The 55,858-nt window shown below is 63.1% G+C and carries 53 protein-coding genes and 1 pseudogene (1 of these 54 cut by a window edge); 27 read left to right on the top strand and 27 right to left on the bottom strand.

Features of this window, described 5'->3' with window-relative positions; genetic code table 11:
• Window positions 1–44: 44 nt before the first annotated feature.
• Together Q7P63_10510 and Q7P63_10515 are read right to left on the bottom strand one after the other, a co-directional pair.
• Window positions 45–824, bottom strand: a complete 780-nt coding sequence (locus Q7P63_10510) for an SDR family NAD(P)-dependent oxidoreductase (GenBank protein MDP0500520.1) — start codon at window positions 822–824, stop codon at window positions 45–47.
• A gap of 54 nt (window positions 825–878) precedes the next feature.
• Window positions 879–1,094, bottom strand: a complete 216-nt coding sequence (locus Q7P63_10515) for a hypothetical protein (GenBank protein MDP0500521.1) — start codon at window positions 1,092–1,094, stop codon at window positions 879–881.
• Window positions 1,095–1,251: 157 nt separating this feature from the next.
• Here Q7P63_10515 and Q7P63_10520 point away from each other — a divergent pair, with 157 nt between their 5' ends.
• A complete protein-coding gene (locus tag Q7P63_10520; protein ID MDP0500522.1) occupies window positions 1,252–2,259 on the top strand; it encodes a lipid A deacylase LpxR family protein in 1,008 nt (335 codons plus the stop codon).
• A gap of 123 nt (window positions 2,260–2,382) precedes the next feature.
• Window positions 2,383–2,805 (top strand): response regulator, encoded by a 423-nt coding sequence (locus Q7P63_10525; GenBank protein MDP0500523.1) that lies wholly within the window; start codon window positions 2,383–2,385, stop codon window positions 2,803–2,805.
• Between the two features lie 15 nt (window positions 2,806–2,820).
• On the opposite strand, the gene Q7P63_10530 is transcribed toward Q7P63_10525, so the two are convergent.
• Window positions 2,821–3,414, bottom strand: coding sequence for a hypothetical protein (locus Q7P63_10530; GenBank protein ID MDP0500524.1), 594 nt, complete (start codon window positions 3,412–3,414; stop codon window positions 2,821–2,823).
• A 144-nt stretch (window positions 3,415–3,558) separates the two neighbouring features.
• Window positions 3,559–4,122: an elongation factor P gene (gene efp / locus Q7P63_10535; GenBank protein MDP0500525.1), complete on the bottom strand. Its 564-nt coding sequence runs from the start codon at window positions 4,120–4,122 to the stop codon at window positions 3,559–3,561.
• A gap of 250 nt (window positions 4,123–4,372) precedes the next feature.
• On the opposite strand from efp, the gene Q7P63_10540 reads away from it, so the two are divergent.
• Together Q7P63_10540 and lpxA are read left to right on the top strand one after the other, a co-directional pair.
• Window positions 4,373–5,746: a bifunctional UDP-3-O-[3-hydroxymyristoyl] N-acetylglucosamine deacetylase/3-hydroxyacyl-ACP dehydratase gene (locus Q7P63_10540; protein ID MDP0500526.1), complete on the top strand. Its 1,374-nt coding sequence runs from the start codon at window positions 4,373–4,375 to the stop codon at window positions 5,744–5,746.
• Between the two features lie 147 nt (window positions 5,747–5,893).
• A complete protein-coding gene (gene lpxA, locus Q7P63_10545) occupies window positions 5,894–6,667 on the top strand; it encodes an acyl-ACP--UDP-N-acetylglucosamine O-acyltransferase (protein MDP0500527.1) in 774 nt (257 codons plus the stop codon).
• A gap of 12 nt (window positions 6,668–6,679) precedes the next feature.
• On the opposite strand, the gene Q7P63_10550 is transcribed toward lpxA, so the two are convergent.
• The 5 genes from Q7P63_10550 to ftsY are packed head-to-tail and all read right to left on the bottom strand — an operon-like array spanning window position 6,680 to window position 9,359.
• The gene (locus Q7P63_10550; protein ID MDP0500528.1) at window positions 6,680–7,099 is read right to left on the bottom strand and encodes a DUF5069 domain-containing protein; all 420 of its coding nucleotides are present in this window, start codon (window positions 7,097–7,099) and stop codon (window positions 6,680–6,682) included.
• Window positions 7,096–7,524: a DUF5069 domain-containing protein gene (locus tag Q7P63_10555; GenBank protein MDP0500529.1), complete on the bottom strand. Its 429-nt coding sequence runs from the start codon at window positions 7,522–7,524 to the stop codon at window positions 7,096–7,098. The genes Q7P63_10550 and Q7P63_10555 overlap by 4 nt, the downstream gene beginning before the upstream one ends.
• Window positions 7,525–7,543: 19 nt before the next feature.
• Window positions 7,544–7,972, bottom strand: coding sequence for a DUF5069 domain-containing protein (locus tag Q7P63_10560; GenBank protein MDP0500530.1), 429 nt, complete (start codon window positions 7,970–7,972; stop codon window positions 7,544–7,546).
• A gap of 18 nt (window positions 7,973–7,990) precedes the next feature.
• A complete protein-coding gene (locus Q7P63_10565; GenBank protein ID MDP0500531.1) occupies window positions 7,991–8,410 on the bottom strand; it encodes a DUF5069 domain-containing protein in 420 nt (139 codons plus the stop codon).
• 19 nt (window positions 8,411–8,429) lie between these two features.
• Entirely contained in the window at window positions 8,430–9,359 is a 930-nt protein-coding gene (ftsY, locus tag Q7P63_10570) for a signal recognition particle-docking protein FtsY (protein MDP0500532.1), read from the bottom strand.
• 144 nt (window positions 9,360–9,503) lie between these two features.
• Here ftsY and Q7P63_10575 point away from each other — a divergent pair, with 144 nt between their 5' ends.
• The 11 genes from Q7P63_10575 to xerD all read left to right on the top strand — a co-directional run bounded on the left by Q7P63_10575 (window position 9,504) and on the right by xerD (window position 19,812).
• Complete coding sequence (locus Q7P63_10575) at window positions 9,504–9,725, top strand: hypothetical protein (GenBank protein MDP0500533.1); 222 nt, start codon at window positions 9,504–9,506, stop codon at window positions 9,723–9,725.
• Window positions 9,726–9,871: 146 nt separating this feature from the next.
• A complete protein-coding gene (locus Q7P63_10580) occupies window positions 9,872–10,087 on the top strand; it encodes an addiction module protein (GenBank protein MDP0500534.1) in 216 nt (71 codons plus the stop codon).
• On the top strand, window positions 10,084–10,380 hold the full coding sequence (locus Q7P63_10585) for a type II toxin-antitoxin system RelE/ParE family toxin (protein MDP0500535.1): 297 nt from the start codon (window positions 10,084–10,086) through the stop codon (window positions 10,378–10,380). The genes Q7P63_10580 and Q7P63_10585 overlap by 4 nt, the downstream gene beginning before the upstream one ends.
• 60 nt (window positions 10,381–10,440) lie before the next feature.
• Window positions 10,441–11,568: a 3-dehydroquinate synthase gene (gene aroB / locus Q7P63_10590; protein ID MDP0500536.1), complete on the top strand. Its 1,128-nt coding sequence runs from the start codon at window positions 10,441–10,443 to the stop codon at window positions 11,566–11,568.
• Between the two features lie 263 nt (window positions 11,569–11,831).
• Entirely contained in the window at window positions 11,832–12,617 is a 786-nt protein-coding gene (locus tag Q7P63_10595; GenBank protein ID MDP0500537.1) for an ATP-binding cassette domain-containing protein, read from the top strand.
• 400 nt (window positions 12,618–13,017) lie between these two features.
• A complete protein-coding gene (rpsP, locus tag Q7P63_10600; protein MDP0500538.1) occupies window positions 13,018–13,302 on the top strand; it encodes a 30S ribosomal protein S16 in 285 nt (94 codons plus the stop codon).
• A 70-nt stretch (window positions 13,303–13,372) separates the two neighbouring features.
• Complete coding sequence (gene trmD / locus Q7P63_10605; protein ID MDP0500539.1) at window positions 13,373–14,044, top strand: tRNA (guanosine(37)-N1)-methyltransferase TrmD; 672 nt, start codon at window positions 13,373–13,375, stop codon at window positions 14,042–14,044.
• Window positions 14,045–14,061: 17 nt separating this feature from the next.
• Complete coding sequence (rplS, locus tag Q7P63_10610) at window positions 14,062–14,445, top strand: 50S ribosomal protein L19 (protein MDP0500540.1); 384 nt, start codon at window positions 14,062–14,064, stop codon at window positions 14,443–14,445.
• 151 nt (window positions 14,446–14,596) lie between these two features.
• Window positions 14,597–18,217, top strand: a complete 3,621-nt coding sequence (locus tag Q7P63_10615; protein ID MDP0500541.1) for a hypothetical protein — start codon at window positions 14,597–14,599, stop codon at window positions 18,215–18,217.
• A 52-nt stretch (window positions 18,218–18,269) separates the two neighbouring features.
• Complete coding sequence (locus tag Q7P63_10620; GenBank protein MDP0500542.1) at window positions 18,270–18,812, top strand: hypothetical protein; 543 nt, start codon at window positions 18,270–18,272, stop codon at window positions 18,810–18,812.
• 43 nt (window positions 18,813–18,855) lie between these two features.
• Window positions 18,856–19,812: a site-specific tyrosine recombinase XerD gene (xerD, locus tag Q7P63_10625; protein MDP0500543.1), complete on the top strand. Its 957-nt coding sequence runs from the start codon at window positions 18,856–18,858 to the stop codon at window positions 19,810–19,812.
• Here xerD and Q7P63_10630 read toward each other — a convergent pair.
• Window positions 19,763–20,374, bottom strand: a complete 612-nt coding sequence (locus tag Q7P63_10630) for an RloB family protein (protein MDP0500544.1) — start codon at window positions 20,372–20,374, stop codon at window positions 19,763–19,765. The two genes, xerD and Q7P63_10630, sit on opposite strands and share 50 nt — an antisense overlap.
• 370 nt (window positions 20,375–20,744) lie before the next feature.
• Between Q7P63_10630 and Q7P63_10635 the strand changes: the two genes are divergently transcribed.
• Window positions 20,745–21,518 carry an anaerobic ribonucleoside-triphosphate reductase activating protein gene (locus tag Q7P63_10635; GenBank protein MDP0500545.1) on the top strand — a complete coding sequence of 258 codons (774 nt, stop codon included), beginning with the start codon at window positions 20,745–20,747 and terminating at the stop codon, window positions 21,516–21,518.
• Window positions 21,519–21,709: 191 nt separating this feature from the next.
• On the opposite strand, the gene Q7P63_10640 is transcribed toward Q7P63_10635, so the two are convergent.
• The 3 genes from Q7P63_10640 to ilvB form a co-directional block, all read right to left on the bottom strand.
• Window positions 21,710–22,087 carry a type II toxin-antitoxin system VapC family toxin gene (locus Q7P63_10640; GenBank protein ID MDP0500546.1) on the bottom strand — a complete coding sequence of 126 codons (378 nt, stop codon included), beginning with the start codon at window positions 22,085–22,087 and terminating at the stop codon, window positions 21,710–21,712.
• A gap of 7 nt (window positions 22,088–22,094) precedes the next feature.
• The gene (locus Q7P63_10645) at window positions 22,095–22,346 is read right to left on the bottom strand and encodes a type II toxin-antitoxin system prevent-host-death family antitoxin (protein MDP0500547.1); all 252 of its coding nucleotides are present in this window, start codon (window positions 22,344–22,346) and stop codon (window positions 22,095–22,097) included.
• A gap of 118 nt (window positions 22,347–22,464) precedes the next feature.
• The gene (ilvB, locus tag Q7P63_10650; protein ID MDP0500548.1) at window positions 22,465–24,315 is read right to left on the bottom strand and encodes a biosynthetic-type acetolactate synthase large subunit; all 1,851 of its coding nucleotides are present in this window, start codon (window positions 24,313–24,315) and stop codon (window positions 22,465–22,467) included.
• A gap of 118 nt (window positions 24,316–24,433) precedes the next feature.
• On the opposite strand from ilvB, the gene Q7P63_10655 reads away from it, so the two are divergent.
• The gene (locus tag Q7P63_10655; protein ID MDP0500549.1) at window positions 24,434–25,801 is read left to right on the top strand and encodes an MFS transporter; all 1,368 of its coding nucleotides are present in this window, start codon (window positions 24,434–24,436) and stop codon (window positions 25,799–25,801) included.
• Window positions 25,802–26,109: 308 nt separating this feature from the next.
• A complete protein-coding gene (locus Q7P63_10660; protein MDP0500550.1) occupies window positions 26,110–27,015 on the top strand; it encodes a TIGR01777 family oxidoreductase in 906 nt (301 codons plus the stop codon).
• Between the two features lie 95 nt (window positions 27,016–27,110).
• Here the strand turns inward: Q7P63_10660 and Q7P63_10665 are convergent, their stop codons facing one another.
• The 3 genes and pseudogenes from Q7P63_10665 to Q7P63_10675 form a co-directional block, all read right to left on the bottom strand.
• The gene (locus Q7P63_10665; protein ID MDP0500551.1) at window positions 27,111–27,533 is read right to left on the bottom strand and encodes an organic hydroperoxide resistance protein; all 423 of its coding nucleotides are present in this window, start codon (window positions 27,531–27,533) and stop codon (window positions 27,111–27,113) included.
• Between the two features lie 53 nt (window positions 27,534–27,586).
• Window positions 27,587–28,624, bottom strand: coding sequence for an alpha/beta hydrolase (locus Q7P63_10670; protein MDP0500552.1), 1,038 nt, complete (start codon window positions 28,622–28,624; stop codon window positions 27,587–27,589).
• Window positions 28,625–29,827: 1,203 nt separating this feature from the next.
• Window positions 29,828–30,802 (bottom strand): annotated as a pseudogene (locus Q7P63_10675) (family 43 glycosylhydrolase).
• A gap of 308 nt (window positions 30,803–31,110) precedes the next feature.
• Here Q7P63_10675 and moeB point away from each other — a divergent pair.
• The gene (moeB, locus tag Q7P63_10680; GenBank protein MDP0500553.1) at window positions 31,111–32,277 is read left to right on the top strand and encodes a molybdopterin-synthase adenylyltransferase MoeB; all 1,167 of its coding nucleotides are present in this window, start codon (window positions 31,111–31,113) and stop codon (window positions 32,275–32,277) included.
• 10 nt (window positions 32,278–32,287) lie between these two features.
• Here moeB and Q7P63_10685 read toward each other — a convergent pair whose 3' ends face one another.
• Window positions 32,288–33,403, bottom strand: coding sequence for a hypothetical protein (locus Q7P63_10685; protein ID MDP0500554.1), 1,116 nt, complete (start codon window positions 33,401–33,403; stop codon window positions 32,288–32,290).
• Window positions 33,400–34,803: a hypothetical protein gene (locus tag Q7P63_10690; GenBank protein ID MDP0500555.1), complete on the bottom strand. Its 1,404-nt coding sequence runs from the start codon at window positions 34,801–34,803 to the stop codon at window positions 33,400–33,402. The genes Q7P63_10685 and Q7P63_10690 overlap by 4 nt, the downstream gene beginning before the upstream one ends.
• Before the next feature lie 145 nt (window positions 34,804–34,948).
• On the opposite strand from Q7P63_10690, the gene Q7P63_10695 reads away from it, so the two are divergent.
• From Q7P63_10695 to Q7P63_10705, 3 genes are all read left to right on the top strand, one after another.
• Window positions 34,949–35,497, top strand: coding sequence for a dihydrofolate reductase family protein (locus Q7P63_10695; protein ID MDP0500556.1), 549 nt, complete (start codon window positions 34,949–34,951; stop codon window positions 35,495–35,497).
• A 33-nt stretch (window positions 35,498–35,530) separates the two neighbouring features.
• Window positions 35,531–36,628: a sugar phosphate nucleotidyltransferase gene (locus Q7P63_10700; protein MDP0500557.1), complete on the top strand. Its 1,098-nt coding sequence runs from the start codon at window positions 35,531–35,533 to the stop codon at window positions 36,626–36,628.
• 348 nt (window positions 36,629–36,976) lie between these two features.
• Window positions 36,977–37,570, top strand: a complete 594-nt coding sequence (locus Q7P63_10705; GenBank protein MDP0500558.1) for a hypothetical protein — start codon at window positions 36,977–36,979, stop codon at window positions 37,568–37,570.
• A 160-nt stretch (window positions 37,571–37,730) separates the two neighbouring features.
• Here the strand turns inward: Q7P63_10705 and Q7P63_10710 are convergent, their stop codons facing one another.
• Together Q7P63_10710 and Q7P63_10715 are read right to left on the bottom strand one after the other, a co-directional pair.
• On the bottom strand, window positions 37,731–39,098 hold the full coding sequence (locus tag Q7P63_10710) for a DEAD/DEAH box helicase (protein MDP0500559.1): 1,368 nt from the start codon (window positions 39,096–39,098) through the stop codon (window positions 37,731–37,733).
• Between the two features lie 285 nt (window positions 39,099–39,383).
• Window positions 39,384–40,184 (bottom strand): PEP-CTERM sorting domain-containing protein, encoded by an 801-nt coding sequence (locus Q7P63_10715; GenBank protein MDP0500560.1) that lies wholly within the window; start codon window positions 40,182–40,184, stop codon window positions 39,384–39,386.
• A 137-nt stretch (window positions 40,185–40,321) separates the two neighbouring features.
• Between Q7P63_10715 and Q7P63_10720 the strand changes: the two genes are divergently transcribed.
• From Q7P63_10720 to Q7P63_10735, 4 genes are all read left to right on the top strand, one after another.
• Window positions 40,322–41,116, top strand: a complete 795-nt coding sequence (locus Q7P63_10720; protein ID MDP0500561.1) for a TatD family hydrolase — start codon at window positions 40,322–40,324, stop codon at window positions 41,114–41,116.
• 47 nt (window positions 41,117–41,163) lie between these two features.
• Window positions 41,164–42,090, top strand: a complete 927-nt coding sequence (locus Q7P63_10725; GenBank protein ID MDP0500562.1) for a hypothetical protein — start codon at window positions 41,164–41,166, stop codon at window positions 42,088–42,090.
• A 183-nt stretch (window positions 42,091–42,273) separates the two neighbouring features.
• The gene (gene nrfH, locus Q7P63_10730) at window positions 42,274–42,849 is read left to right on the top strand and encodes a cytochrome c nitrite reductase small subunit (protein ID MDP0500563.1); all 576 of its coding nucleotides are present in this window, start codon (window positions 42,274–42,276) and stop codon (window positions 42,847–42,849) included.
• On the top strand, window positions 42,846–44,522 hold the full coding sequence (locus tag Q7P63_10735) for an ammonia-forming cytochrome c nitrite reductase subunit c552 (protein ID MDP0500564.1): 1,677 nt from the start codon (window positions 42,846–42,848) through the stop codon (window positions 44,520–44,522). The genes nrfH and Q7P63_10735 overlap by 4 nt, the downstream gene beginning before the upstream one ends.
• A 9-nt stretch (window positions 44,523–44,531) precedes the next feature.
• Here Q7P63_10735 and Q7P63_10740 read toward each other — a convergent pair whose 3' ends face one another.
• A complete protein-coding gene (locus Q7P63_10740; GenBank protein ID MDP0500565.1) occupies window positions 44,532–45,428 on the bottom strand; it encodes a LysR family transcriptional regulator in 897 nt (298 codons plus the stop codon).
• A gap of 86 nt (window positions 45,429–45,514) precedes the next feature.
• Here Q7P63_10740 and Q7P63_10745 point away from each other — a divergent pair, with 86 nt between their 5' ends.
• A complete protein-coding gene (locus Q7P63_10745; GenBank protein ID MDP0500566.1) occupies window positions 45,515–46,171 on the top strand; it encodes an NAD(P)H-dependent oxidoreductase in 657 nt (218 codons plus the stop codon).
• A gap of 91 nt (window positions 46,172–46,262) precedes the next feature.
• On the opposite strand, the gene Q7P63_10750 is transcribed toward Q7P63_10745, so the two are convergent.
• The 6 genes from Q7P63_10750 to nadB form a co-directional block, all read right to left on the bottom strand.
• Window positions 46,263–47,387, bottom strand: a complete 1,125-nt coding sequence (locus Q7P63_10750) for a hemolysin family protein (GenBank protein MDP0500567.1) — start codon at window positions 47,385–47,387, stop codon at window positions 46,263–46,265.
• A gap of 194 nt (window positions 47,388–47,581) precedes the next feature.
• A complete protein-coding gene (locus Q7P63_10755; GenBank protein MDP0500568.1) occupies window positions 47,582–49,279 on the bottom strand; it encodes a methyl-accepting chemotaxis protein in 1,698 nt (565 codons plus the stop codon).
• Window positions 49,280–49,520: 241 nt separating this feature from the next.
• Window positions 49,521–51,188 carry a methyl-accepting chemotaxis protein gene (locus Q7P63_10760; protein MDP0500569.1) on the bottom strand — a complete coding sequence of 556 codons (1,668 nt, stop codon included), beginning with the start codon at window positions 51,186–51,188 and terminating at the stop codon, window positions 49,521–49,523.
• 172 nt (window positions 51,189–51,360) lie between these two features.
• The gene (locus Q7P63_10765) at window positions 51,361–52,983 is read right to left on the bottom strand and encodes a methyl-accepting chemotaxis protein (protein ID MDP0500570.1); all 1,623 of its coding nucleotides are present in this window, start codon (window positions 52,981–52,983) and stop codon (window positions 51,361–51,363) included.
• 209 nt (window positions 52,984–53,192) lie between these two features.
• On the bottom strand, window positions 53,193–54,917 hold the full coding sequence (locus Q7P63_10770; GenBank protein MDP0500571.1) for a methyl-accepting chemotaxis protein: 1,725 nt from the start codon (window positions 54,915–54,917) through the stop codon (window positions 53,193–53,195).
• Between the two features lie 139 nt (window positions 54,918–55,056).
• On the bottom strand, window positions 55,057–55,858 hold the 3' portion of the coding sequence (gene nadB, locus Q7P63_10775; protein ID MDP0500572.1) for an L-aspartate oxidase. The gene runs 812 nt beyond the window's last position; only the last 802 of its 1,614 coding nucleotides appear in the window; its start codon lies off the right edge, out of view; the stop codon is at window positions 55,057–55,059.

Genomic DNA, 55,858 nt, shown 5'->3' on the forward strand with positions numbered 1-55,858 from the left:
ATGCGCCGGATGAGGGGTAAGCCCCCTCCCCGCGACGCAGCCCCTCAGTAAATCCCCGTCTCCCGCGCCACGCGGCGATAGGCCGCGCCGCCGGTGAAGCCGCCGTCAATGACGAAATCCTCGCCGGTGATGAAGGCGGAGGCGTCGGAGGCCAAAAACAGCACGAGCTGGGCCACTTCCTCGGCCTCGCCGCTGCGGCCCATCGGCGTCATCTCGATCATCGGCTTCAGATGCGGGGAGTTGCGGTTGAGATCGGTGACGATCAGGCCGGGGCAGATCGCATTCACGCGCACGCCCTTTTCGGCATATTCCATCGCCGCCGTGCGGGTCAGGCCGCGCAGCGCCCATTTGCTGGCGGTATAGGCCGGGTCGTAATGGCCGGAAAAACCGCTATTGGACGAGATGTTGATGACCGAGCCGCCGCCGGTTTCCGCCATCAGCGGCAGCGCCGCCTTGAGCCCGGCGAACGCGCCGGTGGCGTTGACATCCATCACCTTGCGCCATTCGGCGACGCTCATGTCGGCAATCGTCTTGCGGTTGATGATGCCGGCATTGTTGACGAGGATGTCGATCTTGCCGTGCTCCTTGAGGAGGGCTTCGGCTGCCTGGGCGACGGCCGCACCATCGGAGACGTCGACGGCGAGGGCGACGGCATTGCCCCCTTGGGCACGGATCTCTTCAGCCGCCTTGCCGCAGGAAGATTCGCTCTTGCTCAAGCAGATCACCTTCACGCCTTCGCGCGCCAGGTCTTCTGCGATCGCCTTGCCAATTCCCCGGCCGGCACCGGTGACGAGCGCCACCCGGTCGGTAAACGTCAAATTCATGTCCGCCACTGCGTCAAAGGCCGCGCCACTTGGCAAGCCTTATTCCGCGCTCGTCTATTCCTCGTACATCAACAAATGGATGTCGCTGGGGGAAAACTCGACGCCTTCACCGTAGTGTTGGGTGGCGGCCTGCATCAGCTTGTCGTGCAGGTCTTCCAGGTCGCGGCCGGAGGTCTGGATCAGGGCGTTGAGGCAATCTGCCTCATACGTGCCGGAATCGCGTTGGCACACCACTTCGAAGATCAGGGGTGAAAGCGCAGCTACTGCCATGGGCTGGAAAATGAAGAATGAACTTCCTGCAAATTGCGGGAATAAAGTTTAAGACTGCCAAATTGTTAAAATTGTTCAATCCGGGATTGCGAAACGAGCCATGAAATCTAATCGTTGCCGTTGAAACAGTCGTTTAATGCTTTTGCACCGCCTTCCCATGCTTCCGCTGCTGGCCCTGCCGTTCTGGCCGGGGGCCGCCCTGCGTGCACAGGCGCTGCCCGAGCCGCACCCGCCGAGCCTCTTCAGCCTCTACTTCGAGAACGACTTGTTTGCGCGCACGGACAAGAATTACACCAATGGCGTCAAGGCCACCTGGGTGTCGCCGCAGATGCCCGAGCAGGGGCCGCAGCCGGCAGACTGGGCCGACTGGGTGATGCAACACCTGCCCTGGATCCATCAGGAGGCGGTGCGCGACCGTCATGTGGCCTTCTCCCTCGGCCAAAACCTGTACACGCCGCAAGACATCAATAGTCGGGAGCCGCAAATCGACGACCGGCCCTATGCCGCCTGGCTCTACGGCTCGGTGGGGCTGCACCACCGCAGCGACAATTGGCTCGATACCCTGGAGCTGACCGTGGGGGTCGTGGGGCCGCTTGCCCTGGGTGAGGAGACGCAGAACACGATCCACCGCATCAAGGGAGCCGCGCGCGCCAACGGCTGGGACAACCAGATCCACAACGAGCCAGGCGTCAACCTAGTGTGGGAGCGCAAGTGGCGCCATCTCCTGTTGGGTGACATGGAGTTGATGGGCTTCGAGATGTTCTACCACACCGGCTTCAGCGTCGGGAACGTCTTTACCTACGGCAATGCGGGTGGCGGTGCCCGTGTGGGCTGGAACCTGACCGAAGACTACGGCGTGGCCATCATCCGCCCGGCGGGAGACGCCACCGTGCCGATTACAGACCCGATTGGCGGCAAGTTCAGCCTCTTCCTCTTCGGCTCACTCGACTCCCGGGGCGTCATCCGCGACATCACGCTCGACGGCAACACCTTCCGCGAAAGCTACCGCGCCGAGAAGGAACCGCTGGTGACGGACTTCGTCGGCGGCGTCTCCCTCGTCTACAACGGCTGGAAGCTCTCCTACGCCCAGATCATCCGTACCACCCAGTTCGAGGAAGGGGGCCAACACGCCTTCGGCTCCATGAATCTGTCCTTCGAGTATTGAGGAGGATTTTTGAGCCGCCTTACCTCGCACGACTTCCCCATTTTGCAGAAATCTCTGCCCGTTCAGACGGCGCACTTCCCCTACGGCTTGACAAACACTCTCGGGTTTTCAGCCTGCCGAGCTATGGCGATTCCCCTTTTGCTGGTCGACGACAACAACCATTACGCTGAGCTGCTGACGGAGTATTTTGCGCCGCGCGGCTTTGCGCTGGAGCGTGCGGTCAGCGGTGAAGAGGGGCTGGCCCGGTATCAGGCGCACGCGCCCGACTACTTTGCCGCCATCATTACCGACATTACGATGGAGACCCGCCTGGCCGGCTACTGGATGGTCCGCCGCCTGCGCCGTGCGGGCTACAAGGGCACGATGATGGTCGCCAGCACGGCGTTTAACGAGATTCCGATCATCGACCTGCACCGCGCACTCTACCAGGGGCTCGACATCCAGTTCCTCATCCCCAAGCGGGAGCTGAAGCAGGGCAGCCCGCGCTTCTACCCCTTGGGCTTTTTCCGCAAGCCCTTGACCGAGTGGCGCCCGGAAGGGGCGTAACGGACCGCGCTGGGCCTACTCCTTGGGCCCGGCAAGCACTTCGGCGATAGGGCGCGCGGTGAGCTGCTTGACCCACTGTTCGCGCTTTTCCGTGACTTGCATCTTTTCGATGCCTTCGGCGATGGCCTCGGTGTAGCGCACGCGGCGCGCATACTGGAGCACGATGATGCCTTCATTGCCGTTGGGCTCCACCAGCAGGAAGTTCCAGACGAGGTAGCGCTGGTCTTCCGGCACTTCGGTGAGCGGGAAGGCCAGGTAGTCGAGCCAGTAGCGGTCGGCCTTTTCGTCGTAGCCGTGGCCGAAAGGCATGTCGGGGTATTGCTCCTGATAGCGTGCCGCGAGGGCCGAGGCGTAGTCGGAGCCTTGTTGGACGTTGTAGACCGTGCGCACGCCCACGTAGCTTTGCCAGTCGCGCAGGTTTTGGCCGGCGGGCGTATATTCATTCAGGTCGGCCGTGCTTGAGGTAGACGAGGCGCGGAAGTCGAACGTCTCCCCCAGCAGCTCGATCTTCTGGCCGAAAGCCGTGCCGGCCAGGCAAAGGACCGCCAGCAGGGCCAGAAACACCCGCACGCAGCGGAACGAAGGCAGGGAAACATCAGGGGAGCGCATGGTCGGCAGCCTAGCTGCGCCCGTCGCGAAGACAAGCGCGGAAGGTGCGGGCCTGCCCAACAAAAAACCGACCGGGTGCGCCGGTCGGTTTTTGAGCGTCCTTTGGGCAAGGACTTGGGGAAATCTGTAAAAAAGCGACCCGCCTTAGCTGTTGACGCGACCGAGGTAGCTCTTGTTTTCGGTCGAGACCTTGATCTTGTCGCCTTGCTTGATGAAGAGCGGGGTCATCACGGTCACGCCGGTGGTGGTGACGCAGGGCTTGAGCACGTTGCCCGAGGTGTCGCCGCGGACGGCTTCGGGGGCTTCGGCCACTTCCATTTCGACGCTGGCCGGCAGTTGGATCTGCGCGGGCTTGCCGTCGACGAAGAGGATGTCGATCACGCCGCCTTCGACGAGGAAGTCCTTGGCTTCTTCGACATCGCTCTCCTGCATGGTGATGTCTTCAAAGGTCTCGGGGTCGAGGAAGTGGTAGCCCATCGGGTCGATGTAGCTGAATTCCATCTTCTTCGTGTCGGTCGAGAGGATATCGACGCTGTCGTTGGAGAACAGCTTCGTCACCGTGCTGGAGCCGGTGTTGAGGTTGCGCATGTTCAACTGCACGAAGGCCATGCGGCGGCCCGGCGTGCGGTGATCGACCGCGAGGACGAGGTGCGGCACGTTGTTGAAAAGAATGCAATTGCCCTTGCGGACGTCGTTCGGGTTGGCCATGGGAAGCGGTAGTTGGGAAAAAAAATGTGCGTGTGCCCCGCGCGTTGTCTCGCGGGATGAAAGCGATATAGGCAAACACGCGGCGCGACGGCGTCAACGGCAAAAAGGGCCCGAAATCGCGCCAAACAGGGCGATTCGGAGGGTTTTTACGTCTTCGCCGAAGGGTGGATGCCCATTCAGTCTTTACAAAGTGCCGCGACTGCCGTCACATACATATTTGGCCCCGGTGGGGCGATTCTGGTATTGCAGCATGAAGCAGCGCACGATTCTTCGCGAAGTCGCCACCCACGGCAAGGCCCTCCATACAGGGCAGGAAGTGCACCTGACGTTGAAGCCCGCCCCGGTGGGCCACGGCATCACCTTCCGGCGAGTGGACCTGTACGGCAAACCCGAGGTGAAGCCCCGGATCGAGTTTGTGGCCGACCAACTGGTCCGCAGCACCGATATCTCGGCCGGGCACGCCAAGCTCCATACGATCGAGCACATCATGAGTGCGCTGATCGGGTGTGGGGTCGATAATTGCGTTATCGAGCTCGACGCCTCGGAGCCCCCGATCCTCGACGGCTCGGCCCGCCACTTTGTGGAGCTGATCGACAAGGCCGAGATCGTGGAGCAGGACGCGCCGCGCGAGTATTACGAGGTGAAGGAGCCGATCTCGATCTCCGACGGCAACCGCTCGATCATCGCGCTGCCGCACGACGGCTTCCGCGTCACCTGCACGAGCACGGACGATCGCGGCATCCACACCCAGCACCTCACGCTCGACATCGACCCGGAGGTCTACCGTAGCGACGTGGCGGCAGCCCGCACCTTTACGATCTACGAAGACATCGAGCCGCTGCTCAAAATGGGCAAGATCCAGGGCGGCAGTCTCGACTCGGCCATCGTGATCAAGGGCAACCAGATCCTTTCCAAGGAAGGCCTGCGCTTCGAAGACGAGTTCGTGCGCCACAAGATCCTCGACATCGTGGGCGACCTCGCGCTGTTGGGCAAGCGGTTGAAGGCCCACATCATCGCGGTACGCACGGGCCACAAGCTCAACGCCGACCTCACGAAAAAGCTTTACCAGCAGATGAAGGCCACCGAAGAGCCGCCGGCTGCCGGGCCCAAGCTCGAAAAGCCGACGACGGCCCCCATGCCGCCCTCGCGCCCCAAGACGATCCTCCCGCACGAGACGGAGCTGCGCATCCGCCGCATCCTCGACATGCTCCCGCACGCCTACCCGTTTGTGATGATCGACCGCGTGGTCGAGTTCATCAGCGAGTATGAGCTGAAGGCGATCAAGAACGTCACGATCAACGAGCCCTACTTTGTCGGCCACTACCCCGGCAACCCCGTGATGCCCGCTGTGCTCCAGATCGAAGCCATGGCCCAGGCGGCAGGCCTCGTGATGCTCCGCCACATGGCGGCCGACGGCAAGGTGGCCCTCTTCATGAGCGCGGACAAGGTGAAGTTCCGCCGCGCCGTGATCCCGGGCGACCAGCTCGAGATCATCGCCAAGATCGTGAAGGTGCGCGGCGAGCGCATGGCCCATGCGGCCTGCGAATGCCGCGTCGACGGCAAGGTCGTCTCCGCCGCCGAACTAAGCTTCATGGTCGTCGACGTCCCGGAGGAAGGGCTGTAAGCCGAAGCAGGAAACAAACAGGAGTTAAAAAGAGTTAAAAGGAGTGCGATTTGGGAGAGTGAGTTGCCCGTTTTGAAGAACCTGTAGATTTAAAACTCTTTTTGACTCCTTTTAACTCCTGTTCCCCATCCATCTGATCCTTTTGTTATGCCTCAGGTCCACCCAACTGCGATTGTCGAGCCTACGGCCGAGCTGGAAGAAGGCGTCGTGGTCGGCGCGATGGCTTACATCGGCGCGCGCGTCCGCATCGCGGCCGGCACGGTGATCCATCACCACGCGACCGTCGAGGGCAATACCACGATGGGGCCCGGCAACGTCGTCTTCCCCTACGCCTTCATCGGCGGACAAACGCAGGACCTGAAGTTCAAGGGCGGCTTCCCGGCGCTCAAGATCGGCGCGCGCAACGTCTTTCGCGAATACTGCACCGTCCACACCGCCACGGCCGAGGGCGATGCCACGATCATTGGCGACGACTGCTACTTTCTCGCCTACAGCCATGTGGCGCACGAGTGCATCATCGGCAACCACGTGTTGCTCGGCCACAACAGCACCTTTGGCGGCCACATCGAGGCGGAGGACCACGCGGTGGTCGGCGGCCATACGGCCTTGCACCCCTTTGTGCGCCTGGGCCGGCACTGCTACGTCGGCGGCATGACCAAGGTAACGCAAGACATCCCGCCCTACATGATTGCCGAAGGCAACCCGGCGGAGATCAAGCTGATCAACAAGGTGGGCATGCAGCGCACCGGCCACAGCGTCGAACAGGTCAACCTCGCCATGCGCCTCTTCAAGCTGCTTTACCGCGAAGGCCAAAACCGTACGCAGGCCCTCGAAAAGCTCGAGTCCGGCGAACTGGGCGACGACCCCATCGTCGTCAATCTGGCCTCCTTCATCCGCGCCAGCAAACGCGGCTTGTCGTAAGAGCGGAGAGTCCTACCGCATACCCTTCAGTGGCCTGCCTTCCTTGGCTTCGATGTGGTCGAAGTTGGTCTGGATGCCGAGGCCCGCGAGCCCTTCTTCGCGCAGCTTGGCCTGCAGGCCGGCGGTGCGTTCGTCGTTCCAGCCGCGCTTGGTGGCGAAGGCGTTCCAGGTCTCGATCTGCATCGCGTTGGGCTGGCGACCCTTTTCGTAACACCAGGCTAGTGCCTGCTCGTCGGTGGGGTCGGCTGCGGCCACGTAGCGGATCAAGGCCTCGTAGTCGATTTCCAGAAAGTCGGCCAGCCAGAGGTCGTAACAGCGCCGGATGTAGTGCTCCGGCAGCTCGCCCGTCTGGACGAGCCGGATCTTACTGAGCATGCGGGGGAAGTAACACAGCCCCCCGCAGGTGAGATACGGGCTGACGGCGTAGGTCATGCCGTGGGGCGGGGGTGGCCTTCTTCGGCCACAAACAGGTCGAAGTTGGTCTCGATGCCGCGATCAGCGAGATTGAGCGCGCGCAGTTCCTTTTGCAGAGATTCGCTACGGTCGTCCTTGCGTCCGCGCCCGGCAGCGAAGCCGTTCCAGATCTTGATCTGCGAGGCGTTCAGCGGGCCGCCGCGCTGGGTGTAGCACCATTCCAGGGCTTCTTCATCGCTCAATTCGTTTTCGAGGACGGTCTGGGCGAGATCAGGGTAGCGCACGCCGAGCAGGTCGCAGAGCCAGAGGTTGTAACCTTTTTCGAGCATGGGCACGTAGTCGGCGGGCAGCTCGCCGCGTGCGTGCAGGCGGATCTTGGAGATCATGCGCGGGAAGTAATAGAGACCGCCCACTTGTTGGTAGGGAGAAACGGGATAGGCCATGATGCGGGTGCGTCGTAGGTTAAGCGCGGGGCTTGGGGTGGCCTTCTTCGGTCGCAAAAAGCTCGAAGAAGGTCTCGATGCCGCGACCGCCGAGGCTGGCGCTGGCGGCAGAGCGGGCGAGGGCGGCTGCCGCTTCGCCCTGTTGGCCAAAGAGGCGCGCGTAGACGTTCCAGGCCTTGATCTGGGTGGCGTTGAGGGCACGCCCGCGGCGGGCGTAGCACCACTCAAGTGCCGCTTCGGCGTCCAGTTTGCCTTCGATCACGGCGCGGGCCAGGTCCGCGTAGTCGACCTCCAGGTATTCGCACATCCAGGCGTTGAAGCCTTTGTGGAGAAAAGCCTCGTAATCTGCGGGCAGGCTTCCGCGTGCGTGGAGGTGGATCTTGTCGATCATGCGGGCGAAGAAGACGAGTCCGCCCGTCTTCTGGTAGGGAGATACCGGGTATGCCATGGCCGAGGGTGAGTGATGTTAGCGTGCGTGGCCTTCTTCGGCCACCATCAGTTCGAAAACGGTCTCGATGCCGCGCCCTTCGAGCCCGGCGGCGGCGATTTCCTGCTGCAGGCTGGCGGTGCGGTCGTCGCGCCAGCCGCGCTTGGAGAGGAAGTCGTTCCACACCTTGATGCGAGGGCCGCTGAGCGGCTGGCTGCGTTGTTCGTAGCACCAGGCGAGGGCCTGCTCGGCATCCAGGCTGCCTTCGACCACCGCGCGTTCGAGGTCGGCGTAGCGCACGTCGAGATAGTCGCAGAGCACGGCGTCGGCGCGGTCGCCACGATTGGCGTGGTATTCCGGCGGCAGCTCTCCGGCGGCAAAGAGCCGGATCTTGCTGATCATGCGGGCAAAGTAAACGAGTCCGCCCGTTTGCTGGTAGGGGGAGGCAGGGAAGGCCATGGGAGGGTGCGTGGCGGGTTTAGGCTTCAACGCCAAAGATGGCGTTGGCGTAGTTTTCGGCGCTGAAGCGCTGAAGGTCGTCCGGCTGTTCGCCGAGGCCGACGTAGAAGATGGGCAGCCCCATTTCCCGGTAGATGCCGACGAGGGCCCCGCCGCGGCTGGTGCCGTCGAGCTTGGTGATGATCAGCCCGGTGAGCCCGAACTCCTGGTGGAAGACGCGGGCCTGCTCGATCGAGTTGCTGCCGATGGAGCCGTCGAGCACCAGCCAACTGTGATGCGGCGCCAGCTCGTCGTGCTTTTGCAGCACGCGGCGGATCTTCTGCAGCTCGTTCATCAGGTTGACTTTGTTGTGCAGGCGCCCGGCCGTATCGAGCAGCAGCACCTTGCTGCCCCGGGCCTTGGCGGCCGCGTAGGCATCGTAGGCCACAGCGGCGGCGTCGGCCCCGTGGTGGCTGGAGATCAGGGGCACATCCAGGCGGGTGCACCATTCCTTGATCTGCTCGTTGGCGGCCGCGCGGAAGGTGTCGCACGCGCCCACCATCGGGTTGTAGCCCTGCTCCTTGAAGCGCTTGGCCAGCTTGGCCGTGGTGGTGGTCTTGCCGCTGCCGTTGACGCCGATCATCGCGATCACCGTCACCTCGTCGCCCGAGAGGTCGAAATCGCCCTCCGCGCCGTCGAGCACACGCTTGAGCACATTGGCGCCGATCTTGGCCGCCGTCTGCCCGCGCAGCTCCTTGTCCTTGCGGTGGGCGCTCTGGATCTCCGTCAGGATCTCCTCGGTCGTTTCGACTCCGAAGTCGGCCGTGTAGAGCGCCTCTTCCAGCTCGTCCAGCGACGACGCGTCGATTTTCTTGCCGCCAAACAGGCCACCGGCCGAGCTGAACAGCTTGTAAAACGTCGGCGTGGTCTTTTTCAGCCCCTCCTTGAACTTGCCGAAGAAACCCTTCATTGCCACGGAGTGTGGATCGCCTTGTGCGCGAGTGCAAGCAGCGGGTGGAGGATTGGGCGTGTCGGTGTGTTTCTCGCGGGCCGGGCTCGACATCTGGCGTTTACGAGTCGAAAATGCGCGTTTGGAATTTCGATGAGACGCACGATGCTGGGATTCATGCTGAGCTGGACGGGTGGAGCGCTATTGGTCTCCACCGGTTGGACGCTCGTGGCGGGCACCGTCACTTTGGCTGTCGGCGCTGGCATCGCGTTGGCGGCGTGCTTCTGCTCCTGGGCCGGCTTCAAGCTGCTCAACCGCGAAAGCTCCGAGCGCCACATCCGCCTGCGCCCCCGCCGCGACGAATGGATCGGCCCGCGCCCATACTGACGCCAGCCAGGTGGAGTTTTGACGTATGCTCCGCTAACATCAAAGTGCGTTGACGTTGGCGAAAGGGCGTTTCACTAACATCAACGCGGGCGGGGTGACGTGCTTTCCGGCTCGCAAAAACGCGGAAGATCGTGCAGGTTATGGGCATGAAATTCGTCCTCCCGCTCGACCAGATGACCCGCGAAGAGAAGCTCGAAGCCTTGGAGCTGCTCTGGACGGATTTGACGGGCGAGGCAGCAGAGCACGAGGCGCCGGCATGGCATGAGGATGTTGTGAAGGAGCGCCTCCGCCGCTTCCGTGCCGGGGAGACGACTGGTTATACGCTGGAGGAAATCGAGGAGCATTTCAGCCAGCGCGGATGAAGGTCATCGTCTTGCCTCCAGCTCGTCGCGATCTCGACGAGGCCTATTCCTTTTATGAGGAGCAGAGCCGTGGGTTGGGCGGCTATTTCGTCAGCTCTGTTCTGGCTGACTTTCGTGTTTTGAGTGGAACGGCTGGGACGCATCGCCGAATCTATGGCGCTCATCGCCTCCTCACAAGGCGCTTTCCCTACGCGATCTTCTATGCCGTCGAGGACGGAGTGGTTTCTGTGCTGGCAGTTCTGGACTGCCGGATGGATCCGCGCCGCATGGCCGAGCGTCTCCGCTCTTCCTAAAGGCCAGCCTTCCGCGCGAAACCCCTTGCGCCGGGGCGCTCGTTGGGCGAGGCTGAAGGCATGAAGACGACGTTGGAAGTTGGTTTGGGCGCACGGGCCTATCCCATCCATATTGGGCGCGACTTGTCGCAGGACATTTTGCGCGCGGTGCGAGCGCTGCGGCAGGATCGCCGCCCGGTGGCCGTGCTGGTGGATGCCAACGTCAAAGAGCATTTCGGCTGCGCGCTGGAGGACATGTTCGAGGGCGCGCCCATGCTCGAGTTGCCGTCGGGCGAGTCCACCAAGTGTTTCCCGTGGCTCGAAAAGGCCTGCAACTTCCTCGCGAAGCAGAAGATCGACCGTAGCGGCGTGCTGTTCGCGGTCGGTGGTGGCGTGACGGGCGACCTGGCGGGCTTCGCGGCGGCCAGCTACCTGCGCGGGATCGAATTTTACCAAGTGCCGACGACCCTGCTGGCGATGGTCGACAGCTCGGTGGGCGGCAAGACGGGCATCAATCTCGCCGCGGGCAAGAACCTCGTCGGCGCTTTCTGGCAGCCGCGCGCGGTCTTCTGCGACCTGGCCTTCCTCGATACGCTGCCGCCGCGCGAATTCAGCGCCGGGATGGCGGAGGTGATCAAATACGGCCTGCTCGACGACGTGGAGCTGTTTGAATACCTGGAGCGCCTCGACCGCCTGCACCCGCGCCACGCCGCGCTAACCGGAATCGTGCGCCGCTGTTGCGAGATCAAGGCCCGCATCGTCGAAGAAGACGAGCAGGAGAAGGCCAAGACGGGCGGGCGCGCGCTGCTCAACCTCGGTCACACTTTTGGCCACGCGATCGAAGCGGTGGCGGGCTATGGCGACTACCTGCACGGGGAGGCCATCGCGGTCGGCATGATGCTCGCCGCCGAGCTGTCCGCCGAGCGCGACTTCATCGAGCCGCGCGACGTGCGCCGCATCGCCCTGCTGTTCCAGAGCTACGATTTGCCGATCCGCCTGCGTGAGGCGTTGTCGCTGGAAGCCCTCGTCGAGGCAATGGGCCGCGACAAGAAGGTGTCGGCCGGCAAGCTCAAGCTCGTGCTGATGGAAAAGATGGGCCAGGCCTTTACCACTTCGGATTTCGAATGGCCCAAGGTCGAGCAGCTCTGGCGCGGCGTCGGCGCGGTCGACGGCAGCGAAGCCTCCCGCCCGTCGGGGAGTGAGGGTTAGACGGGGCAAGGGGTGCGGTTTTGCTCAGGCTTCGGGGTTGCGCTCCGAAGCGAAGGCCGCATAACAAAAAATGTCCCTCGAATGATCGAGGGACATTGGGTTCTATAAAGTCTAACCTTCAACTGGAGGTGCCGTATGAACGAATCGTTTATACTGGTATTGGCGCTCCTGATGATCTTGCTCATCATTAGGGAAACAAACCGGGGAACCTTCAATAAAGTTACGATACCTCGGGTAGACGTAGATTCAAGACTATTTGCCTTATGGCAGCTTTGATTGATGTGCAGGGGCTGACGGTGCGCCGCAGCCCGACGACGATTCTCGACCAGATCGACTGGCGGGTGGAACGTGGGCAGCACTGGGTGTTGCTCGGGCCCAACGGCAGCGGCAAGACGAGCCTGCTGCAGGCCTTGACCGGCTACCTGACCCCGACTGCCGGGAAGGTGGAGGTGTTCGGGCAAGTTTATGGGCGCAGCTACTGGCCCAGCCTGCGCGAGCGGGTGGGGGTGGTGAGCGTGGCGCTGGCCCAGCAGATCCAGGGCGAAGAGACGGCGGTGGAGGTGGTCGCGAGCGGCCGCTTTGCCATGCTCAACTTCTGGGGCGAGCTGACCCCCGCGCTGGTGGCCGAGGCCGAGGCGTTGCTGGAAGACTTGCACGTGGGCTACCTCGCCCGGCGCGAGTGGCGTCTGCTGAGCCAGGGTGAGCGGCAGCGGGTGATGACTGCCCGTGGCCTGATGAGCCAGGCCGAGCTGCTTTTCCTCGACGAGCCTTGCTCGGGCCTCGATCCGGTGGCGCGCGAACGCTTTCTGCGCTGGCTGGAAGGCGTGCTGGCCCGTCCGGAAAGCCCGGGCGTCGTCCTCGTGACGCACCATCTGGAGGAGGTGGTGCCCGGCATCGAGCACGCGCTGTTGCTCGGCAAAGGCGTCAAGATCGCCTGCGGCCCCTTAGCGGAAGTCCTGCAACCGCACCTGCTGAGCGAGGCCTACGGCGCCGAAATCGGCATCCTGCGCGAAAACGGTCGCTACCGTCTGCAGGTGAAGGGTTGCTAAAGGTGCAGGCCTACTGAACTTAGGTTCAGCAATTTACATTGCATCCTCACCTCTAGAGGGTTACAAAAAAATGTCCCCCGGAATGGGGGACAAGTTCCAAATGTAGTAACCCTTAACCGGAGGTGCAGTATGAACGATCCGTTTGTACTGGTATTGGTGCTTCTGATGATCTTGCTTATCATCAGAGAGACCAACCGAGATCGGCGGTAACTGATCCCGCCCGGACGGAACCCGGGCGGCCTCCAGTTAAGGGCTATCATACGTTTTGTGCCTTACAAATCAAGTCCCATGTGTAATACAGAAAGCACCTTTGGGCTGTTGGCGGGAGTATTTGCCATTGACAAGCGTCTCCGATTCCAGTTTTTTGCCCGTTTTTCACCATTTCAACTTTGACCGTAGCATGGCACTGAAAATCCGTCTTCAACGTGGGGGCGCTACCCACAATCCTCACTACCGCATCGTCGTTGCCGAATCCTCGAACCGCCGCGACGGCCGTTTCGTGGAGCGTATTGGCTCCTACGACCCCCGCAATGGCAAGCCCGAGCAACGCGAGCTGCTCAACCTCGAGCGTGCGGAATACTGGATGAGCGTGGGCGCCCAGCCCTCCGACACCGTCCGCAGCATCATCAAGCGCGCCCGCGCCGCCGCCAAGGCTGCTCCGGCTGCTGCTGAAGCCCAGGCCTAAGCGCCTGCGTCCGGTCTGTTTTGACCGACGGCACGATCCCTTACCCGGTTCAGCGTCAGGATAAGTTGCCATGCTCACGATTGATGTTTTGACGCTGTTCCCGAACATGCTCAACGGCTTTGTCTCCGAGAGCATGATCGGTCGTGCCCAAAAGAACGGGCTGATCCAGGTGACCGCGCACCAGTTGCGCAATTGGGCGACCGACAAGTGGAGCATTACCGACGACCGGCCTTTTGGGGGCGGTGCCGGGATGCTCCTCAAGCCCGAACCACTTTTTGCCGCAATCGAGGAGCTGAAGAAGCCCCAGACGGTCGCGGTTTATCTGACCCCCGACGGCGAGCCGCTTTCCACCCCGATGGTGCGCGAGCTGGCCCAGGAAAGCCACCTGCTGCTGGTCAGCGGCCACTACGAGGGCATCGACCAGCGCGTGCGCGATTGCCTGATCGACCGCGAAGTGAGCATTGGCGATTATGTGCTGACCAACGGCACTTTGCCGGCCGCAGTGATGATCGATGCAGTGTGTCGCTATGTGCCCGGTGTTTTGGGCGAAGAAAAATCCTTGACGCAGGATTCTTTCAGCGACAGGCTGCTCGGCTTTCCTCAATACACACGTCCTGTGGATTTTCGCGGGATGCGTGTGCCTGAGATTCTCCTTTCCGGAGACCATGCGAAAATCGAGGGCTGGCGTCAGGAGCGCCGGCTTGAGAAAACCAAACAGCGCCGACCCGACCTCCTGCCATAACTTTCCGCCATTTAGCCATGAATCCCATCATCGACGAAATCACCCAGGAACAGCTCAAGCCCGAACGCGACCAGTTCAAGGTCGGCGATGGCGTTCGCGTGCACCAGCGCATCCGCGAAGGTAACAAGGAGCGCGTTCAGGTCTTTGCCGGCGTGGTGATCGCCCGCAAGGGTCATGGCATTCACGAGACGTTCACGGTCCGCCGCGCCAGCATGGGCGAAGGCGTCGAGAAGGTGTTCCCGGTGCACAGCCCGGTGATCGAGAAGGTCGAAGTCGACCGCGAGTCGATCACGATGAAGGCCCGGATGTACTACCTGCGTGGTCGTATCGGTAAGGCTGCCAACGCGGTCAAGGAAAAGCGCGTCTACATGGCTACCCGTGGCGGTGCCAAGCACAAGTAGTCGCTTCCCGACCCAGCGTCTGAATTTTGAGAAACCCTGCCCGACAAGGCAGGGTTTTTTCTGTACCTCACTCTCGTGACAACTGGGCGCCGCAGTTGCTTTCAGCGGTGCCCGGGTATTGTATATCCGTAGTTTAGCTTTCCGTCGCCCTATGAAACGCGTTCTTCTCATCATCCTGGCCGCGCTGGTGGTCTTGATCGCCCTCCCGCTGATCGCGGTGTTGATTTTCCTGAACAGCCCCGGCTGGCAGCGCTCTGTCGTGCTCGGGCAGCTCAACGGCCAGCCCGGCATGCACGCCGAGGCCGCCTACATCAAGGCCGGCCTGGGCGGTGCAAAGGTCGACGACCTTTTTGTGCTGAGCTACGACACCGGCATCTTCATCGACGAAGCGACGGTGGAATACAACGTGTGGGCCATTCTCGGCAAGACGGTCGAGGTAGCCTTGGTCGATGTGCAAGGCGTGAAGCTTGCCCCTGGTATCGAAAGCAGCGCCCGGCTCAAGCAGCTTTTCCCGCAGGTGGAGGGCACCTACCAGCCGCAGCCCGCGCCCGTGACCACGCCGGAGCCGCAGGAGCCGGGTGAGCCGATGGACTTCGACGGCATCCTCGCCATGACGCGCGACCTGGGCCTGAAGTTCGACCTCGAAAAGATTTCCGCCGACGCACAAGTCGTCCTGCCCGACGGCACCGAGCTGAACGCGCAGGTGAGCGGCGGCAATATCGCTCCCGGCGCGGAAGGGCGTATTACGGTCGAGGCACAAGGCCGCCTGGCTCAGGCCATCAATGGCTACAGCCGCGTGAATCAGCAGCTGCAGCTGCGATTGGCCCAGCTGGCGGAAGGCGGTTTTTCCCGCATCGACCTGCAGCAGACGACGCGGATGGAAGGCGACACCGCAACCCCCGTGGCCCTACTCGTCGATGGCGAGCTGAAGGCGGTGGAGGGCGGCGAAGCCTACACGCTCAACTTGCGCAGCGATACCTCTCCGCAGCCATTGGTGGATCTCAATGCGCGCTGGACGGCAGCATCCGAGCAGCTCGAAGGCACGTTGGCGATGGATCTGGATACGCAGGAGACGGAGGTGCTCGCGGCGCTGCTGCAGCCGCATCGCTTCGTCTGGCAAGGTCAGGCCGATTTTGCGGTCCAGGTCGAGACGTTGCAGGGCTCGCTGACGGCCGATTTTCAGGGCAATGCCCATGTGGCGCAGGCCGAGGGGCTGCCGCTGCGTCAGGATCTCGACCTCGATCTGGCGCTGGTCGCGCAGGCCGATTACACTGGGCAGGCGTTGCGGGCGCCGCAGCTCAAGCTGTCGGTGACGCAGCAGGGGGGCGGGCGCTTGTTGAACGTGCAAAACCTCCAGCCGATCGAGCTGGATGAACATTTCCAAAGCGCCGCTCAGGGTGAGTTGATCGAGATCGCGCTGCAGCTGCCCCGCGAACTGTGGCGCCAGTTGCAGATCGAGGGAGCCGTGCAGCCGCAGGCCGTCGTGGCCAATCTTCGGGTGGCGCAAGAGGACGACGCGCTGGTGCTGCGTGCGCCGCAGCCGCTTCAGGCCACTGCGCAGCTGACCGCCGAAGGCCAACCCGCCCGCACACTGGAGGCTCGTTTTTCGCCCCAGGCCCGCATCACGCCGACCGGCGGCAGCGCGGGGTGGACGGATTTGCGCGTGACCTTCGACCAGTCGGAGATCCTCAGCAGCCAGCTGAGCGCCGATTGGCAGACGCCTGCCGATGCTCCGCTGAGCGCGAAGACGCGCCTCACTTATACCGGGCAGCTGCCGCAGGCGGTGGCGGAAGCCTTCCTTGGGGCCGAAGCGCGTCGCTTGCCGCGCGGCATTCGCAGCCAGGGCGAAGTGGCCGCCGATTACGACCCGGAAAATCTGACGGTGCAGAAGCTGAACGTGGCCCTCGCTGCCGAGAACCGCGACCTGTTGGTGCTGCAAGCGCCCAAGGCTTTGCGCCTGAAGCCGACCGACGCCGATTTTGGACTTTCGCAACTGCAGGGTGAGTTGATCACGCTGCGCCTCAACGATATCCCGCTCACCCTCGCCAACGCCTTCCTGGGGGGCGCGACGGTTTCGGGCACTGCCGCCGGCACCTTGGGGATCTCGGCCAGCGACGAGCGCGTCACCCTGCGCGCGAGCCAGCCGTTGACGCTCAAGCAGCTCAGCTACACCGACCCGGAGCAGGGTGCGCTGGTGCAAGGCATCGACGGCACGCTCGACCTGCAGGCCATGGTGAGCCCCGAGAATTTTGCGTTCGAGCTGAAGACCTTCCGCCTGACGAGCGCGGCGGGCGAACTCGCCAGCGGCACAATGAAGGCCGAGGGCGCCCTGACGGCCGACCCGGACAGCGAGGTGAAGCTGAGCGGCAATTTCAACGCCTCGCTCGCCAACCTGCTGCGCCAACCCATCGCGAAGAAGGCCCCGCAGCCGATCCGCTCGACCACGGCCCAAGTCAATTTCTCCGCCCAGGCCAAGCCCACCGCCGGCACGGGCACGTTTGACGCCAAGGTGCAGGCCGGCACGCTCGTGATCGACGAACTGATGGCGCTCGCCCCGCAAGGTGGCAGCACCCAAGGGCAACCGGCTCCCCAACAACCAGCGCCAAACCAGCCCCAGCCGACCGGCGAGGAGCCTTCGCGCGAGCCCGACGCCAAACCGCTCTGGGCGGGCTACACGGGTAAGGCGGCCCTGCAGATCGCCGAAATTATCCAGGGCAAGGCGACGATTGCCGACGTGGCGGGCGAGCTGCGGGTCGAGCCGGGCCAAGTGGTGATCGACATGGGGGCCAAGCAGGCCGAAACGCCGCTGAGCCTCAACGGTCGCCTTGCGTTCAACGAGCAGCAGCCGCAGTCGCCTTACCAGCTCAGCGGCAAGCTCGACGTGCAAAACTTCGACCCCGGCCCCTTCCTGACGACGCCGCAGGGGCAGACGGCCCCGGTGCTGGAAGGCACTTTCAACCTCGCAGGCCAGTTGAACGGCTCGGCCCCCAATCTTGCGGTTATCGCAGAAGCGGTCGCGGGGCAGTTCAAGGTCACTTCCGAGAACGGTGTGATCCGCCCGCTGGGGGAGTGGGATCAACGTGGCACCATGCTCGCCTCCGGCCTCGGCGCTCTGTCGGGCATTGTCGGCGGGGACGCCGCGCGCATTGCCAAGGAGTCGCAGGCCGTGCTCAACGAGGTGCTCGAAGGGCTGCGCGAGGTGCGTTACGACAGTTTTGCGCTCGATCTGGAGCGCGACGACTCGCTCGACCTCTTCCTGCGCAACCTCGACATCCAGTCGTCGACGGTGCACCTGGTCGGGCAGGGCGCGATCGACTACCTCAACCAGAAACCTGCCACGGATTGGACGACGAACATCAAGATGAGCTTGCGTGGAGCCGGTCCGCTGATCGACAACCTCGAAAAGCTCGGCTGGGAGTTTCCCAATACCGACAGCGAGGGCTACACGGCGATCGAGAGCTTCGAGTTGAGCGGCCCGCTCGGCAACCTGCAGTCGTCGCTGGTGACGAAGATCGTCGACCACGCCAAGAAGGAGTTGTTGGACGAGGGCGGCAACTTCCTGCGGGGCCTGTTGCCGCAAGGGCAGCAGTCGGGCACGCAACAACCGGCGGATGCCAACGCGGAAGGTACCGCCGAAGGGCAGGCGCAAACGAGCCGCGAGGAGACAGTCGCGCGCGGGCTCGGCGGCTTCCTGCAAGGGCTGCAAAACCGCCAGCAACAGAAGGAGCAGGAGAAGGAAAAGCAGACGCAGCAGCAGGGCTCCGGGCAGTAGAAAGAATGAGCCGAGCGGTTGCGCAACTGCATGGTTTGAGGCACTTTGTCCCATGCGCTCTTCCTTTGGTTCCTATATCGACTCCCTGATCGAATATGCCGAACCGGCCCCCCTCGGGCCGGGCAAGCCTTACGACCACGAGACTGTCAAGCTCGGTGAGCTGTCGGTCGACGACCTGTTCCAGGACCACGAGGTGAAAGACCGGGAGATGGCTCAGCTCTGCCTCGCCGGGCTGCTCTTGCGCTACAACCACATCGAGGCGGCGCATGGCATTTCCCAAGGGGCGGAGAACCCCACGGCGGCCCTCTGGCACGCCATCATGCACCGCCGCGAGCCGGACCCGGGTAATGCCAAATACTGGCTGAAGAATGTGGGCGACCACCCGATCTACCCGAGCCTGCTGCAGAGCGCCAAGAGCTCCAGCCACCACGGGCCGTTCCACGATTGGGACACCTGGCAGCCGGGCATCTTTGTCGACATCTGCGACGATAATCGCGACAGCGGCAGCGACTACGAGCGCGCCTGCATCGAGATCCAGGAGGCCGAGTGGCGCGAGCTGTTTGCCTATTGCTTCCAGCAGGCAGTGGGTAAATAGGCTTGGCGGGCAGCGGTGCTTGCGGGACAATCAGCGCCCTTACATGCCGCGCGCGCCTTCCAAGATCACCCTTTCGGCCTTCCCGGCTGGCTTGAGCGAGCCGGTTGAGGCCTATTTGTTTCATCTGGAGCTGGAGAAGGGCTACTCAGAGGCCACTGTCGTAAGCTACGAGGGCGATCTGGTGCAGTTTTGCCTTTGGCTGCAGCGGCAGCACCGCGTGGCGGATTGGCGCCACGTGCAGGAGGAGCACCTTTCGGAATGGATGCAGGAGCTGAGCCGCGAGGATGAGCTGGCGCCCAGCAGCATTGCGCGCAAGCTGACGGCGGTGCGCATGATGGCGCGCTACCTCGTGAAGCAGCACTTGCGCGAAGACGATTTTTCGGAGCTGTTGACAGGTCCTCGTCTGGTCCAGAGCCTGCCGGACACGTTGACGCCGGACGAGGTGGACCGGCTGCTCGATGCGCCCTCGCGCGAAAGCGCCCAAGGCCTGCGCGACCGGGGTTGGCTGGAGCTGTTTTATTCGAGCGGCCTGCGGGTGTCGGAGCTGTGCAGCCTGCAGTTGCTCGACTTGAACCTCGAAGACCGCTTTGTGCGCGTGGTGGCGGGCAAGCGCAACAAAGACCGCGTGGTGCCGGTGGGCAAGGTGGCGGCGGAGGCGCTGGAGCGCTACATCCGGCTCGCGCGGCCCCATTTCGTGAAGCCGCACACCGGGGGCACGCTCTTTCTCAGTGCCCGCGGGCTACCGCTTTCGCGCAAGACGATCTGGCACCTGATCAAGGTCTACGCGCGCGATGCCGGGATCGAGAAGCCGGTGAAGCCCCACCTGCTGCGCCACTCGTTTGCGACGCATTTGCTGAGCAATGGGGCCGACTTGCGCAGTATCCAGGAGATGCTGGGCCATGCCGACATCACCACGACGGAGATCTACACCAAGGTGGAGCCCGAGCACCTTATCGCGGCTCACCGGAAGGCGCACCCGCGGCGCAAACAGACCCGCTGAGCAGGACGAGGCGCTCGACCAGGGCGTCGACCGTGGTAAAGGGGCGCTGCCGGAGCCATTGGCCGGCGGTAGTGAGGGGGCCGGCGTTTTGTCGAAGCGCGCGGGCACGTTCCAAGGCGTCTTTCCAGCGGCCGTTTTCGATCAGGCGCTCTAATGGCAGGGCGCCCTTGCGGTAGGGCCGGCCCCAGAGCTTTTCCAGCCGGGCGACGATCCGGGCGGGCGTGGCCAGCGCCCGGGGGTCGGGCATTTCGTGGAGCAGCAGCCAGTACTCGAAGCAGGGGTTGGAGAGCGCGAGGCGTGGGTAAGTCTTCTCCAGCGCCTGCGCCACGACCTTGGAGAGACGGCGGGCGCGGACGGCGTCGCGGGAGTGCGATTCGGCGTCGAGCACCAGCCACGTTTCCCCCGCGCCTTTGGCGTAAGCGGCGGTCAACAGCCGTTGCGGGTCGGGCGAAGTGGCACAGGAGATCTCGACGTGCGCGGTCAGGCCCAGATGGGCTGTGAGCGCCCGCAGATACTGGGGCTCCGTTGCTTCGCCTTCGCAGAGGATGCGCAGGTGCGTCATTCGGGGCAGCTTAGCGGCGGCAATCGCAGGCAGGCGAGCCCGGAGAGTGCGGCGCGCAGGATCAGAAGCGGTAAACGATACTTTTTTTGTCGGGCCCAAAATGTGAAGATGTGGCGCTTCCGTGCGCGTCGGCGACAATGAACTCTAATGCGCTGGATAATGAGTAAGCCGCTTGTGGTACAAGAAGATGAGGGCGTTTGCCAACTGTCGAATGGGTAGAACGGACCATGTTGGGGAGTTAGCGCGGGGAATTTTGTCTATTAGCAAAACTATCTATGGCTCAAAACCTCAATTAAGATTTCTTATGAAAAGTCTTGATCCGCATTAGAAGGTCACGTAGCTTGCCCTCGAACTTACCGAGGAACTTGAGATGCAAATCGGCGGCTTAGACAAAACATCCCTGATCGACTACCCTGGCAAAATCGCTGCGGTGGTCTTCACCCAGGGCTGTAACTGGCGCTGCCCCTTCTGCCACAATCCCGAGCTCGTGATGCCGCGCTGCTTCCGGAAGCCAATCCCGGAAGAAGAAGTGATGCAGTTTTTGGAAAAGCGCGTGAACCAGCTCGATGGGGTGGTGATCAGCGGGGGCGAACCGACCTTCCATTCCGATCTCCCGGGCTTTGCGGCAGCGATCAAGGACTTGGGCTACCTGGTGAAGCTCGATACCAATGGCACCAACCCGGAAATGCTGCGGGTGATGTTGAGCGAAGGCCTGGTGGACTACGTCGCGATGGACCTCAAGGGCCCGGTGGCCAATTACCAGCAGCTCGCCGGTGCGCGGGTCGACCCCGAAGTGCTCCGCACCAGCATCTGGATGATCAAGAACAGCGGGATCGATCACGAGTTTCGCACTACGGTGGTCCCGGGGCTGCACACCCTGCGCGAGCTGAAGGCGATGGGCGAACTCGTCCGCGGCGCCCAGCGCTACGCCCTGCAAGACTTTGTGAGCGACCACTGCCTGCGTGAATCGCTGCGCGGTCGCCCGGCCTTCCCCTACAAGACTTTGAACAAGCTGCGCCCCTTTATGGAGCGCCGCGTGAAAATCTTCGAAATCCGCAGCAACGAAAGCGCGGTGCCCATGCCCAACGGCCGCGGCACTCCGCTCGACGAACTGGATGATGACGACGACGATTTTCTTGAGTAACAGAGCGATTTCGTCCCGCCGTGAGACAGCGGGATGCTATAGGTGAGACATCTGAAGAGAGACGACACTAATAGAGAGACATAGACCAGAGACGATTAAGAGAGACTAATACAGGTGATCGCAAAAGCCCCCGGAGGTGAGACCGGGGGCTTTAATTTTTTAAAGGAAAGAGGGCGAGGTGAGGGGTGAGTTCAGCCCTCAAACAGGGAGACCCGATATTCGCGCAGGAAGCGGTCCCGCGTCATCAAGGCCAGATTCTCCACTTTTGCTTGTGCCGCGAGTATCCGGTCGAAAGGGTCGCCGTGGATCGGAGGCAGGTTGCGGATCGCGTCGGCGTGGCGAAGGGTCACCGGTAGCTCGATGAAGTTGGCACTGCGGACGTAGTCGAGGAAGTTGTCAGGCAGCGTCAGTTTGCCTTTTGCGGCCTTGATGCGCATTTCCCAGAGGCTGGCAGCGCTGACAAAGATGGTGGATTCCGCATGTTCCAGCGCCTTCCTTTCTGCTTCGGTCAGGCGCTCGGGCACGGCCAGAGCCCAGAACAGGATATGGGTGTCGATCAGGAGACGCACCGCGATGCTAAGTAGAGGGGAAGATATCCGGGTCTTCGAACGCTGCTTGCGTTTCCTCGTCATTGTCCCAGGTAGCGGGCTCGCTGAGGTTCAGGTGAGCCATGAGGCCGAGCTTGACCCCTCCCTTGGGCGCTTCGAAAGGCACGATTCGGGCGACGAGAGTTCCGTGGTGTGAAAGCACGACTTCTTCACCGGCGGCGACTTTTGCCAGCAGGTGAGGCAGTTGGTTGCCCGCTTCCTGGATACTCGCGATCTGCATGGGATTCTGGTTTTAGCATAGGCTCCCCTAGCCGGCTGTCAATCCAGCTGGGGCCGGCACAAAAAAGGGAGGCCTTTTGCGGGGCCTCCCTTGTCGGAAAAATAAACTGCCGGCGGCTCTAGCGGGCCTTGCTGGGGCTCTTGATGAGCATTTCCTTGGCGGAGGCGCCAGCGGGGATGAAGGGCATGACGTGTTCGGTGTAGGGCACGACGACGTCGAGCACGTAGGGGCCTTCGTGGGCGACCATTTCCTCGATCGCTTCGCGCAGATCTTCCTTCTTCCACACACGGCGGCAGGTGACGCCAAAGCCTTCACAGATTTTGGGCCAGTTGGGGTAGAGGGCATCGACGTTTTCGGGCCCGCCGAGGTTGTCGGGGTGCCCGAGGATGGTCTGGGCGCGCACGCCGTCGTAGAGCACGTCTTCCCACTGCACGACCATGCCGAGGTGCTGGTTGTTGAGCAGCATCACCTTCACGGGGATCTTCTCCATGATGGCGGTGGCGAGCTCCTGCACGTTCATCATGAACGAGCCGTCGCCGTCGATGTCGACCACCACGCGGTCGGGCGCTGCCACCTTGGCGCCGAGTGCGGCGGGCAGGCCGAAGCCCATCGTGCCGAGGCCGAGGGAGCTGAGGAAGCTGCGGGTGGTGTTGAACTGGTAGAACTGGGCCGACCACATCTGGTGCTGGCCCACGCCGGTGGTGATGATGGCCTCGCCGTTGGTCACCTCGTAGAGCGTGCGGATCGCGTGCTGCGGGATGATGTGCGGGCTCTCTTCGTATTCAAAGGGGTATTGCTCGCGCCAGCCGTAGACTTTTTCGTTCCAGGCGGCGATGTCGGGCTTTTGGTAGCCGCGCTCGCGCAGCAGCTCGTTGAGGCGGCGCAGGGCGTACTTCACATCGCTGTGGATGGGGTACTCGACGACTTTGTTCTTGTGGTGCTCGCTCTTGTCGATGTCGATGTGGACGATCTTGGCGTCGGGCGCGAACTTGGCGATGACGCCGGTGATGCGGTCGTCGAAGCGGGCACCGAGGGTGACGAGCAGGGTGCTTTCGCACACGGCCCAGTTACCGGCCACGCCGCCGTGCATGCCGAACCAGCGGAGGGCTTGCGGGTGGTTTTCCGGGAAGCCGCCGAGGCCCATGAGGGTGGTGGCGACGGGGAAGCCGGTGAGGTTGGCAAATTCGACGAGTTCTTCCTGGGCGTCGGCGCTGATGATGCCGCCGCCGGTGTAGATCACGGGGCGTTCGGCCTTTTCCAGCTCGGGGATGATGGCGAGCAGGTCTTCGTCGCTGCACTTCACCTCGGGCTTGTAGCCGCTGATGTCCATCGGGGCATTCAGGGCGTCGATCAGCTCCTGACCGCTGAGGGTCGTCTGCTGCACGTCCTTGGCGATGTCGATCCAGATGGGGCCGGGGCGGCCGGTGGTGGCGATGTGGTAGGCCTCCTTGATCACGCGCGGGATGTCGCGGATGTTCAGCACGAGGTAGCTGTGCTTGACCACGGGGAGGGACATGCCGAAGACGTCGGTCTCCTGGAACGCGCTCTTGCCGATCAACTTCTGGTTGACCTGGCCGGTGATGGCGATGACGGGGATGGAGTCCATCAACGCATCGGCCACGCAGGTGACGAGGTTGGTCGCGCCGGGGCCGCTGGTGGCCATGCACACGCCCGGCTTGCCGGTGGCGCGGGCGTAGCCGTGGGCCATAAAGCCGCAGCCTTGCTCGAAGCGGGGCAGGATGGTGCGGATCTTGTTGGAGCGGGTGAGGCTCTGGTGGATCTCCATGGAGGCACCGCCCGGATAACCGAAGACGTACTCGCAACCTGCCTGCTCCAGGCAGTAGACGATCAGGTCGGAGCCTCGGATCGAGGTCGGGATTTCAGCCTGTTTTGCGGAGGGGGTGGTTGCGGCAAGCGTATCGAGGGTCATCGGTTGGGCCGTGGTCTCAAGGTTTACAGAATGGGCCATCCTTGAAGGAATCCGTGAGGCTGGCAAGGGCAGAGTGGCCGGAACTGGCTTGTGTGGTTTGGGGCAATAAATTGCCCGCGGGGTTGCCATGTCTGCTGCAGGTAGGCTCTCTTGAGGCATGTCGCTCTTTCGACGACTTTGGCATCCGCGCGTGCCTTTTTCGCCAGCGGGCCTGCCGTTTTTCTACGGTTGGGTGGTGCTGGTGGTGGCCGGGTTGGGGATTATCGGCAGCATCCCGGGGCAGACGGTGGGGGTGGGCGTCTTCAGCGATGCGCTGTGCGAGGCGCTGAACATCAGCCGCTTGCAGCTTTCGTATGCTTACATGGGCGGGACGGCGCTGAGCGGTTTTCTGTTACCGCTGGGCGGGCAGATGCTCGATCGGCTGGGCGCGCGGCGCTTCTTCGTGCTGGCGGCGGTGCTCTTTGGCCTCAGCCTGGCCGCCATTTCGCAGCTCGACTGGATCCGCAGCTCCCTGCTCGGCTGGTTGAGCGCCGATTGGCAGCTTGGGGGCCTGCAGGTCAACCTCGGCTCGTTTGTGGCCACGATGGGCGCGTTTCTCCTGATCCGCTTTTCCGGGCAGGGGCTGCTGACGTTGGCACCTCGGGCGATGCTGATGAAGTGGTGGAACCGGCGTCGGGGGCTCGTGACGGCGATTCAGGGCGTGATGGTGAGCGGCGTGTTTGCGAGCGCCCCCGCCTTGCTGCTGCCGCTGGTCAACGGCCTGGGCTGGAGTGGGGCCTACCTGGTGCTGGCGGGGCTGGCGTTGTTTGGCCTCGGCGCGATGGGCTGGCTGTTTTACCGCGACAACCCGGAGGAGTGCGGGCTGGTGATGGACGGCAAGGTCTACCCGGCGGAAAAGGCCGAGCCGAAGAACCCCGACTTGATCATGCGCAAGGAGTTCACGCGCGGCGAGGCGATGCGGACGTATGCCTTCTGGCTCTTTACGCTCATGATGGCCTTTCAGGGACTGTTTTTTACCGCCATCTCGTTCCACCTCGTCGATCTGGGCGAGAGCCTGGGCGTGGGCGGGGAGGGGCTCAGCCACCTCTTCGGCATCACCGGGCTGGTGACGATCGCGACCAATCTGCTGGTGGGGTTTTTGCTCGACCACATCCGCCTGCGCTACGTCTCGATGGCGATGTGCCTGGGTGGGATGATCTGCTCGGGTGGGCTGTTGTTGATGCCGGGCAGCCTGGGCCAAGGGTTGTTCGTGCTCGGTTTGGGTATGGCGTGGGGCTGCTTCCCCTCGATCACGGGGGTGACGTATGCGCGCTTCTTCGGTCGGCAACACCTGGGGGCGATCAGCGGCATGGCGATGTCTTGGCTGGTGTGGGGCAGCGCGTTTGGCCCGGCGGGTTATGGGCAACTGAAGGCGCTGCAGGGCTCTTACCGTGGGGCGTTGGCGATGACGCTTTGCATGTATGGCGTTTTCCTCGTCGGCTCGTGGTTTGCCGTCAATCCGCAGCGCAAGGTGCCGGTGGCTTGAGGTGAGCTGCCAAGGAGAGCCCCCGGGCCTGCGAAACAGGCAAGCGCAGAGCCCAGGGGCGTACTCCATGGCAAAATATTAAGGGATCGGTAGCTTCAGGTCTATGCCCTAGAAGGTTGGATTCTTCTAGTTGTTGCATATTTATACGTGTTTATGCGTAATTTTAACCATAGGCTAATTGCCTTAATTTTACAAGGTGTGGGTGTAAGACGCCGGTCACCTCTGCTAAAACCACATTGGTCGTATTTTGGAGCCGCAATCTACTAAGGCGGTGGAAAGTTTCTATGAATCGCTCTATGCTACCCGTCATGAAGACCATGCTGATCACGGGAATGACGGGGCTCGTGGGCTCCCACGTCAAGGAACTGGCCGAGCGCGAAGGCTGGACGGTGCGCGGGCTTTCTCGTGATCCGGCGGGGCGCCCCGGGCTCTATCGTTGGAACCCGAAGCAGGGCGAGCTGGATGTGACGGCACTGCAGGGCGTGGAGGCGGTCGTGCACTTGGCGGGCGCAGGCATTGCCGAGGGCAGCTGGACGGCCGAGCGCAAGCAGGTGATCCTCGACAGCCGGGTGCAGGGTACGCAGTTGCTCTGCGAGGCGCTGGCTGCGATGGAGGAAAAGCCGCGCGTGCTCGTCTGCGCCAGCGGCTCCAGCGCCTACCCCTACGGGCCGCGACTGTGGGACGAATCGGGGCCGTTTGGTCAATCCTTCCTCTCTCAAGTGGTGCGCGCGTGGGAGCAGTCGGCCGACGCGGCGCGCCTGGCAGGCATCCGGGTGGTGCACGGGCGCTTTGGCGTCGTCTTGAGCACCCAAGACGGCGCGCTGGCCAAAATGCTGCCCTTTTTCAAAAAGGGCCTTGGTGGCCCGGTGGGCAATGGGCGCCAGCAGTTGAGCTGGATCACGCCCGACGACCTGGCGGCGGCCATCCTGCACTGCATCCGCAACGACCAGCTGGAAGGCGCCGTGAACATGGCCGCGCCGGAGCCGGTCAGCAACGGCACCTTTGCGCAGGCGCTGGGTCACGCGGTCGGGCGGCCCACGGTGGTGCCGATCCCGAGCTTTGCGATCAAGCTGCGCTATGGGCAGATGGGCGAGGAGACGATCCTGGCCGACAATCGTATCCTGCCCGCCAAGCTGCGTTCGAGCGGCTTTAACTGGCAATATCCCGAGATCGAGGGCGCGCTGAAGCACGCGCTGGAGCAGCACGAGCGTTAGCTGGACGGATTGTTGCCGGTATAGGCAAGAAAAAGCGGCGACCCGGAAAACCGAGCCGCCGCGTGCAAGCTTGTCGTCAAAAAATTGGTGCTGACCTAGGCCACCGTGGTGCTGACCTGGATGTTGCCCTTGGTGGCGTGCGAGTAGGGGCACACGACGTGGGCCTTCTGCACGAGGTCTTCCACCGTCGAGCGGTCGACGCCGGGGATGGAGACCGTGAGGTCGGCGGTGATGCCGAAGCCCTGCTTGTCGTCGCGCTCGCCGATCCCGACCTTGGCGGAGACGCTGGCATCGTCGGGGATCTTCACCTTGGCCTTGCCGGCGACAAATTTCAGCGCGCCGAGGAAACAGGCGGAGTAGCCCGCGGCGAAAAGCTGTTCGGGGTTGGTGCCGGCGCCGCCCGCGCCGCCCAGTTCCTTGGGCGTGGAGAGCTTGACGTCGATCTTGCCGTCGTCGGTGCGGGAGTGGCCTTCGCGGCCGCCGGTGGAAGTGGCGTTGGCAGTATACAGTGCTTTCATGTGGTTGGGATCTCTGTAGGTTTGAGGTGTATTGTTACTAAAGCCATTTTGGCTCATTCAGCAAAGGCTTCGCGCAGCTTCTCGCTCGCGAGGGCGATGGCGGCCCGTGCGGCGGGCGTTTGAGAGACGGCGTTGAGCATCACGAAGTCGTGGATCGCACCCCCGAAGCGGGCGGCGGTCACGTGGACCCCGGCGGCGGAGAGGCGGCGCGCATAGGCTTCGCCCTCGTCGCGCAACACGTCAAACTCGGCCGTCAGCACCACCGCGCGGGGCAGGTGGCGGAGCTGCTCGTCGCTGGCCTGCAGGGGCGAAACGGTCGGGAGGGCGCGCTCGGCTTCGCTCGCATACGCGTCCCAAAACCACTGCATGGCGTTGCGGGTGAGGAAGTGGCCCTCCGCAAAGGCCTGATACGACCCCGAGTCGAGGTCGGCATTCGTAACCGGGTAGAAGAGCACCTGCAGGCGCAGGCTCGGGCCGTTGCGCTCCTGGGCGAGCAGGGTAACGGCGGCGGCGAGGTTGCCACCCGCACTGTCTCCCGCCACCGCGAGCCGTTGGGGGTCGAGGCCCAGCTCCGCGCCATGGGCGGCGATGTATCCCAGCGCGGCGTAGGCTTCCTCCACCGCCACCGGAAAGCGGACTTCAGGCGAGGGCGAGTAGTCGACAAAGACGAAGGCGGACTGGCTGGCCGCAGCCAGCTCGCGGACGAGGCGCTCGTGGGTCTTGAAATTGCCGAGGATCCAGCCGCCGCCGTGGAGATAGAGGACCGCGGGCAGGGGACCGCTCACGCCTGCAGGGCGGACGATGTGCGCGTGCACCTGGCTGGAGGGGCCGACCGGGAAGTCGTGCTCGCTCACTTCGGCGGTCGCGAGGGGGACTTCGCCCGCCTGGGCGCCATCGAGCACGGCCCGGGCGTCGGCGATTGAAAGCTGGTAGATCGGTTTGCCGCCACCGAGGTGGACGGCTTCGAGGAACTGCTGGGCGGCGCGTTCGACCCCGGGGCTGCCGACGCCGGCAGCGCGGCCTTCGGCCGAAGCGTGGGAAGCGCCTTGGAGCGCGGCTTGAGTGGAGAGGCGGTGGTGTTGGTGGCTCATGTCGGTCTAGGTTCAGGTGTTGATAAATTAAGTTGCGTGCAATCTATGAGACGCAATCTGGGGTAGATTCGTTTAAAGTCAACTAGATTGCGCGCAATTTATTTGAAGCCTCGAACCTTTTCTTTCACGCATGAATCAAAGTTCCTAGCCAAGACACCTGTTACGCAGAGAAAAACTCTTTGTGCCTTGGTGCTCTTGGTGAGAGGCCTTCAGTAAAAGCCTACCTTCCCTCCCTTACGGCTGCACCAGCCCCGGATCGAGGCGGATGTGGGCAGGGGCGTCGCGGTCGGCGGTGATCCAACCGTCTTCGAGCTTCAGCTCAGTTACCTGAATGGTGCTGCGGCGCTTTTCGTAGCCATCGGGAATGTTCGGATCTTCCTGCCCTGCGTGGGTGAAATAGAAGATGAAGGCGCGGTCGCCCTGCACGACCACATCGGGGTGCTGGCCCTTCACGCGGTCGTCTTCGCCCTTGCCGGGCACTTGCAGCAGGTTTTCGTCGCCCGGCATGCGCTCCCACTCCACCGCGTCGCTGGAGCGGTAGACGCCGAGGCCCTGCCACACGTCGGTGATCATCCAGTAGTGGCCCTGCCAGTGGAAGACGGTCGGCCCTTCGCCCGGGCGGTCGCCCACGACCTTGCCGCGATCGGTCCACGACTGGAGGTCGGGGCTGTCGGCGAAGTAGATGGATTTGCCGTCGCGCTCGTTGTTGTACCAGAGACGCCAGTTGCCGTCTTGCAGTTGGAGGATGGCGGCGTCGATCACGCGATCACTCGCCAGCTCAATCTCCTGGGCGTTGCCCCAGTGGCGGAGGTCCTTGCTGGTCAGGTGGACCATGTGGCGCGGGTGCTGCCACGTCTCGAAGACTCCCGGCACGACGGTGAGCAGCATGTGGTGCACGCCCTTGGAGTCGGTAAACAGCTCTGGAGCCCAGTGGGTCGCGCCGTCGCCGCCCAACTCTTCCGGTAAGTCAATTTGCGCCGTGCCGACGTAGCTCCACGAGGCCCCGCCGTCGCAGGATTCGGCGATCCCGAGCCGCGTGCCGTGGACCCAGGTGACGCCCGTCAGCCCCTCGGCCTTGGCGCGGCGGTTGGTGTAAAACATCCACCAGCGCGCCCGTTCCGGATTCCAGATCAGCAGCGGGTCGGCGGCGCCGTCAAAAGTCGGGTCGCGGAAGAGCGGCTTGTCGGCTACTTTGCCCTTGGTTTCGGGGCGTGGCGTGCCAAAGTCGGGCGTGCCGTCCTTGCGCCAGCGAATCTCCTGCACGCGGGCGTGGCGGTTGGGATCGCGCAGCGGGTCGACCGCGATTTCGCGATAGTTGCGCGCATGGTAAATGAGGTAGTCCTTGCCGTTCTGGGTCGCAAAGCTGTTGTGGCCGGGGCCGTAGATGCCGTTTTCCGGCGACGACTCGAAGACCGGCTCCGGCGATTTCGTCCAGCTCTTGGGGTCGAGCGGGTCGGCGGAGGTGTCGGCGGTCAGCAGGCCCATGCAGTAATTATGGTCTGTCCCGCTGGCGGAGTAGGTGAGGAAGAGCTTGCCGTTGCGCTGGAGCACGGCCGCGCCTTCGTTCACGGCGTAGCGCCGCTTTTCCCAATCGTATTCCGGGGCCGTCAGCAGGATGGGTTTGCCTTTGAGGGTCCACGGATTTTTCAGCTGGGCGATGTAGAGGTTGGAGTTGGCCTTGTCGCCTTGGCCCTGCTGCGCCCACACGAGGTAGTTTTTGCCGCGCAGGCTGAAGACGGTGGCATCGAGCGAAAACGAATCCCACGGCGTCTCGATCTGGCCCTTTTCGACCCATTTGCCCGTCAGAGGGTCTTCGCTGGCGCACTCGAGCACATACATGCGGATGTTCCAGATTTTTCCCGCCTGCCCGGCGGCAAAGTAGAGGTACCACTTGCCGTTGAGGCGGTGCAGCTCGGGGGCCCAGATGTGCCAGCTCATCGGCCCGCTCTCGTGCTTGTTCCACACTGTAACCGGCTCGGCGCACTGCAGCCCCTCCAGCGAATCGGCGGCGCGCAGCTCGATGCGGTCGTAGGCGGGCACGGAGCCGGTAAAATAGTAACGGCCCTCGTGTTGCATCACCCAAGGGTCGGCGCGTTGGAAAATCAGGGGATTGGGCAAGGTGTCGGCCACGAGGGTGAGGGGGAGCAAAAGGAGCAAGAGGAAGATTCGTAAGGGCATGGGGCAGAGGGGGGCAGGGGTTAGGTGCTCATACCGTCAGAGCGTGTGCAAGTCGCCCGACGGCACAAGCCGCGACGGGTTTTGACGGTCAGAATACAGGAGGAGGGAAATCGGAACAGGAGTTAAAAGGGTGAAAAGGAGTTCAGAAATTGAACAGAAGATAACGAAGGAAACGAAGAAGGTGGAATTGTATCTCTCCTTCGTTCTCTTTGTTTCCTTTTGTTTTAAAACTCCTTTTAACTCCTGTTCAGTACATCCTCTCCACCCTGTTGCTGGACAAGTTGGTCTGGATCGTTTCTAGTGGCGGGATGGCATTGAGTGGAGCGGAAGCCGCGCGTTACAGTCGGCAGATCATCCTGCCCGAGATCGGTGTGGCAGGGCAGGAAAAGCTGCGTGAGAGCCGCGTGCTGATCATCGGCATGGGCGGGCTCGGGAGCCCTGCGGCGCTGTATCTGGCGGCTGCCGGGGTCGGCACGCTGGGGCTGGCCGACTTCGACAAGGTGGAGGTGCACAACCTGCAGCGCCAGATCATCCACGACGAGGCCAGCCAGGGCACGTCCAAACTCGAAAGCGCCGCCCGGCGCCTGCGCGCGCTCGACCCGTCCATCCGCCTCAACCTCCACCCCGAGGGCGTGACGGATGCCAACGCAATCGAGCTCTTCGGCCAGTACGACATCATTGTCGACGGCACGGACAACTTCCCCACGCGCTACCGCAACAACGACGCAGCAGTGCTGGCGCGCAAGCCGCTCGTCTACGGCAGCATCTACCAATTCGAGGGGCAGGTCTCGATCTTCGACCCGGCCAGCGGCGGGCCGTGTTACCGCTGCCTTTTCCCCGAGATGCCCGCCCCCGGCGAGGTGCCCAACTGCGACGAAGCGGGTGTGTTTGGCGCGCTCTGCGGCGTCGTCGGCTCGTTCCAGGCGCTGGAGACGATCAAATACCTCACCGGCGCGGGCGAATCGTTGCGTGGCCGCCTGCTCGCCATCGACGCGCTGACCCTGCGCGTGCGCACGATCAACCTCAAGCGGCACGACGACTGCCCCGTCTGCGGCAAGCACCCCACCATCACCACGATCGAGCCCAAGCGCTACGACTGGAGTTGCCAAGTGCCCGCGCCCGATGCTACGAGTGACGACATGGCAGGTGAGCTACCCCTAGAAATTTCCGTCGCCCAAGCACACTCGCTGCTCCAGCAGCCCGAAGCCGATCGCCCGATGCTGCTCGACGTGCGCGAAGACCACGAGCTGGCCATCTGCCAGATCCCGGGCAACCACCACATCCCGATGGGCGAGATCGGCCTGCGCCAAAAGGAGCTGCCGACCGACCGCCCCATCGTCGTGCAATGCCACCACGGCGGCCGCAGCCTCCGCGTCGCCCAAGCCCTGCGCAACGCCGGTTACGAAGCCACCTCCATGCGCGGCGGCATCGAAGAATGGGCGGTAGAATACGACCTGAGCATGCGGCGGTATTAGGGGGCTTTTTCTACTCTAAGGAGGGCAGCTCAAAGGGGGTCAACTCAAAGACTTCCTCCTGCGCCGCCGGTTGTTCGGCGTTGTAGATCTGGCGGGCCAGCTCGGCGCCACGTGTGTCGCCCTTGGCCTCGAAATCCTGCGCCCAGACGAGCAGCTCCGCCGGGTCGCGTTGGGACTGGGCACGAAATACCGTTTGCATCGCCTCCTGCCGCTCTTGTGGCAGCGCGACTTGATCGAGCAACCTGTAGGCCGCACCGGGCTCTTGCTCCGCCAATTGCGAGACGACTAAGTTGACGACTTTACTGTTGGGCTGAAAAGGCAAGTGCTCGTAGAGGTCGACTATTCGGGTGCGTTGGACGTTGTCGTACATGTAACTCATCGCGAGATCGGCGGCTGCATTCTGTGCCTGTTCTTGCCAGGATTCGTCAGGACCGAGGTAGATGGCCTCAAGCGCTGTTAATTGTTCGGCGAAGGACTGCGAATTAAGGCTGTTGGAAAGGAAGGAGCCGTTCCGCTGCATTACCAACAAATCGTCGCCAAATTGTTGCTGGGCCCAGCGCACGGTGTTGGCGTAGCCATTCGTCTCTGCCCGAACCTCAAAGATGGAGGGCAAGACATTACGACGCATCCGCTGCTCCAGCCCACGCATTGCCTCGACTGCGCCTTCCGGATCCTGCCGTGTCCACTCGGCGAAGAGTACAGCCAACATTATGGTGGCACTATTGCTCAAATCATCCTGCAAAAGTTGTAACAGCTCGGGGTATTCGGTGATAGGCAAACTCTCTACATATGTCGTTATCCATTCCGGCCGGCTGCTTTCTTCCGTCAGGATTTCCTGTAAAAGCGCACGGCGGCGGTAGTCCATGCGCGGCCCCAGCCCGATATCGGGCCGCAGTTCCGCCCATGTCGCGGGCTGAGTAGATTGTTCCGGCGCTTCCTCGGCGGTTGCAACCTGTTCCACGGGGGTGGATTCCACGGCTGGGGCCTCCGCGACTTCGGCAGGTGGCTCCCCACTCGGCCACATCCGAGCGGCGCCATAGACTGCCAGCAGGCTCAAGGCCCAGCCACAGCCCCAGAAAAGCGCCCGCTCCAACTGTGCTCGGGAGCGCGAGGCGTCGTCGCTCATGGCAGCGCCTCCTCCTCCGGCTCATTGATCTCCAGAGCCTGCTGCACCTGCCACAGCGGTGCACCATCGCGCAGGAGTCGCTGCGCTTCAATGGGCAGATTCGGCTCATACATCAGGCGCACGCGAGCTGTTGCCGGGTCGGTCTCTAACCAACGGCTTGCCGTTTCACTGGCGTATTGCCTCCGCAGGGCGGCATCTTGCAGCAGCGCTACATCTTCCAGTGCAGTGCTGGGTGCGAGGCCATGGTAGTAGCTTTGGATGGCAAAGCGCGCCGGCTCGTGATCCACCGAGAGTGCCTCCAGTTGAGGTATAACCTCGAGGGTCGTTTCGGGAGCACGCTGGCGGAATTCTTGCGAAGGAAGGCTGCCGAAAAACATGGAGACGCGTGCGAAATCCTCGTTCTTGCCCACCGCTCGGATCAGCTCAGGCATCTCCGCCCATGGCGCACTGGCATCGCCAAAGAGGGCTGTGCCGAGCCACTCACCCCACTTGAAATATTGATATCGTTTGTCTACTGGATCTTGCGACAGCTGATTTTCCAGATCCGTCATATCGGATAGATCCCTCGCGGCAATCGCGCCCAAGGAAATATAAGTGCTCTCATTCACGATCTGGTCTGGATACTTCAGGACCAGCTGCTTCATCTCCTCGCTACGGTGCAGCATCCACTGCTCATTGCCGACCATCGAATTTATCATCGACTGCTCCGGCGTGTCATCAGATTCCCCGCCCTCCTGCTCCTTTACCTGCGCGGCCAGCGCCCGCTCCAGCCACCGCAACGTCCCGGTCGGATTCTCATTCGCCGCCCACTCCACCATCGCATTGCGCCAGTAGCCCTCCACGCCTTCCGGCCAGCCTTCGCCGCTCGCGATCCAATCCAGCGCCTGTTCTGGGTTGGTGGAGCTCCAGCCGATGAGGGCGTTGCCGAGGTCTAGGCCGGGTAGGTCCTGGTGGGCGAGCAGGTCGGGGCCGAGCAGTTCGCCGAGGCGGTAGCTGAGGTGGCCGGCGACGCGGACGTAGCCGTCGCCGGGCGGCGGGTATTGCTCCAGCCAGGACAGCGCGGCCTGCACCCCCTTCGCGTCGAGGGAATTGGCGAGTGCGGTGGCGAGGAAGTAGGCGCGCAGAGGGTCGGTGGCGTGCAGCTCTTCCAGCGCGTGCAGCTCAAGACCCAGGGCGGCGTCGAATTTCACACTGCCGGGCGGCAAGTACTGCAGACGGTCAGGGTCTTCGGGGCGGGTGACGCGGCGGGGCTCGGTTGAGGCCTTGCTCGCTGGGCGATCCACCGCTGGTGGCGTCGCCGTGGGTGCGGGGGCAGGTGCTGCCGGTCGCCCGAGCACAAAGGCCCCGTAGAGGGAAGCCGCCCAGCCGATCCCGATCGCCACTTGCCACAAACGCCGCATCGGTAGGCAGCGTGGCGAGGCACTCGGCCCATGGCAAGCGTTTGGCCGAGGTGATTACAGCGCCTTTTACAACCGTTCAGCGCCAAATAAAACCCTTCGCCGGGCTTGGCCTCGCGCGGCAAATGAATACATTAGGGCTCCTGCTGTGATCCAACGCCCAAATATCATCCTCATCGCCGTGCAGTCGGTCGATGGCTTCATTACCTGCGGCGAGAGCAAAGGCACCGACTTCGCTTCAGAGGCGGACCAGGAGTGGTTTGCGTTTGCCCTGCAACAACTTCAGGCCGTCGCGATGGGGTCGGGGACTTACGAGGCCGAGCGTGAGCTGATCCGCCGCGGCCTCAACCCCGAGCGCCCCAAATATATCCTCACCCGCCAACCGGAGAAGTATGCCCACGAGGCGGTGGAGGGTGCGCTGATCTTCACCGACGCTTCGCCGGAAGAGCTGGCGCGAGAGTGGGGCGCGCGCGGTTGGCAGCGCGTCGGCCTCGTCGGTGGCAGCGTGATGCATGGCAAGTTTCTGGAGCAAGGGCTGGTGGACGAGCTGTGGTTGACGCTGGAGCCTTTTCTCTTTGGTCGCGGCCTGCCGCTGGCCCCCATCGACCGCACGATCGACTTGACGCTCGATCACCTGGAGCGTTTGACCGACCAGACTTTGCTGCTGCGCTATCGGGTTAACCGCGCGCAGAGTTGACCTGCGACCATCTGCGGGCAACCTTGGAAGCGTATGTCCAGTCGCTACGTCGTCATCATGGCCGGGGGCAAAGGAGAGCGCTTCTGGCCCCAGAGTCGTCTCGAACGCCCCAAGCATCTTCTCCCCATCGTGGGCGATGAGCCCATGCTCACGCAGACGATCCTTCGCCTTGGCGAGGTGGTGCCGCCCGAGCGGGTGATCATCATCACCAATCAGGAGCAGCGCGATGCGGTGCTCGAAGTCTGCCCGATGCTTTCGCCGGAGAACGTGATCGGCGAGCCCATGCCGCGCGATACGGCCGCCGCTGTCGGCCTCGCCGCCGTGCTGGTCAAGCACCGCGACCCGCAGGCCACCTTTGCCATGCTGCCGGCCGACCACGTGATCCACGACGCCGAAGGCTTCCAAAGCGTGGTCAGTGCCGCCTTTACCGCGGCAGAGCAGGCCGAAGCACTCGTCACGGTCGGCATCCAGCCCGACCACCCGGCGACCGGCTACGGCTACATTCAGCGCGAGGGCAGCGTCGATCAGGCTGAGGGCCGCGATGTGTTTGGCGTGAAGGAATTCAAGGAAAAGCCCGACGAAGCGACCGCCCAGCGTTACGTGGACAGCGGCGATTACTACTGGAACGCAGGCATGTTTTTCTGGACCGTGCCAGTGATTGCCCAGTGCTTTGCCAGCTATACGCCCGACCTCTGGAAGGCGCTACAGGCGATCGAGAAGGGCCTCGAAGCGGGTCAGGACCTGGGCGAACTGCTGGCCGAGCGCTATCCGAAGCTCGAAAAGATCTCGGTCGACTACGCGATCATGGAGCCCGCCTCCAACGAGAACAAGGTGCGCGTGGTCGAGTCGGATTTCGACTGGGATGACGTGGGCGAGTGGCCCTCCATCGCCCGCCACTACCCCGCCGACGACAGCGGCAACGTGGTTCGCGGCTCGCTGCTGACCCACGAGGCCAACGACAACATCGTGGTCAACGAAAAGGGCCACCTCACTGCGCTGGTGGGCGTCGACAACCTCATCGTGGTCCAGACCGGCGACGCGACGCTCATCGTGCCCCGCGACCGCGCGCAGGACGTGAAGAAGCTCGTCCAGCAGCTCGGCAAGCACCCCGAGTGGAAGCACCTGAGCTAGATCGAGTCCAACGACTTTTGGGAAAGACGCCACTCCTTTGCAGGTGGCGTCTTTTTGTGCAGAGGAGGTCCAAACGCGCTGGTAGGATATGTTCAGGCTGGTTGCTGTAATGCAGGGCCAACAAATGAGCATAGTCACGTGGGGTTCTCCAACACGTGAGGTTACACCTCGATTGGGTGATAAATAGCGGCTCGGCGGTCTCGGCTGCGAAGAATGAGAACTGCGGTAAGTATGCGAAGCCACGATCGTTTTTAAATCGTGTAAGTGATAAGGTTATCGCTTGCGGTTTCAAGCATCTGTTTGCATAGTAAGGGTAACTCCGTTCCGTAACCCTCAAAAGTGGATTTTATGAAAAAGTTAATTGCGCTTTCCTGCATTTTCGTCGCCCTTGGACTATCGGGGTGCTCATCAGGTCTCACCCCTCAGGCGTCTAGTGAGGTAACAGCTACCGGGGTCGATCCGGCTGTATTGGAGCTTGCTGGCGCCTACTACGTGGCCCGGGAGGGCCTGACGGAGACCACTTACGTTGAAGGCCAAGGAAACGCTGCTAGTGGCTCCCGAGGCGAAGGTGTTGCGGCCAGCCGGACTTATGAGCCCAAGGGAGTAGAGACGACAGTAGAACTGGAGAAGGCGCTGCTGGCTGCCGGCTTGAGCGCGGAAGAAATTGCGGCTGCTCGTGAGGGACGAATCTTTCGCGGCATGCAGGTCGCGGGAGTCGTCGCCGCGATTGGGGTGCCCCCCTATGAAAGCCCTTGGTGGTTCAAAGCAGAGAATATCGTCCTGCACTACCCTTCGACCGGTAAGAACTTCCTAGTGGTAGAATTCGAGGGCGGGGTGGTTTCCCAGTGGCGGGAAGAGCTTTCTTCAATGGCAGGCCCGTTTGTGCATCGCCCCCTCATTACGGTAAAAGACAACACGCTCGAAGCTCCTCCTGCGATCTAGAGTAGGACATCAGGGCCCTGATCTTGTTTTCACGCCTTGGCACAGGGCCTTTGTGACTCCATGTCTTTCCGAAGACGGCCCCGGGGCCTTTTCTAAACTACAAAAAAGCCTCGCCGGGTTAGGGCGAGGCTGGAAAAGGGGATCGGGACTGGTCGGTCGCTTAGTTGCGGCCAGCGCGTGAGGTGGAGCGTTCGCCGCCACGGGAGGCGTAACCGCCGCCGGAGCGCGAGCCCTTGTAGCCACCGCCCTGGCGATAGCCGCCGCTGCGGTTGCCGCCACCTTGGCGACCGTAACCACCGCGACCGCCGCCCTTGGCGCCGTAGCCGCCACGGCCCCCGCGCGAGTAGCTGCGGGCAGCGCGATCGGCAATGGTCGCAGAGTGGTAGGGGTGGTCTTCTTCGACCGGCACGCTTTGCTTGATCAGGCGTTCCACGGAGCGCAGCAGCTCGACGTCTTCGGCGGAGCAGAGGCTTACGGCGCGACCGCTGTTACCGGCGCGGGCCGTACGGCCAATGCGGTGCACGTAGTTGTCGGCTTCCATCGGCAGGTCGTAGTTGACGACCAGCGTGATGTTGCGCACGTCGATACCGCGGGCGGCCACGTCGGTTGCCACGAGCACGGAAGTACGGCCGTCGCGGAAGCGGTCCAGCGTGCGTTGGCGGGCGGCCTGCGACTTGTCGCCATGGATGTCGTCGGCGCGGATGCCAGCGCGGCAGAGCTTCTCAGCCAGCTTGCGGGCGCCAAACTTCGTCTTGCTGAAGACGATGCAAAGCTCTTCCGGGTTGGCGTCCTGCTGCTTGCGCAGGAGGTCAAAGAGGAGGTCTTGCTTGTCGTTGCGCTCTACGAAGAGCACGCTCTGGTCGATCTTCTCGGCCGTGGTATTTTCCGGGGCGATGCGGATGTCGGCCGGGTTACGCAGCAGCGAGGCGGCGAGGTTGGCGATTTCCGGCGCCATGGTGGCGGAGAAGAGCAAGGTCTGGCGCTCTTCGGGCAGCTCCTCGGCGATCTTGCGGATGTCGTGGATGAAGCCCATGTCGAGCATGCGGTCGGCTTCGTCGAGCACGAAGCAGCCGACTTGCGAAAGGTCGACGTGGCCCTGGTTGTAAAGGTCGAGCAAGCGGCCGGGGGTGGCGACGCAGACGTCGAGGCCGCGCTGCAGGCCGCGGATTTGCGGGTAGGCGGAGACGCCGCCGTGCACGAGGCCGAGGCTGAAGCGCACGTTTTGCCCGTAGGTGCTGAAGCTGTCGGCCACTTGCACCGCGAGTTCGCGGGTGGGGGTGAGGATCAGCGTACGCACTTCGTTACGCTGCGGCTTGCGGCGCAGTTCGGAGATCCGGTTGAGGATCGGGAGGGCGAAGGCTGCCGTCTTGCCGGTGCCGGTCTGGGCACAGGCGAGCAGGTCGCGGCCTTCCAGCAGTACCGGAATGGCTTGGGCCTGGATAGGCGAGGGATGCGTGTAGCCTTTATCAGACAACGCGCGTTGAAGGGGCGCAGCCAAAGGCAGCGTCTCGAACGTAATTTCTTCCATAATCTGTCCTGATTCACCCGTCGGTCTCGGACGGGCGCGGGTCGGTCGATGAGCACTATTGGTGAGTATCCCGCAAACAATCGCTCATCGAAGTCAGACCGTTCAGGGCAGAAAACCGACGCCTTGGGCCGCATTCGCTGCGGAGGTCTCGTCGATTTGTCCGATTAAACCATCCAACATGTCAGCAGTTGCGTGGGAAGCAAGAGAAATCTTATGCCCACGCGAAAGCAAAAACCTGCCCCCGTGAAGAGAGGCAGGTAGACAAAATAGGGCGAAGCGGTGGCGCTAGGCGCGTCGGCGGCGCAGGGCGGCCCCCGCCAAAGCCAAACCGCCGAAGACTGCGGCGTAGGTAGCGGGCTCGGGGATCGCGGCCATGTCCTGAATCGACACACTATAGCTGCCAAGCCCGTCGGGCCGGAAGAGGGCATACTGGTTTTCGCCGACCGGAAAATCACCGAAGACATCATAGGAGTGCCAGCCGCCATACACCTCGTGGCCGGGAAGCGTGGCGGTATCGCCGTTTTCGCTCTCCAGGCCGATGATCACTTCGCTGATCGCGGGATAAATGCTGATCTCGCCGTAGCTGAAGACAATGTCCCCGGCCTGGAAGGCGTTCCCGTTGAGGGTGGTATCGCCTTCGATGAAGATGGCTTGCAGGTTGGCGACGGTGCCCGGGTTCTCGGCGTTTTCCAGATTGAGCCAGGAAACGGCGTAGTAGGAGCTGCCGACTTCGTCGACGATCTGGCCGCTGGTGCCGAGGTTGAAGTCGGCCCACATCGGGGCGACGCGGTTGATGGCGTTGTTGCCGAGAGGCTGCAGGAAGTAGTCGCCGTCTCCATCACCATTACCAAAGCGGATGTGCCCGTTGATGCTGACGGTGACGAATGGATTCATCAGCGGGGAGCCGAAGAAGTCGTCGGAGAGGTAATAGCTGCTGTGATAGACACCGTCGTCCTTGTTCGAGTCTCCCACCGTGTTGGAGAGGCGGACGGTGCCAGCCGAGGGGTCTAGTAACAGCGCGGCTGAGGCACTGGAAGCGAGGGCGCAGAGGAACAAAGCCGTCGTAGAGAGGTTTAAGGGAAGCATTGCGTGGATATTAGCTGCTTTGCTGGCGTTAGTAAAAGCCTAATCGGCAGGCGGTGGTCAAAAAAGACCAGCGGGCTTCCTCCGCTCCGCCTCCTCGCGGCCCTTGCCATGTGCCGGCGATGGCCTAGGGTGGGGGGATGCTGATCGACAGCCATTGTCACTTTGAGAAGGCGGCGCAGAAGGGCAACGTGGAGGCGTGGCTGCAGAACGCGCGCGAGCACGGCGTGGAGCGCCACATCACTATCGGCACCAGCCTCAAGGACTGGCCGCGCTATTATAAATTGGCGCAAGACTACCCGGGCGTGATCGACTGGACGGTCGGTATCCACCCCTGCGAGGTGGAGGAAGATTGGGAAGACCAGTTCAAGAGCATCGCCAGCTACTTTGCGACCGATCCCTTGCCGGTGGCGCTGGGCGAGATCGGGCTCGACCACTTCCATCTGCCGAAGTATCCCGACGAGGCGGCGGAGGTGAAGCAGCGCCAGGTGCAGGCCTTCAAGGCCCAACTGAGCCTTGCCTACCAGCTCGATTGCCCGGTGGTGATCCACAGCCGCCAGGCCTTTCACGAATCGGTGAAGCTGATCGACGAAAGCGGCGTGGACTGGCGCAAGGTCGTCTTCCATTGCTTCTCCGAGGGGGCCGAAGAGGTGCGCATCCTCAACGAGCGGGGCGGGCGGGCCAGCTTTACCGGCATCATCACCTACAAGAGCGCGGCCAACGTGCGCGAGGCGATGCTCGCCCAAGGGATCGACCGCCTGATGGTGGAGACCGATAGCCCTTACCTGCCACCGGAGCCGCACCGGGGCAAGCCCAACGAGCCCGCCTTCGTCCGCTTTACGGCGGAGCGCTGCGCGGAGCTGCTGGGGGTCGATTTCCGCACGCTGGAAGCCCGGGTGGAGGAAAACACGCGTGCGTTTTTTGGGCTCAAGTAAGCGACCTTGAACGCTTTCCGGCGTTTACTCGTCCAATCCCTTCGTAGATGACGCTTTCTTCTCTTGCGCTGGCGCTGCCGTTTGCGGGCTCGGAAAAGATTTCGAGCGAGTGGGCCCAATGGTTGGGCCTGGCCGCCGTCGGCTTGGCGATTATTGCGGTGGCCGCCGCGATCGGTGCCTTGCTGGGCGGGGCGCTGTGGCTCGTCAGCGAGCGGCGCAAGCGCAACCTGCTGGGCTTCGTGGCGCTGGCGGCAGCCTGCGGGGCCTTGGGGGCGATTGCCGCCGGGCGCGAAATCTCGGCCCGGCAGATCCAGGCCGAGCTGGATCGGCAGCACACCGAGCGCGTCGAAGCCCTGCTGCAGGAGCGCATCCGCCGCGAGCAGCAATGGGAGGAGCAGCAACGAGCCTTGGCCGAGCTGCGCAAGAATCCGGTGGCCGCAGCAGCCAAACGCCTGCCTCAGGCGGAGCAGTTGGCGCTGAAGGCGATGGAAGACGAGCTGATCGGCCGGCTGCGCCAGTTGAACGAACGTGTGCAGCGCTCTTATGCCGAGATGCAGGGCGTGGAGTCGCAATGGCTGCAGCCGCAAGCTCTGGAGAGCTACCGGCAGCTGCGCGAGCGCTACCGTACGCTGCGCCAGCAGTCGGAAGAGCTGGCCGACTACACCTACGGCTTTGGCGACCTCTACCAGCGAAAGCTCGACGAGCTGGAGCTGTCGGAAGAAGGCCGGAAGGTGGGCCTGGCGCAAAAGGAGAGCATCCTCCAGTCAGGCTTTTTCCTGCAATACCAGCAGGTGCGCGCCGAGGAGGTGGAGGTGCTCAACCTCGTGATCGACTACCTCGACCTGCTTGTAAACTACCCCAACCAGTGGACCTACAACGCCACGACCCAGCAGCTCGATATCGAAGACGAGCGTTTCGCGTCTGAGCTGCAGTACGTCATTTCGCAGATCGCGAGTCGGGTGCAGCAGCCGTAGGGGTCGAACGGAGTATTACGATCCGGTCTTTCCCTGACCGCCGGTCTTTTATTCGGCCAAGGCGGCAGGATTTCTCGCCCTAACTTGATCCAGGTCAAGAGAAGAGGGTGACGGGGCTTGCTTTGCGTGCCATCTGGGCTACTGTCGGATAACGCGAGCTAAATCGCTTTCTGACTGCTTCTGATGACCGCTCAACCCAAAGAGCGACCTTCTACCGGTGTTTCCGGCCGATGGCGGCTGCGTCGTGTCCAGTGGGTCGGCGTCCTTTACATCCTCGGTATCCTCCTGATCGGAACCGTCGGTGGTCTGGGCACGTTTACGTTTGGCTATGCCGAGGGTGCCGCCTACCTGGTCAACAACCCGCAGGCCTGCACGAATTGCCACGTGATGCAGGATTATTACGATTCGTGGGTCAAAGGCAGCCACGGGCACACGGCCACCTGCAACGATTGCCACCTCTCGCACCACCCGGTGGGCAAGTGGATCACGAAGGCGGATAACGGTTTTTTCCATTCCCTCGCCTTTACGCTGGGGGACTATCACGACCCGATCCAGATCAAGCCGCGCAACCGCGAGGTGACGCAGCACGCCTGCCTCTACTGCCACGAGCAGACGGTGGAAGAGATGCTGCCGATTGCCGCGCACGCTGGCCTGGGCAGCTCCGAAATGCCACACTGCATCCAGTGCCACGCCGACGTCGGCCACGCCCTCAACCGCACCCGCACCACTTTAACTCCTGAGACGACTCGCGACCCATGAGCCCTGAACCCGACTTCTCCGATAATGGCGGCTTTGCGCTGCGCCCCGTGCTGCTCCCTGTCAGCGTTTTTGTGATCGGCCTGGTTGCGGCAGTGGCAGTCGCCAGCCTGTTGATCAACATCACCCGCCAAAAGGAAGAGGCGCGGCACGTCTATGTGCGCCTCAACGAAGTCACCGAAGTCAGCACCGACCCGGTGCCCTGGGGTGGCAACTGGCCCCACCAGTTCGATTCCTACCGGCGGACGGTCGACGATTCCACCCAGCACGGCGGCTCCAGCGCACTGCCCGAGAGCAAGCTGGAGAGCGACCCGTGGCTGCGCCGTCTCTATGCGGGTTACGCCTTTGCCATCGACTACCGCGAAGCGCGCGGCCACGCCTACATGCTGCACGACCAGGAGGTGACCGAGCGGGTGACGCAGCGCCAGCAAAGCGGGGCCTGCCTGCACTGTCACGCCTCCGTCATCCCCACCTATCGCCGCGTCGGTCGCGAGCTGGCGGGCCTGCCCACTACGCAGGCAGACCTCGAAAACGGCTTCCAGTGGCAGCACGTGATGGCGGGCTTTGAAAAGCTGAGCCTCATGACTTACGAGGAGGCGCACGCCGAGCTGTTCAAGACGCCCGACGGCACGCCCGGGGTGCACAAGCCGCTGTTTGGGGACGCCGTCTATGACGAGAGCGTGCCGGGTGATCATGATGTGACGGGGCAGTTTGAAAGCCACCACGTCGGCGACGCCCACCCCGTGAGCTGTATCGACTGCCACGCGCCCGACACGATGCAGCTGCGCGTGACCCGCCCCGGCTTTGTCAAAGGCATTGCCGCGCTGGCCGAAAGCGAAGACCCGGTGCCGCACCTGCCCAGCATCGAACGCTGGCGCAAGGGCTCGCGCAGCCGCCCCTACGACCCCAACGTCGACGCCACGCGGCAGGAGATGCGCACCTTTTCCTGCGCCCAATGCCACGTGGAGTATTACTGCGCCAGCAAGGAGACGCTCTTCTTCCCTTGGCACAAGGGCCTGAAAGTGGAGCAGATCGAGGCGGTCTACAACGACCACCGCTTCCCCGACGGCAGCGACTTTTACGACTACACCCACGGCGAGACCGGGGCGAAGGTCTACAAGGCCCAGCACCCGGAGTTCGAGCTGTGGAGCCAAGGCGTGCACGCGCGCAGCGGGGTCAGCTGTGCCGATTGCCACATGCCTTATGAGCGCCAAGGTGCCACCAAGGTCAGCAGCCACTGGGTCCGCAGCCCGATGGAGACGATGGACCGCTCGTGCCAGACTTGCCACAACGTGCCCGAAGCCGAGCTGCGCGACAAGGTGGCGACGATCCAGGACCGCACGCGCAAGATGATCGACCGCAGCGCCGTCGCCATGACGGACATGCTCGACGCGATCCGGGCGGCCAAGGCGACCGACCTCTCCGAGGAAGACATCGCGCGCCTCGATGAGCTGCAGCGCAAGGCCATGTGGCGCCTCGACTTTATCAGCAGCGAAAACTCGATGGGCTTCCACGCCGATCAGGAGGCTGTGCGCATCCTGGGCGAGTCTATCGACTACAGCCGCCAGGCTCAGGCGCTCGCCAACGAGTTCCGCGCGCCGCCTCCTCCCGTCAACAACACCCCGATCGAAGAAGTCCAAGGCATCACGCCCGACAAGAGCACGGCGCAGAAGTAGGGGGCTCGCTCAGTCGATGGGCGGCAGCGGGGCGGCAAAGGCCTGCACGAGGGTCTGCAGGGCGGGGCCGGTCTTGCCGCGCCGCCAGGCGATCAGCAGCTCCGTTACCGCGCCCTCGTCGGCCAGCGGGAGGATGCGCATCGAGGGCAGGATGCGGTTGCGCATAAAGCCCGGCACGATGGCCACCGCCTCTTCGTTGACCACCAGCGCAAAGGCGTCGTCGCTCGTCACCGCGCGGGAGACGAAGCGGGGCTTGAAGTGGCCGTATTGCTGGCACCAGCGCGTGATGGTGTGGTTCATGCCCGGCACGGCGTCCTCGGAGGTGCCGACAAACTTCTCGTGCTTCAGCTCGGCCAGATGCACCTGCTTTTGTTGGGTCAGCGGATGGCAGCCCGGCAGGGCCACGTAGGCGCGGATCATGACGAGCTTGCGGGTGTAAAATTCGTCCGCCAGCACCTTGCCGTTGTCGTCGGTCAAGACCAGATCGAGCTCGCCCGCGCGTAGCCCGGCAATCTGCTCGCCCGGGCTCAGGTCGAAGAGCTTCAGGCGCATCGGCCCATGCTGCTGGCGGAAGCGGATCAGCGCCGGCTCCAGAAATTCTGCCGCAGCCGAGGCCAGGTAGCCGATGCGGAGCTGCTCCTCGTGCCCCTGCACAGTCTGTCGTACGTCGTCGAGCGCCGCGTCGACTTGCTCCAGCAGGGGGCGCAGCTTTTCCGCGAGCGCCTGCCCGCCTTTGGTCGGCAAGACTCCCGTGGAGCTGCGCTCGAGCAGCGGGCCGCCCAGCTCGTGCTCCAACGCCTGCATCTGCCGGGAAAGGGCGGGCTGGGAGATACGCAGCCGGGTGGCGGCGCGGTGCAGGCTACCCTCTTCGAGCACGGTGAGAAAGGCGCGGATACGGCTGAGCATCGGCTGCTTTTGTGATGCGTTTTGTGCATCGCGGCAACACCCAACCGGCATTTTTCAGCATCGCGGCGGCTTGGTATACTACTCCCATGAACCACACACTCGTTTCTCCTGCCGAACTCATCGACAGCCTCAACTGGCGCTACGCCACCAAACTGTTCGATACCGAACGCCCGCTCGAGCCCGAGCTGGTCTCCCAAATCGAAGAGGTGCTGACCCTTTCCGCCTCCAGTGGCGGTCTCCAGCCCTGGAAGTTCGTCCTCGTGTCCGACCACGAGACGAAGCAGAAGCTGCAAGCTGCCGCCTATGGGCAGGTGCAGGTTGGCACGGCCTCCCACGTGGTGGTCTTTGCCGCCCGCAAGCATTACACGGCCAAGGATGTCGACGAGGTGATCGCCAACATTGCCGAGACGCGCAACATCCCGGTCGAGTCGCTCGAAGCCTTCCGCGGCATGCTTGTCGGCGGCATCGTCGAAGCGATGGACGAGCCCACCCGCCAGACCTGGGCCGCCAAGCAGACTTACATCGCCCTCGGCAACCTCCTGACCAGCGCCGCCGTGCTCGGCATCGACGCCAGCCCGATGGAAGGTTTCTCGGTGCCCGAATTTAATGAGATCCTGGGCCTGGACGCGCTCGATCTCACCGCCACGGTGATCGCGCCCATCGGCTACCGCTCGGCGGACGACAAATACGCCGCCTACGCCAAAGCGCGCCTGCCCAAGGAAAAGCTGATCATCCGCGTCTAGTAGTAGATAAGCCAACAGGTAGACTGAGCAGAAGGCCGGCCTCTTCCCAGGGGTCGGCCTTCGTTGCAATCGGTTGGGGAGCGCAGACCGGCTAGGCCCGGGCGGTGGAGCCCATGGAGGAGGTATTGCTGCGCTCGGCTTCGGTGGAGGAGGCGTCGGGCGTGGCCGGAGGGCGTTTTTCGGCGCGTTTCTTGGCCAGCTCACGCATGTCGACCGCCAGGTCGGAGTGTTCGTAGATCTCGTCGCCCAGCAATTGCTCCACGATGTCTTCCATCGAGATGACCCCGGCGGTAGAGCCAAACTCGTCGACCACCACCGCGATCTGCTGGTGCTTGCGCAGGAACAGCTGCATGGCGTCGAGCGCACTGGCGGTTTCGGGCACAAAGACGGCGTCGCGCATCAAGTCCCGCATGGTCAGCTCTTCCTGGTCCTCGCCATAGGCTTCGAGGATGTCGCGGCGGCGCACGATGCCGATCACGTCGTCGATATTCTCCTCGTAGACGGGGATGCGGGCAAAGGGGATGTTGCGGAAGTCGTTCATCACTTCGCCTACATTAGCTGTAGCGCGCAGGAACATCACCACCGTACGGGGCGTCATGATGTCTTCCACGCGCTTGTCGTCGAGGCTGAGGGCGTTGGAGACGAGGTCGCGCTCGCTGTCGGTCAGGGCTCCCATCTTGGCGCTGCGCTCGGCCAACAGGCGGATTTCCTCTTCCTGCTCCTCCTCCGTCGGCGCGGGTACCACCACCACAAAGGAGAGGAGCTTGCGCGCGAGGAAGCTGAACGGCTTCATGAAAATGCGGATCGCCAGCAGCGGGTCGACCAGCCAGGGGCCGAGCGAGCGGCGGTAGGCCACCCCGATGTTTTTGGGGATGATCTCCGAAAAGACGAGGATCGCCACCGTCATGAACGCTGTGAGCAGCCAGACGCCGGAGACGACCCAGATTTGCGCGTCGGCAATGACGGGGATGCGTGTGCCGAGGGCACCGACTACGATCGAGCCGGCGGTGTTGGCGATCGTGTTGAGCGTGAGGATGGAGGCGCTGCTCTCCTCGATCGTCTCCTTGAAGTGGCCGAGCAGACGCCCGCGACGGGGGTGCTCTTTCTTCATCGTCTCGGTCTCCGCCACGGTGGTCGAGAGGATGAAGGCCTCCAGCAACGAGCAGAAAGCCGAGGTGCCCAAGGTAAAGGCAATGGCCAGGATAAAGGCTACCATCGCGCCCGCCTTTCCAGCGTGGGCGCCTCAAGGGCCGTGGGGCAGCAGGCCGTTTGCCTGCCGCGACTACTCTCACCTTCGCAATCGTCGGCGTCGCTCATCATGCATTGCCCACACTCGGGGCAGGGTTGGGAGCGTTGCCCAAAACCTGCCCCTTGGCAAGTGCATGTCGTGCGAAAGTCTCGTTACGCCGATTACTGGCGGCGGAAGAAGCTGATTTCTTCTTCCTCGCCGCCCACCTGCAGCTCTTCTTCGTCGTGGCGGGCCGAGCCGTTTTTGCCGGCGTAGGCGTTAGAGGTCGGCTTGGTGGGCGCGGCCACGCGGGGCCGGCTCGACTGGGGGCGCGGCTCCGGCTTGGGCGTAGCGCGTGTTTCGTCCTGCGGGTGCGTTTCGCGCTGCGCGGCCTGCTTTCCGCCGCCGCGGATGATCTCGTTGAGCTGGCCGACGGCGCCCTGCAGCTCTTGCGCGAGCGCGTTCAGCTCCTGGGCCGAGGAGGAAGACTCCTGCGCCCCGGCGGCGTTTTTCTGCACCACCGCATCCATCTCCAGGATCGCTTTGCCGACTTGCCCGACGCCAGAGGACTGCTGCACGGAGGCATCGGCTACACTCGTGAGCAGCTGCGCCACGTTGGTGGCTTTTTCGCTCAGGGCGTGGAAGACTTCGTTGCAGTCTTCGACCAGTTGGGCGCCCTTCTGGATGCGCCCCACGCCGTTGTCGATCATCGCCGTGGTGGTGCGGGCCGCTTCGGCGGAGCGGTTGGCGAGGTTGCGCACTTCTTCGGCCACCACGGCAAAGCCGGCTCCCGATTCGCCCGCGCGGGCCGCTTCCACTGCCGCGTTGAGCGCCAGCAGATTGGTCTGGAAGGCGATCTCGTCGATCGTGCGGATGATCTTTTGCGTCTCTTGATTGGCGTCGGCGATCTCCTGCATGCTCCGGGTGAGGTTGGCAAGGCGGTCGCTGGCGTCCTCGATGGAGGCCAACGCTTCCTGCATCATGCGGTTGCAGCTCTGGGAATGCTCCGCGTTGCTCTTGGCCATGGAGGAGATTTCTTCCAGCGAGGCGGAGGTCTCTTCAATCGCCGCCGCCTGCTGGCAGGAGCCCGCCGCCAGCTCGTTGCTGGAGTGGGCGATGAAATTCGAGGCCGAGGCGACTTGCTCGGAGCTGTTGGAGAGGAACTCGCTCGTGCGCGTCAGCTCGCGGGTGATGTTGCGGCTGATCGCGATGCCAAAGGGGATGAGGCCGCCGAGGGTGATGATCCCGGCGATGCCGAGCGCGGTCCATTGCAGCTTGTGCGTCTCTGCTTCGAGCGCGGCTAACATTTCGTCCTGGGCTGCCTGCACGTTGTCGAGGTAGGCACCGCCGCCCACCCACAAGTCGAACCCGGGGACCGCTGCGGCGTAGGAAATCTTGGGTACCACGCCGACGCCGGGCTTTTCGTAGACGTAGCGCACGGTGCCGCCACCCTGCTTCACCTGCTCGTACAGCTTGTCCAGATAAGGGAAACCAGCGGCATCGAGCTCGCCCGTGCGGTCGACCCCGATCTTGTCGGTATCGAGCGGGTGAGCGACGGTCGTGAGCCCACGGTAGGCAAAAATGTAGCCGCTCTGGTCGGTCCCGAAGCGCAAAGGCTCCAGCATGGCGCGCGTCGTCTCGTCGCGCTCTTCCACGGGGGTGCGTTCCAGCACTTTCGACACCTCGAACGCCATGGCGTCGACCAGCGTCTGGACTTTGTCCTGCTCCGCCTGCAACACGAGTCGGGCGATTTGCTCATCCGCAACCTCGGTGGCGCGGACAAGGCCGTAGTAGCTGGAAAACCCGAGCACGGCAGCCGTAATGACCGCGAGCAGGACCAAACCGTGAATTTTGCGGGAAACTGAAAGCTTACGTGACATGAGGGGGACCGGTTAAGAATAGCAACTTTTCCACTCTTTAAGTCGCCCGCCGCGTTTAAACTTTAATTAAAAGCCGTAGAAAAAGTTCTACGGCTTTTTCTTTAGATGAATGGCGTTATCGCCTGTATAAGCGGCTCAGGATCACTGGCTAATGAGATGCGATGTTTGTTTCATAAATCGCACTGCGTGAATATACCAAAATGCCTAATGCTAATCATTAGCGGCGTGCAAGTTGACAAAACTAACGTTCTGCTTCAATCCGAGCTTCCTCCTGCCTGATCGCACGACGTTTACTTTCGCTCGTCAACGGCTTGCGCGCGCCCTCGCGGCGGACGAACGTCCCTGCCGGCTCCTCCACCTCCACCAGGCGACTTGGGGCGACCGGTGCCGCCTGCGGCTGAGGCTTGGCCCGGCCGGGCTGCCCACGAATGATGCGGTTGAGGTCGAGCACGGCCTTCTTCAGCTCCTGGGCCAGCGAGTGCAGCTCCTGAGCGGAGGAGGACGATTCTTGTGCGCCCGCCGCATTGCGCTGCACGACAGAATCCATTTCCACAATCGCGGTGCCGACTTGACCGACGCCGGCAGACTGCTGCACGGAGGCCTCCGCCACGGTGGTCAGGACCTCGGCCACCCGGTCGGTCTTCTCGCCCAGACGGGTAAAGACGGCGTTGCACTCCCGGACGAGGCGGGTGCCATGGTCGATACGGCCCACCCCGGTCTCGATCAGTACGGTGGACGAGCGGGCGGCCTCGGCCGAGCGGTTGGCGAGGTTGCGCACCTCATCGGCCACCACCGCAAAGCCGGCGCCCGATTCACCTGCGCGGGCCGCTTCCACGGCGGCATTGAGGGCGAGCAAGTTGGTCTGGAAGGCAATCTCGTCGATCGTGCGGATGATCTTCTGCGTTTCCTGGTTGGACTGGGCGATGGCTTCCATGCTCTTGGTCAACTCGTTGAGGCGGGTGCGGGCCTCGCCAATCGCGGTGAGCGCCTCCTGCATCAGGCCGTTGCAGCTTTGCGCGTGGCCCGAGTTGCTGCGCGCCATCGAAGAGATTTCCTCCAACGAAGCTGAAGTCTCTTCGATCGCCGCCGCCTGCTCCGCCGCGCCGGAGGCGAGATCGTGGCTCGATTGCGCGATGAAGCCCGAGGCCGCCGCCACCCGCTCGGAATTGATGGAGAGCTGCTCGCTGGTGCGCTTGAGCTGCCCCGTGATGTGGCGGCTGATGAGCAGACCAAACGGCAGCAGGCAGACGACGATGAGCCCGCCGGAAAGGCTGTTGCCCAGCCACTGCAGACGCCCAGCCTCGGCCTGCAGGCCTGCCAGCATCGTCTCCTGCAGGCGCTGCACGTTGTCGAGGTAGACGCCGCTTGCGAGCCAGGTGTCGGTGCCCGGGATCAGCATGGCGTAGGTCACTTTGGGGGTGGGACCGGCACCGGGCTTGTCGTAGGTGTATTCGACGAAGCCACCGCCTTCCTCCATCACGCGTTGGTTCATCTCCACGATGTGGGCGGCTGGCTCTTCTGCATCTTCGGCAGGCGCAGCGGCGCTGGCCGCGACAAAGTCGGGACTGATCGGCAAAGCTACGATCTGCGTGCCGCGCCCGGAGAAAAAGTAGCCGCTCTCGTCGGCCTCGTAGCGGATCGGCTGAAGGACGTCGCGGATCTTCGCGTCTTTGGCGTCCCTGGTTTCAAGCGGGGCGACTTGCGTGCCCAGATCTGCCGCCAGCGTCTGGACGGCGAGCTGGATGCGGCCTTTTTCGCCCTCCAGCACGAGGGTGGTGATGTCGTTGCGGGCCACCTCGGCCATGCGCGTGAGGGTGAAATGGCAGGAGATGGCGAGCAGCAGGGCGATGAGGGTCGACAGCCCCAGAAGGAGCTGGATCTTACGTGGAGCGGAGAGGGTGGAGAACATGATGCAAGGCGACTGAAGGTGAGCGCTATATCTGCACTCATCGGCCCGCCGCCCGGCAAGTTTGCTGCCTCAGCTCATTCTGTATGAATTATACCACCTGTAATTGTAAATTGGCTAAAGATGCGCAACCGCGAGTCCTGCTCTGGGCCTCGCGGAGCGTTTGGGTTGGCGCCTAGTCGTGGCGCTTGAGGAAGCTCAGCTCTTGTTCGAGCGGCACTTCCGTCGAGCGGGCCAACGGGCGCGCGGGGGCTTTGAGCACCGAGACGACGGCCTTGGGGCGGGCGGCGGGGGCCGGTTTCGCCTTGGCTGGCTGGCCCTTCGCGGCCTTGCCCTTTTGCTGGCGCTTGCCGGTCTTCTTCGCGCCCCGGATGATCTGGTCGAGGCGGCGGACCGAGCCGAGCAGGTCTTGCGCGAGCGTGCTCAGCTCTTCGGCGGACGATGAAGACTCTTCGGCCACGGCGGCGTTCTTTTGCACCACCGAGTCCATCTCCTGCACCGCCTTGCTCACCTGGCCCACGCCGGAAGACTGCTGCTGCGAGGCGTCGGCCACGCCGGTCAACAAGTGGGCGACCTGGCCCGACTTCCGGTTGAGGGCAAGGAAGACTTCGTTGCAGTCCTGCACGAGGTGGTTGCCTTCGTCGATGCGCTTGACGCCGGTCTCGATCAACGCGGAGGTGGAGCGGGCGGCTTCGGCCGAGCGGTTGGCCAGGCTGCGCACTTCTTCGGCCACCACGGCAAACCCGGCCCCGGCTTCACCGGCGCGCGCGGCCTCCACGGCAGCGTTGAGCGCCAGCAGGTTGGTCTGGAAAGCGATTTCGTCGATCGTCTTGATGATCTTCTGCGTCTCCTTGTTGGAGGCGGCGATGGCGGTCATGCTCTGGGTCAGGCGCTCAAGGCGGGCGCTGGCGTCCTGCAGCGAGGTCATCGTCTCCTGCATCAGGCCGTTGCATTCGTTGGCGTGCTCGGCGTTGCTGCGCACCATGGAGGAGATTTCCTCCAGCGAGGCCGAAGTCTCTTCGATCGCGGCTGCCTGTTGGCAAGACCCGGTCGAAAGTTGGTTGCTGGAGTCTGCAATCGAATGGGCAGCGGTGGCCACCTGCTCCGAGCTTTGGAAGAGGAAGTCGCTCGTTTGCGAGAGCTGACGGCTGATATTGCGGCTGATCAACAAGCCGAGCGGCACAAACAGGCCGAAAATCACGATCCCGGCGGCGCTCATCGCAATCCACTGCACCTTGAAGGCTTCCGCTTCCAGCGCGTTCGTGATGGCGGCATGTGCGGCGACGACGTTGTCTTCATACACGCCGGTGCCGATCCACACATCCGTGCCGACGATCGGGCTGACGTAGGAAATCTTGGGCTGGGGGCCAAAGCCTGGCTTCTCCGTGACGTAAGGCACGAAGCCGCCACCGCTCTGCGCCACCTTGTTCATCTCCTGCACAAAGAGCCGTCCGTTGACGTCGATATCGCCCGCGTAGTCGCCGCCGATTTTCTTGGTCGGATGTGCGACGCTGAACGTCTCGCGGTAGGCAAAGACATAACCGCTGCCGTCTTCTTCAAAACGGATCGGCTTGAGGCGCTCGCGAATTACGTCATCGCGTTGCGAGGCCGGCAGTTTTGCCAGCTCCGCCGAAAGCGAAGAAGCCATGCTGTCGAGCATCAGGCGCAGGCGGTTCTTTTGAGCCTCCTGAATGCGTTCGACCATCAAACGCTGGGAGACAGACGTCGCCGTGGTAAGGGCAAAATAACCGGCCCCTGCAAGCATCACGGCAATGACAACCGCGAGGAGGACCAGCAACCTGATTTTCAGGGAAGCAGAAAGACGGGAATACATCGGGAAAAGACCTTTCAAAGGGTCCGTCTTAATACGGCTTTTTCCCGCGCTACTTCAGCCTATCTGCAAACAGGGCGTCTTTTCAGTAAACGTAATCTCCGGGGTCGCCTTACATAAGCGGAAGCGACCTACGATCCGCGTAGGCCGCTTCGAATCTCCGTCAGTCAAAATCGCTACTCGTGGCGCTTGAGGAAGGTCAGCTTTTCCTCATCATCGAAGGGCACTTCGCCGAAGTCGGCGGCCGACATGTCATTGGCTTTCTTCAAGACAGACGAGCCGTTGATCTTCTTGGGCAGAGGCGCCGCACCGTTGACCTTCAGTGAAGGGCTGCGCAGGGGCGTCTTGGCCGGCTTGGGGGCGGGGGCCTGCCGGGCAGGCTCCTGCTCCGGCAGCTCTTCAGTCGCTTTGCGGGCCGACTTCTTCGCGCCGCGCACGATCTGGTCGAGCTGGGCGACGGACTGTTGCAGCTCGGCCGCCAATGCGCTGAGCTCTTCCGCCGAAGCGGAGGACTCTTCGGCCCCGGCAGCGTTCTTCTGCACCACCGAATCCATGTCCTGCACGGCCTTGCTCACCTGCCCTACGCCGGAGGATTGCTGGACGGAGGCGTCGGCCACTCCCGTGAGGAGCTGGGCGACTTGGCTCGACTTGTCGGTCAGGCTGGCGAAGACCTCATTACACACCTTGACCAATGTGTTGCCCTCTTCCATGCGTTGGACGCCGGTCTCGATCAGCGCGGAGGTCGATTTGGCCGCCTCGGCCGAGCGGTTGGCCAGGCTGCGGACTTCTTCCGCCACCACCGCGAACCCGGCGCCAGCCTCGCCCGCCCGGGCCGCCTCGACGGCGGCATTGAGCGCGAGCAGGTTGGTCTGGAAGGCGATCTCGTCGATCGTGCGGATGATCTTTTGCGTTTCCTGGTTGGAACGGGCGATGGCATCCATGCTGCGCGTGAGCATCTCCAGGCGCGTTGTCGCGTCTTCCAGCGCGGCCATCGTTTCCTGCATCAAGTGGTTACACTGTTGCGAGTTCTCGGCGTTGCTCTTGGCCATCGACGAGATTTCTTCCAGCGAGGCCGAGGTTTCCTCGATCGCGGCGGCCTGTTGGCAGGCACCGGAAGACAGGTCGTTGCTGCTGGCGGCAATCGCATGGGCGGCGGTGGCCACCTGATCGGAGCTGTGGGAAAGAAAGTCGCTCGTCTGCGTCAGCTGCCGGGTGATGTTGCGGCTGATCACATAGGCCATGGGGAGCAGGACGAAGATGATGAGCCCCGCGCCGATACCGGCCGTCAACCACTGGATCTTGAAGGCTTCGGCTTCGATCGCCTCCAGCACTTCTTCCCGCGCCGCCTGCAGGTTGTCGAGGTAGACGCCGCTGCTGATCCATACATCCGTGCCGGGGACGAGGCAGGCGTAGGACACTTTGGGCACGCGGCCAAAGCCCGGCTTTTCCGTGATGTAGTGCACAAAGCCGCCACCTTCTGCGGCCTGGCGGGCCAATTCCTGCATGTAGGCAAAGCCGTTTTCGTCGCGCTGGTTGGTAAAGTCGCTACCCGGCTCGCGGTCGGGGTGGTAGACCGTGATCGTGCCGCGGTAGGCAAAGATGTAGCCGCTATTGTCTTCTTCGAAGCGGACCGGGCGCACCATGCGGCGGATCGCCTCGTCCGGGGCTTGGCCGGGGGCGAGCATCTGCAGCTCTTCCGCCACGGTAGCGGCTACGGCGTGCAGCATCACCCGCAGCTTTTCTTCCTGCGCTTCGTTGACCTGTTCCTCGGCCTCACGCTCGGCCACGTGGGTGGCTTCGTTCAGGCCGTAGTAGCCGCCCATCAGGAGCAGCATGGCGATGGCAACAGCCAGCAATACCAGCAGGCGAATCTTGAGGGAGGCGGAAAATTTCGAGAACATGCAAATTAGCGTTGAGTTTACGCCTTAGAAGACGGACTAAACGCCCTCTGCTTTGCTCCGAACTGGGGGCCTGGAAATGTAAAAAAAAGCGCTTCCCAGGTGGAAAGCGCGTCGCTCCAACGCCTGAATCAACAGGCGATCAGCCCATCTTGCGCCGCACCACGGTCGGCACCGGCGTGGGCGCCTTGCGCGGGTAGTCGAGCGTGAAGTGGAGGCCGCGGCTCTCCTGGCGCTGCATCGCGCAGCTGATCACCATGTCGGCCACCTCGATCAGGTTGCGCAGCTCCAGCAGGGCGGGCTCGACCTTGAAGTTCCAGTAGTATTCGTGGATCTCCGTCTTCAGCTGCTTGATGCGGCGCTGCGCACGGCGGAGGCGCTTGGTCGTGCGCACGATGCCCACATAGTCCCACATGGCGTGTTTCAACTCGCTCCAGTTGTGGGTCAGCACCACGCGTTCGTCGCTGTCGGCGATGTCGCCCTCCACCCACGGCGGCAGGTCGTCCATCGCGGCGGGGGCGGTTTCTAGGTAGCGGTTGACTGCTTCGCTGCCGCGGTGGGCCATCACCACGGCCTCAAGCAGGCTGTTGCTGGCCAGGCGATTGGCGCCGTGCAAGCCAGTGCAGGCGACTTCTCCGCAGGCGTAGAGGCCCGCGATGTCGGTCTCGGCGTTCATGTTGGTGGCGACGCCGCCGCAGAGGTAGTGCATGGCGGGCACCACCGGGATGTAGTGCTGCGCCATGTTGATGCCGTGCTTTTCGCAGGCGGCAAAAATACTGGGGAACTTGTGGCGCAGCTCTTCTTCGCTGCGGTGCGTGATGTCGAGCCACACGTGGGGAGAGCCGCTCTTCTTCATCTCGCTGTCGATCGCGCGGGCCACGATATCGCGCGGCGCCAGGTCTTTGCGCTCGTCGTAGCGCACCATAAAGGCCTCGCCGTCGAGG

The organism is Verrucomicrobiota bacterium JB022 (genome assembly GCA_030673845.1).
In the GTDB taxonomy this organism is placed as follows: domain Bacteria; phylum Verrucomicrobiota; class Verrucomicrobiia; order Opitutales; family Oceanipulchritudinaceae; genus WOUP01.

Coding starts and splice junctions, on each gene's coding strand:
- Q7P63_10665 (MDP0500551.1), bottom strand. CDS start 27,533: ATGAAAGCACTGTATACTGCCAACGCCACTTCCACCGGCGGCCGCGAA.
- Q7P63_10745 (MDP0500566.1), top strand. CDS start 45,515: ATGAACCACACACTCGTTTCTCCTGCCGAACTCATCGACAGCCTCAAC.
- Q7P63_10685 (MDP0500554.1), bottom strand. CDS start 33,403: ATGAGCGACGACGCCTCGCGCTCCCGAGCACAGTTGGAGCGGGCGCTT.
- Q7P63_10770 (MDP0500571.1), bottom strand. CDS start 54,917: ATGTTCTCGAAATTTTCCGCCTCCCTCAAGATTCGCCTGCTGGTATTG.
- Q7P63_10690 (MDP0500555.1), bottom strand. CDS start 34,803: ATGCGGCGTTTGTGGCAAGTGGCGATCGGGATCGGCTGGGCGGCTTCC.
- nrfH (MDP0500563.1), top strand. CDS start 42,274: ATGACCGCTCAACCCAAAGAGCGACCTTCTACCGGTGTTTCCGGCCGA.
- Q7P63_10565 (MDP0500531.1), bottom strand. CDS start 8,410: ATGGCCTTCCCTGCCTCCCCCTACCAGCAAACGGGCGGACTCGTTTAC.
- ilvB (MDP0500548.1), bottom strand. CDS start 24,315: ATGGCCCATTCTGTAAACCTTGAGACCACGGCCCAACCGATGACCCTC.
- Q7P63_10725 (MDP0500562.1), top strand. CDS start 41,164: ATGACGCTTTCTTCTCTTGCGCTGGCGCTGCCGTTTGCGGGCTCGGAA.
- Q7P63_10525 (MDP0500523.1), top strand. CDS start 2,383: ATGGCGATTCCCCTTTTGCTGGTCGACGACAACAACCATTACGCTGAG.
- aroB (MDP0500536.1), top strand. CDS start 10,441: ATGAAGACGACGTTGGAAGTTGGTTTGGGCGCACGGGCCTATCCCATC.
- Q7P63_10635 (MDP0500545.1), top strand. CDS start 20,745: ATGCAAATCGGCGGCTTAGACAAAACATCCCTGATCGACTACCCTGGC.
- Q7P63_10720 (MDP0500561.1), top strand. CDS start 40,322: ATGCTGATCGACAGCCATTGTCACTTTGAGAAGGCGGCGCAGAAGGGC.
- Q7P63_10655 (MDP0500549.1), top strand. CDS start 24,434: ATGTCGCTCTTTCGACGACTTTGGCATCCGCGCGTGCCTTTTTCGCCA.
- Q7P63_10510 (MDP0500520.1), bottom strand. CDS start 824: ATGAATTTGACGTTTACCGACCGGGTGGCGCTCGTCACCGGTGCCGGC.
- xerD (MDP0500543.1), top strand. CDS start 18,856: ATGCCGCGCGCGCCTTCCAAGATCACCCTTTCGGCCTTCCCGGCTGGC.
- Q7P63_10585 (MDP0500535.1), top strand. CDS start 10,084: ATGAAGGTCATCGTCTTGCCTCCAGCTCGTCGCGATCTCGACGAGGCC.
- Q7P63_10760 (MDP0500569.1), bottom strand. CDS start 51,188: ATGTTCTCCACCCTCTCCGCTCCACGTAAGATCCAGCTCCTTCTGGGG.
- Q7P63_10705 (MDP0500558.1), top strand. CDS start 36,977: ATGAAAAAGTTAATTGCGCTTTCCTGCATTTTCGTCGCCCTTGGACTA.
- Q7P63_10630 (MDP0500544.1), bottom strand. CDS start 20,374: ATGACGCACCTGCGCATCCTCTGCGAAGGCGAAGCAACGGAGCCCCAG.
- trmD (MDP0500539.1), top strand. CDS start 13,373: ATGCTCACGATTGATGTTTTGACGCTGTTCCCGAACATGCTCAACGGC.
- Q7P63_10530 (MDP0500524.1), bottom strand. CDS start 3,414: ATGCGCTCCCCTGATGTTTCCCTGCCTTCGTTCCGCTGCGTGCGGGTG.
- Q7P63_10750 (MDP0500567.1), bottom strand. CDS start 47,387: ATGGTAGCCTTTATCCTGGCCATTGCCTTTACCTTGGGCACCTCGGCT.
- Q7P63_10555 (MDP0500529.1), bottom strand. CDS start 7,524: ATGGCCTATCCCGTTTCTCCCTACCAACAAGTGGGCGGTCTCTATTAC.
- Q7P63_10515 (MDP0500521.1), bottom strand. CDS start 1,094: ATGGCAGTAGCTGCGCTTTCACCCCTGATCTTCGAAGTGGTGTGCCAA.
- Q7P63_10755 (MDP0500568.1), bottom strand. CDS start 49,279: ATGTCACGTAAGCTTTCAGTTTCCCGCAAAATTCACGGTTTGGTCCTG.
- Q7P63_10620 (MDP0500542.1), top strand. CDS start 18,270: ATGCGCTCTTCCTTTGGTTCCTATATCGACTCCCTGATCGAATATGCC.
- Q7P63_10540 (MDP0500526.1), top strand. CDS start 4,373: ATGAAGCAGCGCACGATTCTTCGCGAAGTCGCCACCCACGGCAAGGCC.
- Q7P63_10520 (MDP0500522.1), top strand. CDS start 1,252: ATGCTTCCGCTGCTGGCCCTGCCGTTCTGGCCGGGGGCCGCCCTGCGT.
- moeB (MDP0500553.1), top strand. CDS start 31,111: ATGGCATTGAGTGGAGCGGAAGCCGCGCGTTACAGTCGGCAGATCATC.
- Q7P63_10715 (MDP0500560.1), bottom strand. CDS start 40,184: ATGCTTCCCTTAAACCTCTCTACGACGGCTTTGTTCCTCTGCGCCCTC.
- Q7P63_10660 (MDP0500550.1), top strand. CDS start 26,110: ATGAAGACCATGCTGATCACGGGAATGACGGGGCTCGTGGGCTCCCAC.
- Q7P63_10710 (MDP0500559.1), bottom strand. CDS start 39,098: ATGGAAGAAATTACGTTCGAGACGCTGCCTTTGGCTGCGCCCCTTCAA.
- ftsY (MDP0500532.1), bottom strand. CDS start 9,359: ATGAAGGGTTTCTTCGGCAAGTTCAAGGAGGGGCTGAAAAAGACCACG.
- Q7P63_10595 (MDP0500537.1), top strand. CDS start 11,832: ATGGCAGCTTTGATTGATGTGCAGGGGCTGACGGTGCGCCGCAGCCCG.
- Q7P63_10700 (MDP0500557.1), top strand. CDS start 35,531: ATGTCCAGTCGCTACGTCGTCATCATGGCCGGGGGCAAAGGAGAGCGC.
- rplS (MDP0500540.1), top strand. CDS start 14,062: ATGAATCCCATCATCGACGAAATCACCCAGGAACAGCTCAAGCCCGAA.
- Q7P63_10575 (MDP0500533.1), top strand. CDS start 9,504: ATGCTGGGATTCATGCTGAGCTGGACGGGTGGAGCGCTATTGGTCTCC.
- Q7P63_10580 (MDP0500534.1), top strand. CDS start 9,872: ATGAAATTCGTCCTCCCGCTCGACCAGATGACCCGCGAAGAGAAGCTC.
- rpsP (MDP0500538.1), top strand. CDS start 13,018: ATGGCACTGAAAATCCGTCTTCAACGTGGGGGCGCTACCCACAATCCT.
- Q7P63_10560 (MDP0500530.1), bottom strand. CDS start 7,972: ATGGCATACCCGGTATCTCCCTACCAGAAGACGGGCGGACTCGTCTTC.
- Q7P63_10670 (MDP0500552.1), bottom strand. CDS start 28,624: ATGAGCCACCAACACCACCGCCTCTCCACTCAAGCCGCGCTCCAAGGC.
- efp (MDP0500525.1), bottom strand. CDS start 4,122: ATGGCCAACCCGAACGACGTCCGCAAGGGCAATTGCATTCTTTTCAAC.
- Q7P63_10645 (MDP0500547.1), bottom strand. CDS start 22,346: ATGCAGATCGCGAGTATCCAGGAAGCGGGCAACCAACTGCCTCACCTG.
- Q7P63_10735 (MDP0500564.1), top strand. CDS start 42,846: ATGAGCCCTGAACCCGACTTCTCCGATAATGGCGGCTTTGCGCTGCGC.
- Q7P63_10550 (MDP0500528.1), bottom strand. CDS start 7,099: ATGACCTACGCCGTCAGCCCGTATCTCACCTGCGGGGGGCTGTGTTAC.
- Q7P63_10740 (MDP0500565.1), bottom strand. CDS start 45,428: ATGCTCAGCCGTATCCGCGCCTTTCTCACCGTGCTCGAAGAGGGTAGC.
- lpxA (MDP0500527.1), top strand. CDS start 5,894: ATGCCTCAGGTCCACCCAACTGCGATTGTCGAGCCTACGGCCGAGCTG.
- Q7P63_10615 (MDP0500541.1), top strand. CDS start 14,597: ATGAAACGCGTTCTTCTCATCATCCTGGCCGCGCTGGTGGTCTTGATC.